The sequence below is a fragment of the Catenulispora yoronensis genome, assembly GCF_039531695.1.
GTDB classification, from domain to species: Bacteria; Actinomycetota; Actinomycetes; order Streptomycetales; family Catenulisporaceae; genus Catenulispora; species Catenulispora yoronensis.
Window position 1 is genome coordinate 1 of sequence record NZ_BAAAQN010000072.1, and the last position, 57,547, is coordinate 57,547.

The following is a 57,547-nucleotide window of genomic DNA, read 5'->3' on the forward strand; positions in this document are numbered from 1 at the left end:
GCTGCGGGGCGGCGCTCGGCGCGGGGGCGGTCGGGCTCTACGACGACCTCACCGAGCGCGGCAAGGCCAAGGGCTTCCGGGGCCACCTCGGGGCGCTCGCCCACGGCGAGGTCACGACCGGTGCCGTGAAGATCCTGGGCATCGGCGCGACCGGGCTGGCCGCGGGCGCGCTGCTGCGCCGGAGCCCGGTGGACCGGGTCCTGGCCGGCGCGGTGGTCGCCGGAGCGGCGAACGTCGTCAACCTCTTCGACCTCCGGCCGGGCCGGGCGACGAAGGCCGCGATCATCGGGGGAGCGGCCGGAGTGCTGCGCGGTAACGCTTTCGGCGCCGTGGCCTTGGGCGCCGCCGCCGCGCTGCTGCCCGAGGACCTCGGCGAGCGGGCCATGCTCGGGGACGCCGGGGCCAACGCCCTCGGTGCCGCGCTGGGCGTCGCGACGGCTGCCGGGGCCTCCCGGGGCCGGCTCGCCGCGGTCGCGATCGGGCTCGCCGCGCTGACCGCCGCGAGCGAGAAGGTCAGCTTCACCAAGGTCATCGCGGCGACGCCGCCCTTGCGGTTCCTGGACGAACTGGGCCGCCTTCGACCCGGGAGCCAAACCGCTACACCTGCCGCCGGTGACGCCGCGCATGGCTGATCTCCGCACCGATTCGGGCCGCGCCGCCGACCCTGCCGACCCTGCCGAACCCGCCGATCCGGACGCCGCGGTCCCCCACGCCGCAGCGCCCCACCCCTCGGTCTCTCACCCCTCGGTTCCTCACCCCTCGGTCTCTCACCCCTCGGTTCCTCACCCCTCGGTCCCGCACCCTTCGGTTCCTCACGCTTCGGCCTCCCACGCCGCGGTGCCCCACCAAGCGTCGGCGACGACTCTGCCGTCGTCCTCCGAAAGCACCCCGGCCGAAAGCACCCCGGCTGCGCCCCGCCGCAGCCGCAGCCGCCGTCCCACCACCACGACGCTGGCCGGCGCCGCCATCCTCATCGCCATAGCCACCGTCGCCTCCCGCGTCGTCGGCTTCGGCCGGTGGCTGGTCTTCTCCCACACCGTCGGCGCGGGTTCCCTGGCCGACGCCTACAACTCCGCGAACCAGCTCCCCAACATCGTCTTCGAGATCACCGCCGGCGGCGCCCTGGCCGGCGTCGCCGTCCCCCTCCTCGCCGGACCCCTCACCGGCGGCGGCGACGGCCCCGCCGACCGGGCTCGGGCCTCGCGCATCGTCTCGGCACTGCTCACGTGGACGCTCGCGATCCTGATCCCGCTGTCCGCCTCCGGTATCGCGCTGGCCTCGCCGATCGGGCACATCCTGGGCAGCGGCCACGGCTCCGACTACAGCGCGCAGATCAGCACGTTCCTGGTCTTCTTCCTGCCGCAGATCCCGCTCTACGGCGCCGCGGTCGTCCTCGGCGCCACGCTCCAGGCCGACCGCCGCTTCCTGGCCCCGGCGCTGGCGCCGCTGTTGTCCAGCCTCGTCGTCATCGCCTCCTACACCGTCTTCGCCTTCCTCGATCGCGGTCGCGGCGCGCACCTCACGGATCTGCGCCACGCCCCCGAGCTGGTGCTGGCCCTCGGCACCTCGGCCGGGGTGCTGATCCTGGTGCTGTCGCTGCTGCCCGCCGTCCGCCGTGCGAAGCTCACGCTGCGGCCCACCTTCCACTTCCCCGACGGGGTCGCGCGCCGGGCCCGCTCCCTCGGGGTCGCCGGCGTCGCGACCCTCGTCGCGCAGCAGTTCGCGGTGCTGACGATCGTGCTGCTGGCCAACGCCGGCCACGCCTCCACCGGCACCCTCACCGTCTTCAACCTGGTCTGGGCCGTCTACTCCCTGCCCTACGCGGTGCTGGCCGTGCCGGTGGCGACCAGCGCGTTCACCGACCTGTCGGCGAGGTGGGCGGCCGGGGACCGGGACGGCTACGCCCGGGGCGTCGCGGTCACCACGCAGGCGGTGCTGATCTTCTCCGCGGCCGGGGCGTCGGTGCTCGCCGCCGCCGCGTGGCCGACCGCCCGGCTGTTCCTCACCGCCCGGCACGGCTCCGGCGGCGGCGTCACCGTCGAGATGATGGGCCAGGGGCTGGTCGCGTTCGCGCCGGGCCTGATCGGCTACGGCCTGGTGGCGCACCTGAGCCGCGCGCTGTACGCGGCCGGGCGCGGGCGGGCCGCCGCGACGTCGGTCTGCGCCGGGTGGCTGACCGTGCTGGCAGCCGATCTGGTCTCGGTGACGCTGCTGCCGGGTCAGGACGCGGTGGTCGCGCTGGGCCTGGGCAACGCCCTGGGCATGTCGGTCGCCGGGGCCGGGCTGCTCGCGGCGGTCCGCCGGGCCGCCGGGCGGGAGGCGCTGGCCGGGGTCGGCCGGGCCGCCGCGGTGGCCGGGATCGCCGCGGCGGCCGCCGCCCCGATCGGGATGCTCGCCGCCGCCGGGGTCGCCGCCACCGTCCTGGTGCAGGCCGCGGTGGTCGGCGGGGCGGTCGCGCTGGCCACGGTCGCCCTGTTCACCGCCGCCGCGGTGGTCGCCGCCCGGCGCCTGCTGCCGGACACCGAATGCGGGAAATGGCTGCGGGCCACCGTCGACAGCCGCCGCGGACGGCGGCCGGGCCGATGAGAGTGCTCCTGGTCCGCGCCGAGAGCTCCGGCGGCATCGGCGTCCACGTCGACAACCTCACGCGCGGGCTGCGCGAGGCCGGCCACGACGTCGACACGCTGGTGGCCGGCGGGACCGCGGCGATCCCGGCCATCCGCCACGCCGCCCGGCGCTCCGCCGTCGACGTCGTGCACGCCCACGGCCTGCGCGCCGGCGCCGCCGCCTGCCTGGCCACGCGCAAGCGCACGGTCGTCACGCTGCACAACGCGCCGTCGAACCGGGCTGGGGAGCTCCTGCTGCGGCTCATCGCCCAGCGGGCCGACGTGGTCCTCGGCGCGTCCCACGACCTGGTCGACCTCGCGGTCCGCCACGGTGCCGCCGACGTCCGGTTCGCCCCGGTCGTGGCCCCGGCGCTGCCGCCGCCGCGCGACACGTTCCCGGCGTTGAAGGCGGGACTGCGCGGCGAACTGGGCCTGGGGCCCGACGACCGGCGGCCGCTGGTGCTGGCGGTCGGGCGCCTGGCCCTGCAGAAGGACTACGACACCCTGCTCACGGCCTTGACGATCATGCAGGACCGGTACGGCGCCGACGGGGTCCCGCCGGTCGCGATCGCCGGCGAGGGTCCGCGGCGCGCCGCGCTCCAGGCGGTGATCGACCGGCGCCGGCTCCCGGTGACGCTGCTGGGCCACCGCGCCGACATCGCCGACCTGCTGCGCGCCGCCGACGTCTTCGTGCTGTGCAGCGTCTGGGAGGCCCGGCCGCTGGCGCTCCAGGAGGCGCTGCGCGCCGGGGTGCGCCACGTGATCGCGACCGACGTCGGCGGCGTGGCGGAGGTCACGGCGGGGCGGGTCCCGCTGCTCCCGGCCCACGACTCGGAGGCGCTGGCCGAGGCGCTGCGGCGGGCCTGTGCCCCGGATGCCGACCCCGATGCCGATCCGGATGCCGGCCCCGATGCCGACCCGGATGCCGAGCCCGACGGCGGCCTGGAACAGGACCCCGCGCCGTCCGCCACCGACTGGGACGCCCTCTGGCCCGGCCCCGCCGACGAACTGGCCGCCGCCCTGGACGCCTATCAGCGGTCCTGAACGCCCGCGGCCCGTTCCCGGCCCGCCCGGCCATCTCCGCTGCTCCCGGCGAACCGATCATGAACGGGGCATGGCCGGCATTCGGCCGACACCCGACGGCGCATGATCGGCCGGTGCCGCCGAGCCCGGCAACTGCTGATATCCTGGACCCCCGTGGATGACAGGTTCCGGCCAGGCCGACCCGACACGGATCACGCCCCCTCCGGCACCGCATCGCCCACCGCTCGCCTCCTCGACGAGCAGCGTTCCTCCAGTTAGCCACAGCGATCCGCGGGAGCCCCCCTTTGGCACACCAGACGAAACACCTGTTCGTAACCGGGGGCGTCGCCTCCTCCCTCGGAAAGGGCCTCACCGCCTCCTCGCTCGGCGCGCTGCTCAAGGCGCGCGGCCTGCGGGTCACGATGCAGAAGCTGGACCCTTACCTGAACGTCGACCCGGGCACCATGAACCCGTTCCAGCACGGCGAGGTGTTCGTCACCGACGACGGCGCCGAGACCGACCTGGACGTCGGCCACTACGAGCGGTTCCTGGACACCGACCTGCACGGCTCGGCGAACGTCACCACCGGCCAGGTCTACTCCGCGGTGATCGCCAAGGAGCGGCGCGGCGAGTACCTGGGCGACACCGTCCAGGTGATCCCGCACATCACCAACGAGATCAAGGCCCGGATCCGCCGGATGGGCGGCGAAGGCGTCGACATCGTGATCACCGAGGTCGGCGGCACCGTCGGCGACATCGAGTCGCTGCCGTTCCTGGAGGCGGCCCGCCAGGTGCGCCACGAGGTCGGCCGGGACAACGTGTTCTTCCTGCACGTCTCCCTGGTGCCCTACATCGGCCCGTCCGGCGAGATGAAGACCAAGCCCACCCAGCACTCGGTGGCCAGCCTGCGCAGCATCGGCATCCAGCCGGACGCCATCGTGTGCCGCGCCGACCGGCCGATCAGCCAGGCCATCAAGCGCAAGATCTCGCTGATGTGCGACGTGGACGAGGAGGCCGTGACCGCGGCCGTGGACGCGCCGTCCATCTACGACATCCCCAAGGTGCTGCACACCGAGGGCCTGGACGCCTACGTGGTGCGCCGGCTCGGGCTGCCGTTCCGCGACGTGGACTGGACCCAGTGGGACGACCTGCTGCGCCGGGTCCACGAGCCGGACCACGACGTCACCGTGGCCCTGGTCGGCAAGTACATCGACCTGCCGGACGCCTACCTGTCGGTGACCGAGGCGCTGCGGGCCGGCGGGTTCGCCAACTCCGCGCGGGTCAACATCCGCTGGGTGCCCTCCGACGAGTGCGCCTCCGACGAGGGCGCGGCCAAGCACCTGTCCGACGTCGACGCGGTCTGCGTCCCCGGCGGCTTCGGCGTGCGCGGCATCGAGGGCAAGGTCAACACCGTCAAGTTCGCCCGCGAGAACGGCATCCCGCTGCTCGGCCTGTGCCTGGGCCTGCAGTGCATCGTGATCGAGGGCGCCCGGAACCTGGCCGGCATCGCCGCGGCCAACTCCGCCGAGTTCGACGAGGCCACCCCGGACCCGGTCATCTCCACCATGGCCGACCAGCGCGACATCGTGGCCGGCCAGGGCGACCTGGGCGGGACCATGCGGCTCGGGCTGTACCCGGCCAAGCTCGGCGAGGGCACGATCGTGCGCGAGCTCTACGACGGCGCGCCCTACATCGAGGAGCGCCACCGCCACCGCTACGAGGTGAACAACGCCTACCGGCCGCGCCTGGAGCAGGCCGGGCTGGTGTTCTCCGGCACCTCCCCGGACGGCCGGCTGGTGGAGTTCGTCGAGCTGTCCAAGGACGCGCACCCGTTCCTGGTCGGCACCCAGGCCCACCCCGAGCTGCGCTCCCGCCCGACCCGTCCGCACCCGCTGTTCTCCGGCCTGATCGCCGCCGCCGTGGCGCGTTCGCAGGGCCTGGGCAGCTCCACCGGCGCGACCGGCGCCGGCGCCGACGCGGCCGCCGCCGGGCGGTCCGCCGGGTCCGCCGGGACCTCCGGGACCTCCGGGTCCTGATCCGGCGCGCGCCCGGGCTCCCGGCCCGGCGCGCTCCCGCCGCCGTCGAACGCCCCGGCTCATCGCCGGGGCGTTCGTGCGTTCGGCGCGGTAGGCTTGCCGATCATCGGCCGCGGGACCCTCGGGGGTTTCCCACGCCGGCCCGCTGACCAGGGCGGACGGCGGCCGGGTCAAGATTGTCGGCACCGAGATTGTCGGCACCCCTCAACCGCATATACGGGAGCGTGATGGAGATCCGCGACGAACCGGAGAAGTGGCCGGTCCTGGCCTCCGAGGAGAAGTTCCGCGGGCACGTGATCTCGATCCGCACCGACACCGTGCGGATGGTCGACGGCAAGGTCGCCGAGCGCGACTACGTCGTCCATCCCGGCGCGGTGGGCGTGGTGGCCCTGGACGAGGCCGACCGCGTGCTGCTGGTCCGCCAGTACCGCCACCCGGTCGGCTGGCGGCTGTGGGAGCTGCCCGCCGGGCTGCTCGACCACCCCGGCGAGAACCCGCTGGCGGCCGCCAAGCGTGAGCTCTACGAAGAGGCGCACCAGCAGGCCGCCGACTGGCGGGTCCTGGTCGACCTGTTCACCACCCCCGGCGGCTCGGACGAGGCGATCCGCGTCTACCTGGCGCGCGGCGTCAGCGAGGCCGAGGGCGAGCAGTTCGCCCGCGAGCACGAGGAGGCCGACATGCGGGCGCTGTGGGCCGACCGGTCCGAGGTGACGCGGCTGATCCTGGCCGGGGAGCTGCACAATCCGCTGGCGGTCGCCGGGGTGCTGGCGCTGTCCACGGCCATCGCCACCAACGCGCTGGGGGATCTGCGGCCGGCCGACGCGCCGTGGCCGCAGCGGCCGTACGAGGGCTGAGAAGTACGCCGCGGGGCCCTGATTCCGTTGCCCGCCGATCCGGATCGGCACCTGATCGGTACCCGTCCGGTACCCGATCGGCACTGAATCAGGCTTCTGTCGGTGAGCCCGGTCGGGATACCGTTTTCCGAACCGGGCCGTGCACGGGGGTGTACGAAGGCATGGCGGTACCCATTCCGCAAACGGGGGATCAATGCAATTACGACGCTTGCTGCTGCCGTCGGCCGCGGTCGTCGGGCTGATCGGGGTCCTGATGCTCTGGGCCGGACCGGCCCAGGGCGGGGCCCGGGCGCTGACCGACACGGTGCACTACACGCAGCGCGCCTACGAGTTCGCCGGCGACGACCACGACACCGCGACGGCCAAGGCCATCGCCTTCGTGTGCGACGACAAGGCCGACTACCTGGACACGCCCCGCGACGCCTGCGAGCGCGACGCGGGCGGGGTCCTGGGCTTCCCGCGCCAGTACCAGGCGATATTCCAGGCGCGTCCTGGGCTGCCGGCGCTGATGTCGCTGTTCATCAGGGTGTTCGGGGACCAGGGCATCTATCTCACGATCCTGGTCCTCCAGGTCGCGGCCGGGGTGCTGCTGGTGCTGGCGGCGCGGGAACTCGGCCTGCCGGGGCTCTGGCCGCTGGCCGCCGAGGCCGCCTACTTCCTGCTGCCCTCGGGCTACGTCGGCACCCGGGTGCTGTCCGAGGCCGCGAGCGCGCCGGGGTTGGCCGCGCTGCTCTACGCCGTCGCCCTGCTGGTCCGCGACCGGCGGCGGAACCTCGCCGTCGGGGTCGGGGCCGCGGCCTTCGCGTGGCTGTTCGCGGTGCGGGACGCCGACGCGGTCCTGGCGGCGGGGTTCCTGCTGCTGGCCGGGGCGGCCGGATACGGGCTCCGCCGGGCCCGGACGGCCTGGTCCGCGCGTCTGGCCCTGCTCGCCGGCGGCGGTCTGGCGATCATGGTCGCGATCAGCTCCGCGCTGTCCTGGCCGACGATCAACCAGGGCATCACCGACACCATGACCAACCACTTCACGCAGCCGGTGCCCGCCGACATGTACGTCCGCTTCCTGCACGCCGAATTCCGCTTCTGGCGCGTGTTCCTGCCGATGATCTCCGACGGGGCCTATCTGGTGGTGCTCGCCGCGCTCGGGCTGTGGGGAGTGGCGCGGTGGGCGCGGCCCCGGGTCGCGGCGCCGGTCCTGGCCGTGGCCGCGGTGGGGCCGGCGTCCCTGGTCCTGCACCCCGGCGACTGGGCCCGGATGCTGGCGCCGATGTGGATCGTGGTCGCGGTGGGGCTGCCGTTGCTGGCGGTGTCGTGGCGGTCGGGACGTGGCGCGGCCGAGCGGGGCGAGAGGCCGGACGAGGAGCCGGAGGGGGAGTCGGAGGGGCTCCGGGACGCCTCCGTGCCCGGTCCGCGGTTCGAGGGCTCGCTGGCCGCCGACCAGTGATCCTTGATCGCCGCCCGTAGACTGCGGCGATGGAGCCCCAGCACCCGAGTCCCGATCCGCGCCAGAGTTCCGATCCGCACACGCACCCGGAGCAGGCACGGGAACAGGAACAGGATCGGGTGTCGGCCGGCCCCGGGATCACCGCCGTCGTCATCGACTTCTTCGGCACGCTGACCGTCAGCGCCCCGAACGCCGCCTGGACCGCCGCCGCGGCCGCCAGCGCCGCGCCGCTCGGGCTGCCCGCCGATCAGTGGCGGGCGGCGCTGGACGCCTCGTTCGTCGAGCGGGCCACCGGGGTGCTCGGCGACCTGGCGGAGAGCTTCCGCGAACTGGCGCGCCGCTGCGGCATCTCGCCGTCGGAGGAGGCGCTCGCGCGCTCGTGCCGGGCCCGGGTGGAGTCCCAGAACGCGTTGTTCCGCTTCCGCGCCGACGCCCCGGCGGCGCTGGCGGTCCTGCGCGAGCGCGGGTTCCGGCTGGGGCTGCTCAGCGACTGCACCCCGGAGCTGCCGCCCGCCTGGCCCGGCCTGGAAGTCGCAGAGTACTTCGACACCGCGGTCTTCTCCTGCGACGAGGGGATCAAGAAGCCGGACCCGGCGTTCTTCCGGCTGGTCACCGAGCGGCTCGGGGTGCGGCCCGCCGACTGCCTCTACCTCGGCGACGGCGGTTCGCGCGAGCTCAGCGGCGCCGCCGGCGCCGGGATGACGGCGCTGATGCTGCGCGCCGACGACTGGCACGCCAACAGCGCCCACGACCGCGAGGACGACTGGTCCGGTCCGGAGATCGCCTCGTTCACCGAACTGACCGCGCTCCTGGAGAGGCCTGGTCTCAGTGCTCGGTCACTTCTCGCCCACCATGAGGACCGCGATTAGGCTTCAATCCCGGTAACCGCCGATTCGCCGTCCCGGGGAGGTCCGCGATGTCCGACCAATACTTCGGTCCCGCACCGTGGGAGGGTCCGGTCAAGCACTACGGCCCGGTGGGCACGGTGGCGGTGCTGTCGGACGTGCACGCCAACGTCCCGGCGCTGCGCGCGGTGCTGGCCGAGCCCGAGGTGGCGGCGGCCGGCCTGGTGGTCTTCAACGGCGACCTGACCTGGGGCGTGGACCCGGACCAGACGGTGCGCATCGTGCAAGGCCTGGGCCTGCGCGCGGTGTGCGTGCGCGGCAACAGCGAGCGCTTCGTGCGCCACATAGCCACCGGCGCCTACACCCCGGCCGGCCCGCGCCAGGAGTGGGTCGCGGCCCGGCACGGCACCGGCGCGCTGGCCTTCGTCGGCTCGTTCCCGTTCAGCGTGGTGGTCGACGTCGACGGCCTGGGCCCGGTCCGGTTCTGCCACGGCTCGCCGCGCAGCGACAACGAGGCGGTCACCCCCGGCACCTCCGAGGAGCGGTTCCGCGACCTCACCGCCGGCATCGAGGAGCGGGTGCTGGTCACCGGCCACACCCACCTGCAGTTCGACCGCACCCTGACCGGGATCCGCAGCGTCAACCCGGGCAGCGTCGGCCTGCCGTACCACGACGGCGAGCCCGGCGTCGCCCATTGGGCCCTGCTCGGCCCGGACGTGCAGCTCCGCCAGACCCGCTACGACGTGCGCGAGTCGGTCGCCGCGATCGAGGCGGCCGGCGACCCGGGCCGGGAGCGCATCGCCGACCTGCTGCTGCGGCCGCCGGCGCCGGCGGAGATCATCGCCGAGGCCGAGCAGCTGGTGCTGGTCGACTGACGCTCAGCAGGGACCAGACGGCGGTCGCCCACAGGGTGACCGCGCAGCCGAGGCCGACCTCGGTGGTGATCGTGCCGGTGGCGGCGTGCCCCACCCAGGCCAGCACCCCGACCAGGCCGGAGACGAACAGCGCCGCGCCGGGGACGACCAGCCGCCGGTCGCCGAAGACGTCGGCCAGCGGCAGGAAGTGGACGCCCACAGCGACGGCGACCAGCGGCATGGCCAGGTCGAAGTCGCCGGCGATCGCGCATCCGCCGAGGATCAGGGCGATCATGAGCCACTGCGCGATGTTCACCCTGCGGAACCGTTCGCGCTGTTCGGGCGACAGGTCCCGGTCCGCCGGGTCGGCCCGCCGCGCGATCTGCCTGCGGGCCGTGAGGACCAGCGCCACGGCCACGGCGAGGCCGAGCGTCCCCGCCGCTCCGGTCACGGCGCCGCCGAAGTGCCCGAGCCCGGCCAGCAGCCAGCCCAGACCGAAGAACGCGTAGAACACAACCCCCGAGTTCGTCACCCGGGCAGTGTATTAGTGCTCTTATTCGCTGTCGCGCGCAGCACCACGAACTTCGGGTTGCTCGCGACCACGTCGCAGTTCCCGAACAGCCGCCTCAGCTTCGCGTGGTACCCCAGGTGTCGGTTCCCGACGACCCACAGCTCGCCGCCGGGCCGGAGCACGGACCGCGATCCGGTGAACATCCGCCACGCCGCCGCGTCGGTCGTCGCCTGGTGCGAGTGGAACGGCGGGTTGGTCAGGACCAGGTCCACGCTGCCCGGCGGGAACCCGGCCAGGCCGTCTCCGGCCTGGAACACGGCTTCCCGGGTGCCCGGCGGGAACGTCGCCTCGAACGTGGCGCGCGCCGACGCGAGTGCCTGGAAGGACTCGTCGACGAAGGTCACCGTCGCCCGCGGATTCGCCAGCGCCGCCGCCAGCCCCACGACGCCGTTGCCGCAGCCCAGGTCCACGATCTGCGCGGCGTCGGGGCGGTTCGGCAGGTGCGGGAGGAAGAACCGGGTGCCGATGTCCAGGTGGTCGGCCGAGAAGGTGCCGGCGTGGTTCACGACCGTGTGGCCGGACACCGGGCCCAGGCCGTCGGGCAGCCGGTAGCTCAGCGGCCAGGGGTTCGTGTCGGCCGAGTCCGAGTCCGAGTCCGACGTCGAGCCCGAGTGCGAGTCCGAAGTCGAGCCTGAGTCCGAAGTCGAGCCCGAGGTCGCGATCAGCGCCGCGTCCGGCTCGCAGAAGATCAGCCGCGCCTTGCGCGCCGCCAGCGACGTCCGCGTCGGGCCGAGGATCCGCTCGAAGGCCTGGAGCGTGGAGGTGTGGATCTCGGTCACCATGCCGGTGCCGACGATCCTCGTCCCCGGGTGCACGGCCGGTCGCAGCCGCCTGAGCTGGTCCTCCAGCAGCGCCAACGACTTCGGCACGCGGATGAGCAGCGTGTCGATCGGGACCGGCGGCTTCTCGGCCGTCGTCAGCAGCTCCACGGCGGAGGCCGGGACCTCGTTGCGGGCCAGGTTCGCCAGCGTCGCCCGCTGCGCCAGGTACGAATCAGAGATCTGCGTGACCCGCGCCCCGACCGCGGCCAGCGCCGTGGTCAGCGCGCCCCAGCGGTCGCCGAACAGCACGACGCGCGCCGCCGGGTCGACCGGCCCGCCGAAGCCCGCCACCGCCCCGGACCCGTCGCCCAGGAACCGCACCAGGTACTCGTCGGCCGCGTCCCAGGCCCGCAGCGCCTCCCGCGGATCCTCCGGGAACCGCGCCAGCGCCAGCCCGCCGGGCAGCGGCGGCGCGCCGGTCAGAGCCACTTCGCCCGCTTGAGCAGGACGTACACCGAGGCGCACGCCACCCCCATCACGCCGAGCACGATGTAGTACGAGTACCGATAGTGCAGCTCCGGCATGTTGTCGAAGTTCATGCCGTAGATCCCGGCGATCGCCGTGGGCACCGCCAGGATCGCCGCCCACGCCGAGATCCGCCGCATGTCGTTGTTCTGCTGCACCGACACCCGCGACCGGTCGGCGTCGAGCATGTGGTCCAGCAGCTCGTTCCACTCCCGCGCGGCCTCGGTGGCGCGCAGCACGTGGTCGGCCACGTCCCGGAAATACGCGTACGTCTCCTTCGCGATCCGGTCCTCGTAGCCGTCGACCAGCGCCTTCGCCGGCATCACCAGCGGGATCACGGCCCGCGCGAACACGATCGCGTTGCGCTTGAGCGCGTAGATGGGACCGCCGTAGTCGCCGCGCACCGGCGAGAAGACCTCGGTCTCCAGCTGGTCGATCGAGTCCTGCATCAGGCCCGCGTAGCGGGTGTAGGAGTCGACGATCTGGTCGGAGACCGCGTACAGCACCGCGCTGGGCCCGTGCTCCAGCAGCTCCGGCTCGGCCTCTATCCGCTTGCGCACGCCGGACAGCGGATTGGCGTCGCCGTGCCGGACCGTGACGATGAAGTTGTCGCCGAGGAACACCGAGATCTCGCCCAGCCGCAGCGGGTGGTGCGGATCGTGCTCCAGCAGGGTCTTGAACACCAGGAACGTCGAACCCTTGTAGTGCTCCAGCTTCGGCCGCTGGTGGGCGCTCATCGCGTCCTCCACCGCCAGCGGGTGCAGGCCGAACTCCCGGGCCACCAGGTCCAGCTCGTCCGGCTCCGGCTCGTACAGGCCCAGCCACAGGAACGCCGACGGGTCGCCGCAGGCGCGCGCCTGGTCCAGCGCGTCCGACAGGTCGGCGGGCGCCGAGACGCGGCGGCCGCCCCGATAGGTCGCGCAGTTCACGATCATGGGTGCGATTATCCCGCAGGCGGAGGCCGGGACCTAAACCCCGGGGCCGGGCGCCGGGGCGAGGCGGGAGGCGGCGGGAAGCGGCGGGAGGCGGCAGGATGCGGCCCGATCCACCGCCGACCCCTGTCAGGTCGTAGGGTTGAGGGTGTGACCCTGGTACTCCTGATCCGGCACGGCCGAAGCACCGCCAACACCAGCAACGTGCTGGCCGGCTGGACCCCGGGCGTGCGGCTGGACGAGCGCGGCGAGCAGCAGGCCGGCGAGCTGGCCAAGCGGCTGGCCGAGGTGCCGCTGGCCGCCGCCGTGGTCTCCCCGCTGGAGCGCTGCCGCCAGACGGCCGAGCTCGTGCTGGGCCCGCACGGCGAGCTGCCGGTGCACCTCGACGAGCGGATCGGCGAGTGCCGGTACGGCGACTGGACCGGCCGTCCGCTGGCCGAGCTGGCCAAGGAGCCGCTGTGGCGCACCGTGCAGGCGCACCCCTCGGCCGCGCGCTTCCCCGGGCCCGAGGGCGAGTCGATGGCGGAGATGTCCGCGCGTGCGGTCGCCGCGGTGCGGGAATGGAACACCCTGATAGCGGCCGAGCACGGACCGGAGGCGGTGTGGGCGCTGTTCTCCCACGGCGACGTCATCAAGGCGATCGCCGCCGACGCGCTGGGCCTGCACCTGGACCAGTTCCAGCGGATCACCTGCGATCCCTGCTCGGTCACCGCGGTCCGCTACACCGACCTGCGCCCGTTCGTACTGCGCCTGAACGACGTGGGCGGCGACCCGGCGCCCTACAAGCCGGCCCCCGAGCGTTCGCCCTCAGCGGACGGCGACGCCGCGGTGGGGGGCGGCGCGGGCGCCGACAACGTATGAACGCATAGGCTTGATTACGCGGTCCCACGCGAGGGCCGACCGCGGAGCTTGTAGGAGGAATACGGTGTCACGGGAACTCTTCGTCTACGACCCCCCGGAGCGGTTCGTCGCCGGCACCGTCGGACTCCCCGGGCACCGCACCTTCTACCTGCAGGCGGCCTCCGGCGGCCGGATCACCTCGGTGGCGCTGGAGAAGGAACAGGTGGAGGCGCTGGCCGAGCGCCTGGACGACCTGCTCGACGAGGTGGTGCGGCGCTCCGGCGGCGCGGCCCCGGTGCCCGCCATCGCCCCGCTGGAGCTGGCCGACGACAAGCCGCTGGAACAACCGGTGTTCGAGGAGTTCCGGGTCGCGGCGCTCGCGCTGGCCTGGGACGGCGAGACCCAGCGCGTGGTGATCGAGGCGATGGCGCCGATGGAGGGCGGGGGCGAGCCGCCGCTGGGCGACATGGAGGCCGACGGCCCGCCGACCATGGTGGTCCGGCTGACCGGGGCGCAGGCCCGGGCGTTCACGACGCGGGCCAAGGCCGTGGTGTCGGCCGGCCGGCCGCCGTGCCCGTTCTGCTCGCTGCCGCTGGACCCCGAGGGCCACGTCTGTCCGCGCTCCAACGGCTACCGGCGGCGCGCGGCTTGAGCGGGCCCGGGGTGGAGCCGACGGAGGCGGGCGGGGCCGGTGGGGCCGCGTCGGCCGGTGTGACCGACGTGACCGGCGTGGCCGATGTGGCTGAAGTTTCCGGCGTGGCCGGCGTGGCCGGAACCGGACTGGGCCTGGAGCGCGTCAAGGAGGTGCTGACGGCCGGCGAGCTGACCATCACCGGCCGCCTCACCAACGCCTCCAACGCCACCCTGTACGGGACCGTGGCCCTGGACGGCGTCACGCTCCAGTGCGTGCACAAGCCGGTGGCGGGGGAGCGTCCGCTGTGGGACTTCCCCAACGGCACGCTGGCCGCCCGCGAGGTCGCCGCCTACGAGCTGTCGCACGCCACCGGCTGGCGGATCGTGCCGCCGACGGTGCTGCGGCAGGGGCCGTGGGGCCCGGGCATGTGCCAGCTGTGGATCGACACCCCGGACGACGACGACCACGAACTGCTCGCGCTGCTGCCCGAGGACTTCGACGACGACCCCGACGACCCGGCCGCCGCGCGCTGGCGCCCGGTGCTGGAGGTGGAGCTCGGCGACGGCCGGCCGGCGGTGCTCGCGCACAAGGCCGACGAGCGGCTGCGCCGGATCGCGGCCTTCGACGCGGTGGTGAACAACGCCGACCGCAAGGGCGGCCACCTGGTGATCGGGACCGCCGAGCCGGACCACGTCTACGGCATCGACCACGGGCTGACGTTCAACGTCGACGACAAACTGCGGACCCTGCTCTGGGGCTTCAGCCACGAGCCGCTGGGCGACGAGGTCCGCACGGTGCTGGAGCGGCTGGCGCGGGAGCTCGCGGGCGGGGAGCTGGGCGGCCGGCTGGCCGAACTGCTGGACCCCGAGGAGGTCGCGGCCACCCGGGAGCGGATCGGCGAGGTGCTGCGCACCGACCGGATCCCCGGGCCGGAGGGTCGGCGGCGCCCGGTGCCGTGGCCGCCGTTCTAGACGCTGCTCCGGACGTCGCTCCAGGAGCCGCCGTTCCGGAAAACCCCGTCTCCCGGACGGGTTTCCTCGGCGGCGATTTCTGACGACGATTGTCACGAGCCGCCGATTTGTCAGGAACAGTGGATCTCGCGCCGTTCGCACCGCCCGCCGCCCTGCCGCCCGAGGCGCCCCGCCGGAACAACCAGGCCCATGGCACTGTTGCGCCTGCTGGCGGCGCCGCGCCGCATCATTCCCCCGCACCGGGCATCGCCCAGGCCGACCCCGATAGGATCATCCGCATGCACGCATGGCCCGCCCCCGAGGTCCCCGAACTGCCCGGTGACGGCCCCGCCGTCCGCCTCCACGACACCGCCGCGCGGGCCCTGGTGCCCACCCCGGCGGCCGGACCCGGCGAGCCGGCCCGTATCTACGTGTGCGGCATCACGCCGTACGACGCGACCCACATGGGCCACGCCAACACCTACCTGGCGTTCGACCTGATCCAGCGGGCCTGGAAGGACGCCGGGCACCCGGTGTCCTATGTGCAGAACGTCACCGACGTCGACGACCCGCTGTTGGAGCGGGCCGTCGCCACCGGCCGGGACTGGGAGGCGCTGGCCGAGTCCGAGACCGCGCTGTTCCGCGAGGACATGACCGCGCTGCGGATCCTGCCGCCGGCGCACTACGTCGGGGCCGTGGAGTCGATCCCGCTGGTCGTGGACCTGGTGGTGAAGCTGCTGGAGCAGGGCGCGGCCTACGACGTGGACGGCGACGTCTACTTCTCGGTGCACGCCGACCCCGCCTTCGGCTCGGTGTCGCACCTGGACCCGGCCGAGATGCTGGCCACGTTCGCGGCGCGGGGCGGCGACCCGGACCGCCCGGGGAAGAAGCACCAGCTGGACTGCCTGCTGTGGCAGAACGAGCGCGAGGGCGAGCCGTCGTGGGACCCCGGGGCCGCCGGCCGGGCCGCCGGTCTGCGACCGGGACGTCCGGGCTGGCACATCGAGTGCGCGGCCATCGCGCTGGAGCACCTGGGCATGGGCCTGGACCTCCAGGGCGGCGGGAGCGACCTGGCGTTCCCGCACCACGAGATGGGCGCGTCGGAGGCGCAGGTGGTGACCGGCGAGCGGCCCTACGCGCAGACGTACGTCCACGCCGGGATGGTCGGCCTCGACGGCGAGAAGATGTCGAAGTCCAAGGGCAACCTGGTCCTGGTCTCCAAGCTGCGCCACGCCGGGGTCGACCCGATGGCGATCCGGCTCGCGCTGCTGGCGCACCACTACCGGACGGACTGGGAGTGGACCCCCGCGGACCTGGAGTCCGCGCAGGCGCGCCTGGCGCGGTGGCGGGCGGCCGTGTCCCGGCCGGACGCGGTGCCGGCCGACGACGTGCTGGCGGCGGTGCGGGAGCGGATCACCGATGACCTGGACGCGCCGGGCGCGCTGGGTGTGATCGACGCCTGGGTGGCGCGGCAGGAGGCTGCTGACGCTACGGCGGATGGTGATGGCGGCGCCGGTGCCGAGGGCGATGGCGCGGCGGTGGAGCGGAACACGGCGGCGCCCGGGCAGATCAGCCGGATTGTCGACGCGTTGTTGGGTGTCGCGCTCTAAGAGTCGCTAAGGCGTCTAAGGGCTTCTAAAGCGAGCGGCAGCCCGCTTCAGAGGCGCGTGAAGTGTCCGGCCTAAAAGCATGAAGGGGTGGCAGCGCTGTCCGGCGCTGCCACCCCTGTTCACTGCCACCCTCGTCACTCCCGCCCGCCGAACTGCCAGTCATGGACCCGGACGTCGGCATAACGGTCCACGGTCAGCACGCTCGCGGCCGATTCCCGGTCGGACGCCCGAACCAGCGCCGCCGTCCCCAGCCAGACGGTGCCGTCGTCGGAGAGCAGCGGCCCGTAGGCGATCAGTTCGTCGCGGCCCGCCGGCAGCTCCAGATCGACGCCCTCGCCCTCGCCGAGCCCGAGCACCAGATACCGGTCCTCCCCGGTCCGGCCGCCGGCGAACTCCCACATGGTGCGCCCCAGCAGGTTGCGCCACCGGCGCAGCATCACGTCCTGATACATCCCGGCCTGGTATCCGGGCTCGTCGAAGGCGAACGCCCGGGCGGCGGCGGCATCGGGCAGGTCGAGGATGTGCACGCTGCCGGTCGGCAGTTCGCGGTCCGCGGTCAGCGTCGGCCCGCGCGCGATCATTCCCTTGCCGAACCCGTCCATGTACGACAGATGGTCTTCCAAGAGCGATTCGCGCAGGGCCAGGGAGCTGGGCCGGTCGCGGTGGTAGCAGAAGAACTCCATGGGCCCCAGTCTCCACCACGAAAACCCCCGGTCCGGGGCACCGGAAGAGGTGCCCCGGACCGGGGGTCGGGCCCTACGTCACCGGCGCACGCCGGCCTCCTGCCGCTCCATCGCCGACGGGCTGGCGCCGGCGCGTTCGGCGAACTGCGCGTTCTGCGACGGCGTCAGCTCGGCGGTCGCGTTGGCGTCGACCACGTTGGTGATCCGGAACTTGATCGGCGGGCCGTCGCCGTGGTGCTTGTCGTGCGGACGGCACATCACCGTCGATCCGACCTCCAGCGGGGAGTCCAGGTTGCCGGGGACGTACGCCCGAACCTGTTTACCACCGTCCACCGGGGTCAGGACCGCGATCCGCGGCATCATCCGCTCGCTGCCGTCGGGGCGGGTCTCGCGGCGGTTGAAGTCGGTGAGCTCCGCGACCTTGAACTTGTGGCGGGATTCGGACTTCGCGACGTGGGTGGCGTCGCCTTCGGCCTTCTTGGACTTGGACATGGCCTCAAGCCTCCTTCGGGTCCGGGGCGGACCCTTCCCTCAGCAACTCATCGAGGGCCCGGGGCTGTCGCGTCTGTCGCCGTCATCCGGGTGACCGCGCGGCGCGAACGCGAAGCGGGACCGCGCGTGTGCGCGGTCCCGCTCCCGACGTGCGCGCCGCACGTCAGACCTGCGTCAGTCCTGCATCAGACCTGCATCAGTCCTTCAGCAGCACGAACGACACCGTGCTGGTCGCGCCCCTCTTGATCTTCACCGTCTGCACCTGCGGCTGGTAGCCGTCCTTGGCCGCGATCACCGTCAACGGGTTGTTGCGGTAGTCCAGCCACAGGGCGTAGCCGCCGTTGATGTCGGTGTGCAGGGTGTAGTGGGTGGCCCAGGTGTCGATCTGGACCGTGGCGCCGGCCAGCGGGACCGAGGCCCCGGAGGCGTCGGTGCAGGTGACGGTGCCGGTGATCTTGCCCCAGGTGGTCGGGGGCTTCACCGTCATCGTCACCGGGATCGCGGACAGGGTGTACGGCGTGTCCGAGGTCAGGCCCAGGCTCGCCGTGTACGCCCCCGGCTGGGAGATCGACGGGTCGCCGGCGTTCACGGTCACCGTGAAGGTGCCGCTGGCGCCGGGGGCCAGGGTCAGGGTGCCGGCGCTCTCGCTGAGCCACGGCACGTCGGTGGTCGGGCCGCCGGTGTAGCCGGGCAGCACCTGGGTCGTGGCCAGCGGCGGGGTCAGGCTGCCCTGGCCGCCGCCGACGGTGTAGAAGCCCAGGGCGCCGGCGAACCGGTAGGCGCTGACGTTGGAGTTGGGCAGGGTCGTCCACGCGTCGGTGGCCGGGTCGTAGGACCAGGACTGGTTGGTCAGCCCGCCGCCGACGACTCCGCCGGAGACCAGGAGCTGGCCGTTGGCGCCGGCCGAGGCCGAGGCCCAGAACGCGGCGGGCGCGTTGGCCGCCTTGGTCCAGGTGCCGGCCGCCGGGTCGTAGACGTAGGTGCTGTTGCTGGCCGTGGTGGCCGAGGTGCCGCCGGCGCAGACCAGCTTGCTCTGCGCGTTGGCGCAGGACAGCCATGCCGTCGTCTCGGGGTAGGCCGCCAGCTTCGTCCAGGCGCCGGAGGCGGCGTCGAAGGAGTAGACGTCGGTGGTGCCGCACGAGGTGGTGCAGCCGCCGACGACGTACAGCTTCGAGCCGATCACCGCGCTGCCGGAGCCCGCGTACGGCGCCGGGGCGGCCGGACCGGTGCTCCACTGGTTGGCCGCCGGGTCGTAGATCTCCAGCTTGGGATCCGGGTCGCCGGAGGCGGCCCAGCCGCCGACCACGTACAGCTTGCCGTTGATGAACCCGTGGGCCGGGGACTCGCGGGTGTCGCTCGCCGCTGCCAGCGCCGACCAGCTGCCGGCCGCCGGGTCGTAGGCGTACAGCGAGCTGGAGTCGTTGCTGCCGTCGTATCCGAACCCTGAGTAGAGCTTGCCGCCGGCGAACTCGGCGATGTTGTCCTGGATCAGGGTCGGGAAGTTGGCCACCGGCTGCCAGCTGTCACCGGCGGTCGGGGCCGCGGCGGCCGGGGTCGCCCTGGCGGCCGCCAGCTTCTTGGCGGCTTGCAGGGCGCTGCCCATGGTCACGTTGGCCGGCACGATCTGCGTCGGGGCCGCCGGCACGTTCTGCATCACGAAGCCGCCGGGCTGCTCGCCCACGTTCAGCGTCGCCGGCGCGGTGCCGGTGTTCTTCACCGTGACCGTCTGGGTGGCGCTGCCGCCCCAGGCCACGGTCTTGGCGACCGAGGTCGGGGTGACGGTGAGCCGGCCGGCCTTCAGCGCGAAGTCGGCCTCGACCACCTTGCCGGCCGCCACCGCCGCCGTCGCGGTGCCGCTGACGTAGTGCGCCTTGGCCGCGCTCAGGGCCACCGAGCCGGTGGTCGGGGAGAAGAACCAGTAGAACGCGCCCTTCAGCGCCGGGTCGGCGGTGGCCGCCGAGGTGCCGCCGACGGTGGGCGCGGCGGTCTCCGAGACGGTGACGCCGGCCAGCGCGGCCTTGGTGTTGGCGTCGGTGACCTGGCCGATCACCAGGCCGCCGGGCACCGGGTCGCAGGTCTGCGCGCCCAGCAGGACGTTGTCGACCTCCCAGAAGTAGGCCCACGTGCCGGTGTAGTGGAACCGGACCTGCACCTGCGCCTTGTTCGCGGCCTGCGGCAGCGGCAGGCGCACCGTGGTGCCGTCGACCTGCGCGGTGGTCTGCGACCAGATCGCCGACCAGGTCGCGCCGTTGTCCACGCTCACCTCGACGGTCGCCGAGGAGTTGCCGTAGGGCTTGTAGTAGGTCGCGAAGTCCAGCTCCGGGGCGGCGATCGCGGACAGGTCGGCGACCGGTGCGGTCAGGTACGTGTCCTGCGACTTGCCGGTGCCCAGGTAGTCGCTGTCGATGATGGCGAACCCGCCGTCACCGGTGGTGCGGTTGCCGCGGTGGTCCGGGTCGTCGAACTCCCAGCCGCCGGAGGCGGTGTTGTTGGTGACCGTCCAGCCGTCCGGCGCGGTGCTGCCGTCGAAGGTCTGGTAGGGCCCGACGTGCCCGAGCCGGTAGCCGGCCGCGGTGCAGCTGGTCGCGTTGACCTTGACCGCGATCGGCTGGGTCACCGCGGACACGCCGACCGGCACCGCGGTGTCCGTGGTCTGGTACCCCGGGTAGGCGGCCGTGGTGTGCAGCTGGTAGGTCTTGTTCACCGGCAGCTGGACCGTGTAGGCGCCGGTCTTGGGGTTGGTGTACACCGGTCCGCCCGGCATCCCGTCCACGGTGATGGTCGCGTACAGCGGCCAGCCCTGTCCGGAGCCGTCGGTGACCTTGCCGGTCACCGCCACCCGGGCCACGGCCGCCAGCGTGAAGTCCTCGGCGACGGTGGCGCCGTCGGCGACCACGACCCCGTCGACCGAGGAGTCGGCGTAGCCGAAGGCGCTGGCGCTGACGGTGTAGGTGCCCGGCAGCACCGACAGCGAGTAGCTGCCGTCGGCCGCGGTGGTGACGCTGGTCGACCCGACCGAGACCTTGGCCCCGGGCACCGGGCCGGTACCGTCGGTGACCTTGCCGGAGACGATTCCGTGCGGGCCGCTGCTGAACGCCGACAGGCCGTTGGGCGTGCCCAGTCCGGTCGGGCCGTCGTAGCCGGTCCCGGCGGTGCACAGGTAGGACGGCGTGCAGGTGGAGGTCGAACCCTGCGTCACGTCGTTCAGCGCCGCGGGCTTGGCGTACGGGTACGCGTTCGGGTAGGTCCCGGCCGCCGGCGTTCCGGCGGCGGCGTAGACCCCGGTGATCAGCGGCGCCGAGACGCTGGTGCCGCCGTAGACCTGCCACCCGGTGTCCTGGTAGCTGTCGTAGACCGTCACGCCGGTGGCCGGGTCGGCGACCGCGCTGACGTCGGTCAGGGTGCGCTTGGCGCAGCCGCTGTCGGTCTGGAAGGCCGGCTTGGGCTCATAGAGCGAGCAGCCCGAGCCCGGACCGCCGTAGGAGTTCGACCACACCGACTCCGACCAGCCGCGGCTGCTGCCGTCCCGGACCAGCGAGGTGCCGCCGACCGAGGTGACGTACTGCGAGGCCGCGGGGTAGGAGACCCCGTAGGAGCTGTCGCCGGAGCTGGCGACCACCGCCACGCCGGGGTGGTTGTAGTACGGGTCCATCGCGGTCAGCTCGGAGGGGTCCTCGCCGCTGCCCGGGGTGGAGTCGTAGCCGGAGCCGTAGGAGTTCGAGACGTAGCCGGCGCCGAGGGCCACCGCCTCGTCCACGGCCGCGCCCAGGTCGTCGAAGTTCGCGGTGGTGGCCTCGACCAGGATGATGTGCGCCCGCGGCGCGACCGCGCTGACCATGTCCAGGTCCAGCGAGATCTCCCCGGCCCAGCCGGCGTTCGGCGTCGGGTAGTTCGTCCCGCCGGTCTGGTCGACCTTCTTGAAGCAGCCGTTGGCCGTGGTGCAGGCCGGCAGCCCGAACTGGGTCCGGTACAGCGCCAGGTCGCTCTCGGCGTTCGGGTCGTCGTAGGCGTCGACGATGGCGACCGTGGTCCCGGCGCCGCCGTCGGCCGGCAGGTTGTAGGCCGAGAGCAGGTCGGCCGGGCCGAACCCGGCGGGGGCGGCGGCCGGGGACAGGCCGGCGGCCTTCGCGACGTCGGTGCGCCGCAGGGCGAAGCAGGTGACGGCGCCCTTGGCGGCGGGCGGGCAGACCGCCTTCGCGTCGGGCTTGGCACCGGTGGCGGCCGCGGGTTGCGCGGCCGCCGCGGGGGCGGCGTGGGTGGCCGGGGCGGCCTGGGCGGCGGAGGCGGCGTCGGCGGTGCCGACTCCGAGACCGGTCGTCAGCGCCAGCGCGGCGGCGAGGGCGACGACCTTGCCCAGGGGACGAGAGGGGGGTCTGTGCACGTGCGGCTCCTCGGGGACGGTGGTGGCTTCCGTGCCGCGGCGCCGCTCGACACCGGCGCCACGCTGCGCTGTGCCCTAGCAGTGGTTGTCATGATGTGAGGACATCCGGATGTCAGTAGTCTGACGCCAGCTTGGAACTGAGTGTTCCTCATGGTCGAACCGCTGTCCATACCTCGAAACCAAGTAATGTCCTTGATGTGCGGGCCCGAACACAAAGATCCCAGCTCACTGATCATGGGCCGGGATCGAAATGATCGCCGCCGGTCCCGGCGATCTTGTCAGGATTCGTAGATCAGCGGACGTATTCGCTTCGGCGGGCCGGTCCGGTCCGGTCCGGTCTGGTCCGGACCGGCCCGGGCCGGTCGGCGCCGCCGCCCGCCTCAGGCGGTCGAGCGCCCGAGGTAGGTCACGACGCCGGGATCGGCGACCGGGATCTCGTGGAACCCCATCCGGTCGTAGAAGACGCGGGCGGCGGTGTTCGCGGTCGCCAGCACCAGGTGCACCCGCGGCGCCCCGGCCCGGTCCAGCGCGGCGAACAGCGTGGTCAGCATCCTGCGGCCGTGGCCCTGGCCCTGGTATTCCGGCAGCAGGTCGATGTGCAGATGCGCCGGGTAGTCCGCCACCTCGGGCGTGAGCATGTGCTCCGGGTTGTGCAGCAGAGCCGCCATGGTCTCCTCGATCGTCGCGGGCTTCCCGGGCGGCAGCGGGTGGCGCGCGGCCACGGTCGGCAGCCAGCGCTCGCGGAAGTCCTTCGCGAAGCGCGGAGTGTTGCTGGTGCCCACCACGTACCCGACCGCGCGGCCGCCGTCGTCGAGCATGAAGGCCAGATCCGGTTCGAGCACGGTGTAGGGCCCGACGAACATGTCGGGCAGCAGATCGTGGTCGCGGTACACGCCGCGCGCGTCGCCGCCCGCGTTGCCGGTGCGGATGCAGATGTCGTAGACCGCGTCGCGGTCCTCGGGACGGTACAGGCGGATCGTGGGTGCGGACATGGGAGCTCCTTCCAGCCGCCCAAGCCTAGATCGACGCTCCGACATGGTGGCGGGGGCGACCATTAGGCTGCCGCGGGTGACTGCCAAGACCACCAAGACCACCAAGACCACGACCTACGTCGAGATGACCGATCGGGACCAGCTCGTGCCGGCCGCGCCCGTCCCCGAGCTGACCCTGGACCCGGTCGGCGACGGCCAGGAGGCCCAGGACCTCGTCGCCCGCACCATGGTCCGGGTCGGCACTCCCCACGGCTGGCGCAGCGTGACCCGCACGCCGCAGGAGTGGCCGGCGTGGTTCGCCCACCCCGGCCGCCGCTGCTGGCTGCTGCGGCACGCCGGGGAGCCGGCCGGCGTCGTGGTCTGCGACCGGCACGCCGACGGCGAGGTCGAGATCAAGTCGTTCGGGCTGGTGCCGGAGAAGGTGGGCCAGGGCCTCGGCGGCCACGCGCTCACGCTCGCGGTGCGCCAGGCCTGGGACCTGCACCCGGACGTCACCCGCGTCTGGCTGCACACCGCCTCCGACGACCACCCCGGCGCGCTGCCGAACTACCACCGGCGCGGCTTCCGGACCTTCAAGACCGAGACCAACGGCACGGATTAGGTGCCGGGGCCGTAGCTGTTCCACTGACCAGCTCGGTGGCTCGGCGACTCAGCGGCTCGGTGGCCCAGCTCCTTGGTGGCCCAGCTCCTTGGTGGCCCAGCGGCTTGGTGGCCCGGTGGCCCGGCGGCCCGGCGACTCAGCGGCTGCCGCGCAAGGCGCTGCTGACCACGGTGCCGACCCGGCGCGCGGCGTCGGCGAGCCGGTCCAGCCGGTGCGAGGGATCGGTGACGACCCACAGCGCCGCCACCGGGGTTCCCGGCGCCCCGTAGAGCGGGACCGCCGCGCAGCAGACCCCTGCCACCACCTGCTCCCGATCGAACGCGACGCCGCACGACCGGATCTTCGCGGCCTCGCGCGGCCACGCGGCCGCGACGGTGGCCGGGATCGGGTCGGCGGTGCGGCTGTCGCCGGGGTTGCCGACGCCTGCGCTGTTGCCAGGCCTGCCGCTGCCCGATTCGCGCCCACCACCGGGGCGCCGGTCCCGGAACGTCGCCGGATCCACCGGGAACACCCCGGCCGGACCTCCGTCGCGGGCCTCGGCGACCAGGACCTTCCCGGCCGCCGTGTACCAGGGCCAGGTGGTTCCGCGTCGCAGTGTCACCAGCGTGCCGTTCGCCGAGCCGCCGCCGTTCCCCGTGTCGCTCCCGCTGCCCGTGTCGCTCCCGCTGCCCGTGTCGCTCCCGCTGCCCGTGTCGCTCCCGCTGCCCGTGTCGCTCCCGCTGCCCGTGTCGCTCCCGCTGGCCGTGTCGCTCCCGCTTCCGGTCCCGCTGCCGGCCGTCCCCGCGACGCAGTCCACGATCAGCTCGCGGCCGTCGCGCAGCACGCTGACGCCCACTGTCGCGCCGGTGGCCGCCGCCAGGTGCCGCATCGGGCCCCGCGCCGCCGACCGCAGCCCCGGATGCGGCTGCCAGCCGTGGCCGAGCTGGAACACCCGCGCCCCGATCCGGTAGCCGCCCCGGCTGCGCTCGACCGCGCCGAGGCTGCTGAGCTGCTCCAGCAGCCGGTGCGCCGTCGTCTTCGGCAGCCCGCACTGCGCGGCCAGTCGGCTGACGCCCGCGCCCTCGACCTGTTCCAGCGCCCCGAGCAGGGCGAACGCGCTCTCCAACACACCGCGCCCGCCGCCGTCGCGCGGCGCGGGCGTGGAACCCGTGGCAGTGATGAACATTTCTCAAAGGTCTGCGATCGGGCCCGGCTCGCACGTTGCCGGTGCTGCACGCGATGCTTGCCGCTGGTGCAGCGTGCGGACCGGCTCGGCGGGGAATGAACCATTCGCAGATCCGGGCCGTGACAGTGGGTTGGGGAGGCCGCCGAACCGCGTCGGCCTGGTCGGAATCAGGCAGGTGAAGCGCATGCCACAGCGCTGGTCGACGTTGGAAGTCCCCCGGGCCGCGCAGTTCGCGCGCTGGCGCGAGCTGATCTGCGAGGCGTTCCTGGCGCTGACGCCGGAATCGGACCTGCGCGACGGGTTCGCCGGCACGGTGGCTCAGCGTCCGCTGGGCGAGCTGAGCATCGCCCGGATCGAGTCGCAGCGGCAGAGCGTGCGGCGCACGGACCGCGACATCACCAACTCGCCGCTTCAGGGTTATTACGTAAACCTCCAACTGCGGGGCAGCAGCCTCATGACCCAGCACGGCCGCTCGACCGTGCTGCACCCCGGCGACCTCGCGGTCGTGGACACCACCGAGCCGTTCGCCTTCGAGTTCCGCGACGACTTCCAGCAGCTGTCGCTGTTCGCGCCCAGAGCGCTGCTGGCGACCGACCCGGACACCCCGATCGCGACCGCGACCCGGGTCGACACCACCGCCGGCCCCGGCGCCGCCGTCCGCCACGCGCTGCTCGCGCTCACCGCCGGCGACCTGGACGAGGCGACCGCCGCCCGGCTGGCGGGCCACGCCTGCGGGATCCTGGCCATCGCCCTGGAGCACCCGGCCGGGCCCGCGGACCGCGCCGCGCCGGTCGGCCAGGGGCGGCTGCACGTCGCCGCCCTGGCCGACATCGACGAGCACCTCACCGACAGCGACCTGTCGGCGGCCGTGGTCGCCCGGCGGCTCGGCGTCTCGGTCCGGCTGCTCTACGCGGCCTTCGCCGGCCGGCAGCACCGCCTCGCCGCCGAGATCCGCCGCCGTCGCCTGGACCGCGCCTGGCGCGATCTCCAGGATCCGGCGCGCGCCGGGCTCCGGGTGCTCGACGTGGCGGTGCAGGCGGGTTTCACCGACGTGACCAGCTTCCACCGCACCTTCCGGCGCGAGTACGGCCGGACCCCGGCCGAGGTGCGCAGGGCGGCGCTGGAGCCGTTGGTCGCTGCATTGGGGGAGTCGGATGTGTCGGCGGAGGCGGAGCCGTTCACCGCCGCTCGGCGGCCGGGCGGACCCGCCGCAGCGCCCGGCTCCGGAACTGCCACAGCCGGCTGACCATCGCGACCATGCGCGCCGCCCGTCGGCGGCGTGCCGACTCCGCCCGGCCGGCCAGCCACAGGCAGAACCCGGCCAGCGGCAGCTCCACGAACAGCGCCATCGCGAGCGCGGCGAGCAGCTGGCCGGTGGAGGACGCCGACGTCACGTCGAACCACGCGTCGACCACGAGCAGCCCGGCCGTCACCGCGGCCGACACGCCGATGTCGTCGCGATTGCGCACCGCGCGCCATCCGGTCCACAGCAGCAGGCCGGCCAGCAGCACGTCGAAGCCGGCCCAGGAGAAGGCGTAGTGGTCGGTCTGCGCGTGGCTCGGCAGCGAGACCGCCAGCCCGGCGATCCACGGCACGGTGAGCAGGCCCAGCACGATCAGCACGACGCCGCACCAGCGCGGCACCAGCGGCCGGGCGGCCGTGCCGGGCAGCGGGATCGCGGCGGAGTAGGTGCCGGGGCCGTCGCCCAGGGGGTCGTCGAGGTGGTCGAGATCTTCGAGGTCTTCGGGGTCCTCGGAGTTCGCGAGGTCTTCCAGGATTTCGAGTTCTTCTCGGATTTCGAGTTCTTCCAGGCCTTCAGTCTGTGGAGCGGGTTCACCTGTCAGCACGGCCACCTCCACGGGCCAGGGAAGGTCAAGCTCCAGCTTCGCGTGCCCGGCCCGGACCGGCGGCTCCGTGCCGAGTCGCCGCTGGGCCGTTCGGGCGACCGGGGCCGGCCGGCCTCGCGCTTGCCCCGGCCGGGCGCGCCGTGATCGGCTGAGCCATCATGTCTTCCGCGAACCACGACCGCGCAGCCGCCTTGAGCGTCCAATTGGCCCAGGCCCACGACGAACTCCGCCGCCGACTGGCGCGAATCAGGGCCGGGCTCGGCGAGCGCCGCCTGACCGACGACTCGCTCGCCACGCACTGCCTCGCCTTCTGCTCCGCGCTGACCGCCCACCACCACAGCGAGGACGCCGGCATGTTCGCCGGCCTGCTCGACGCCCGTCCGGACCTGGCCCCCACCGTCGCCAAGCTGGTGGAGGACCACGGCCTGATCGCCGGGATCCTGGCCCGGGTGGCGGACCTCGCCGACCGGGCCGCGACCGCCGGCCCGGGCCCGGCCCGGGACGCGATCGGCGGCGAGCTCGACGGGCTCGCCGCGATCATGGAGTCGCACTTCAGGTACGAGGAACGAGCGCTCGGCCGGGCCCTGGACGCCGGGGTGGCCGACGACGGCTGGTCCGCCGGCGTGTTCCGGTTCCGGCCGGAGTCCGCCGGCTGATCCGGTCCCGGCCTGATCCGCCCGGTCCCGGCTCGCTCTCGCCCGGTCCCGGCCCGCTCCCGCCCGGCCCGGGCTACTGCGTGTTGACGATCAGACCGATGTGCGTGAAGTAGTTCAGAGCGCCGAACAGCAGGAACGCCAGCCCGGCCAGCGTCCAGCACACGCCGATCACCTTCGGCAGGACGCTGCGCGGACTGCGCAGGGCCAGGGGAAGCAGCACGGCGCCGAGCCCGACCAGGACGTAGAGGCCGGAGATGAAGGTCGCCTCCAGCATCGGATGATCGGCAAAATGCCCGGAGATCGGCTCCTCGGGCGGCGCCGCGAACAGCGTGTACTTCCACCCGGCGGCGGCGATGCCGAAGCAGCCCAGACCAATGCCGACGATGAGCACCGACACAGGAGCCATCAACCGCGTCAGGTAGCTCAGCCGATCGGTGCGCGGGGGCCCGTCAGGATCCTCGGTCAGGATCCCGACCCCGCGCTTCCACAAGAAGAAGGCCGCGGCCAGCATCAGGACCCCGAACACCAACGACGGCTCCCCGAAGATGATGTTGTCGAACGGGAACCCCTGCCCGGCCAACGGCCAGGTGAGCGTCATATGCAGCCCGGTCAAGAACAAGATCAGACCATTGACGCCAAAAGCCAGCGCCCACCCCTCGGCAACGAACGGCCGCCCGCGCAGCAGCGTGGCACCGAGGTACACCACCAGCAACAGCCCGGCACCGGCAGCCAGCGCCATCACGGTGTTGTACGTGGGCATCTTGGCCCAGTCGATCTTCAGTCCTTGCTCATGGGCCAGGTCAACAGGACTCATGCCGCCATGATCTTTTGCCGACACTCGGGGTGCGCGCGGGTGGCGACCGTCTGGGTGAGGGGGAGCCGTGCCTTCGAGTGATGAGGCGCTGGTGCTGTCGCACTGGCTGGAGTGGCTGCAGATGACGGAGCTCGGCGCGGTGGTAGACGACCCGGCCGTGGACGACCCGGCGGTGGACGACCCGGCGGTGTGGGCGCCGATCCAGAAGATCTCCGGAACTTAGGACAAGGCGTTGGCCGTGCTGCTCGCTCCCGACTGCAACGAGCGGCTGGAGGCGGCCCGTTGGCCGTTGCGCCCGGAGGTACACCCCTTCCCGACACTACTGTCGGGAAGGGGGCTATGCTGAGCAGACTTCCCGACAGGAGTGTCGGGAAGTCCCTTGGTCGCCCATTGCTGCGGAGTTCCTCGCCATGTATCTGGCTCTACGCGATCTGCGGTTCGCCCGCGGTCGCTTCCTTCTTATGGGTGCCGTGGTGGCGCTCATCGCCGTCCTCGGTGTCCTGCTGTCCGGGATGTCGACCGGGCTCACCGATTCCGGGGTGTCCGGGCTTCGGGCGTTGCCGGCCACCGGGTTCGCTTTCTCGGCTGATGCCAGCGGAGAGTTGTTCTCCCGCAGCACCGTGACGCGTGCCGAGTGGGAGCGATGGGGCACGGTGTCCGGGGTCCAGGCCGCCGCGCCGTTCGGCGACACGCTCGCCCACGCCACCGTCACCGGCGGGGCCGCACCCGGGACCCAGGTCGATCTGGCCGTGTTCGGGGTGGTGCCGGGCAGTTTCCTGGACCCGGTGCCGGAGTCCGGCCGGGCGCTGGGTGCGGCGGTGGCTGACGAGGGCGGGGTGCTGGTCAGCCAGCAGATTCTCGATGACGGTGTCCGCGTCGGCGACCGGTTGGGCATCGACCGCAGTGGCGTAGTGCTCACCGTCGTCGGGACGGTCGGATCCCAGTCCTATGGCCACGTCGCCGTCGCCTACGCCCCGCTCAGTACCTGGCAGAAGATCCACTACGGGCTGCCTGGCGACCTGCCCGCGGCGGCGCGCGACGTCGCGACCGCCGTCGCGGTGAGGACCGGCGCCGGCTTCGACGCCGCGGCCGCCGACCGGGACGCCGGCACGCATTGGGTGACCAAAGCAGGCTCCTACTCCGCCTCGCCCGGCTACAGTGCCGAATCCGGGACCATGAAGCTGATCAGCTGGTTCCTGTACGTCATCTCGGCGCTGGTCGTCGGGTCCTTCTTCACCGTGTGGACCGTGCAGCGCAAGCCGGAGATCGCGCTGCTCAAGGCCATCGGTGCCGCCGAGCGCTACGTCGTGCGGGACGCCCTGGCGCAGGCCGCGGCGGTGCTCGTGCTGGCGACGGCGCTCGGCACGACGGTCGGACTCGCCGTCGGGCGCACCCTCATGGGCTCCGCGCCCTTCTCCCTGCGGGCCGCGCCGGTGGCGACCGCCGCGCTGTCGCTGGTGGCGCTCGGGTTGCTCGGCGCGCTGGCCGCCGTGCGGCGGATCACCGCCGTCGACCCGCTGACCGCGCTGGGGGCCGACCGATGAGCGGGTTGCGGCTGACGGGCGTCGGGCTCGTGCTCGGTGGCGGGGACACCGCCGTGACGGCGATCGACGGCGTCGACCTCGCGGTGGCGCCGGGGGAGACGGTGGCGGTGGTCGGGCCCAGCGGGTCGGGCAAGTCCAGCCTGCTCGCGGTGTCCGGGGCGCTGCGGGAGCCGACGTCGGGAACGGTCGAGATCAACGGTCTGACGACCACTCCGCTGTCCGACAGGGCACTGACCACCTTGCGGCGCGACCACGTCGGCTACGTGTTCCAGCAGGCGAACCTCTTCGCCGCGCTGACCGTGCGCGAGCAGCTGTTGATCCCCCGGCACGTCAGCGGCCGGATCACCGCCGCCGACCGGGCGCGCGCCGCCGAGCTGCTGGCGGCGGTGGGGCTGGAGCATCGGGCCGGGCACCGTCCGCATCAGCTCTCCGGCGGGGAGCGGCAGCGCGCGGCGCTGGCCCGGGCGCTGATGGCGGGGCCGGCGGTGCTGCTGGTCGACGAGCCGACGTCGGCGCTGGACCGGGCCGGCTCGGCGCGGATCGCCGAGCTGATCGCGGCGCGGACGCGGGAGGCGGAGTGCGCGACGCTGATCGTGACCCACGACCACGACATACTGGAGTACGCCGACCGGGTCCGGGAACTGCGGGACGGGCGGCTGACGTGACCGAGGTCATCGAGATGGCCGAAGTCTTCGATAGCGCCGACGTGACCGACTGACAGCCCCACCGACAGCCCCACCGAGGCCCGGAGCGAGCGAGGACCGGAGCAGCCGCATGCCCAAGATCGCCGCCGCCACCCTCGCCGAGCACCAGGCGGCGCAACGGCGCGCCCTGGTCGCGGCGGCGATGGAGACCCTGCTGGCCGACGGCGCGGCGGCGATCACGCCGGCGGCGGTGGGGCGGCGGGCCGGGCTGGCGCGCTCCAGCGTGTATCAGTACTTCCCGTCGACGGCCGCGCTGGTGGCGGCGGTGATCGAGGAGGCCTTCCCGCCGTGGGACGCCGCCCTGGGCGCTGCTTTGGATGGCGTCGAGGCGCCCGCCGCGCGGATCGACGCATACGTGGAGGCGACACTGCGGCTCACCGCCGAGGGCCACCACCGCGCGGCCGGAGCGCTGCTCAACGCCGACCTGCCGCCGGAGGTGCGACGCCGACTGGCCGAACTGCACCGCGCCACGACCGAGCCGCTGTCCGCGGCGGTGCGGGCGCTCGGCGTGCCGGAGCCGGAGCTGACCGCGCGGCTGCTCGGCGGGCTGCTGTCGGCGGCGATGGCGGCGATCGAGGGCGGCGCGGATGCGGAGGTCGCGACGGCGCGGGTCAAGGCGCTGCTGGCGGGGGAGTTGGGCGGTTGATCGGGGGCTTGATCGGACTGGCTTCGATCAGGTCGGCGGTCCGGGCAGCGCCGTTCCTCTGGCCTGCCGTGACGAGGGGATCGAGCTGGCGGCGCAGCTGCTCGTCGTGCCCGCGACGATCGTGTCTACGCCGACTATGGGGAGCCGAAGTCGTGCACCGGGCGTGGCCGACGCTGAACCACGGCTTCAGGAGGCTGATCGCCGGACCGTAGGGGGCACGATACCCCGGTAGGGTATATGGTGATCATATGGGTACCCACTCTGCCGACCATGTCGCCGAGATCGCGCTCTCCAGGTGCTTCTGCGGAACGGACCTGGCGGAGGCCGAGCGCGATCTCTCTGCGCTGCCCGGGGTGATGTCGGTCCACGTTGACCGCACGCGCTCGGTGGCGCACCTCGCCTACGACCCCACCCTGACCGATCCCGCGCGATTGCGCGCGGCGAGCAACGGGATCGGGCTCGACTGCGCGCCCGGAGGTCATGCAGGTCACACCGGCCATGACGCTCACGACGCTCACGAAAGCCACGACGCTCACGACAGCCACGAAGCCCACGCTGGCCACGAATCTCACGCCGCCGACGATTCCCACACCGGCCACGACTCCCATGCCGGCCACGACTCTCACGCAGGCGCCGACTCCCACGACTCCCACGCCGGCCACGGCGCCTCCATGGTCGCCGACATGTTCCGCCGCTTCGTCATCAGCGCGATCATCACCATCCCGATCGTCCTGTTCTCCCCGATCGGCCACAGCATCGGCTTCCAGGTCGACCCGCCCTTCGGGCTGTCCATGGGCTGGTTCGGCCTGATCCTCGCTACTCCGGTGGTCCTGTGGGGCGGCTGGCCGTTCATCTCCTCGGCCGCAAAGTCGCTGCGCCGCGGCGAGGTCACGATGATGACCCTGATCGCCACCGGCGTCCTGGTCTCCTATATCTATTCCGTCTTCGCGGTCTTCCTCGATCTCGACGACGTGTTCTTCGAAGCCGCCGCGATGCTGACCACGCTGAGCCTGATCGGCCACTGGCTGGAGATGCGCTCCCGCTACGCCACCGGTCAGGCCGTCGAGGCGCTGCTGAGCCTGGCCCCGCCCACGGCGCGCGTTGTGCGCGGCGGTGCGGAGTCGGAGGTCCCGCTGGAGGAGGTCGTCGTCGGCGACGTCGTCGCGGTCCGCCCCGGTGAGAAGGTGCCGGTCGACGGATCGGTGGCGGACGGCTCCAGCTACGTCGACGAGTCGATGATCAGCGGCGAGCCGGTGCCGGTGGCCAAGCGGGCCGGGGATCCGGTGATCGGCGGCACCATCAACACCACCGGCGCCTTCACCTTCACCGCGACCGCCGTCGGCTCCGACACCGCGCTGGCCCGCATCGTGCAGATGGTGCAGAACGCGCAGGCGTCGAAAGCCCCCGCGCAGCGCCTCGCCGACACCGCCGGCAAGTACCTGGTCTACGTCGCCCTGTCGGCCGGCGTGCTCACCTTCCTGGCCTGGGCGCTGTTCGGGACGCACGGCATCGGCTTCGCCGTCACCGCCGCCGTCTCGGCGATCGTCATCGCCTGCCCCGACGCGCTGGCGCTGGCCACGCCGACCGCGATCACCGTCGGCGTCGGGCAGGGCGCGCGCGGCGGCGTGCTGTTCAAGAACGCGACCGCGCTGGAGTCCACCGCCGGGATCGGCACCGTGGTGTTCGACAAGACCGGCACGCTCACCGCCGGCCGGCCCTCGGTCACCGACCTGGTCCCGGCTCAGGGCGTCGACCCCGAGGCCGACCTGCTGCGCCTGGCCGCCGGCGCCGACCAGCCGTCCCAGCACCCGCTGGCCGAGGCGATCGTCGGCGCGGCCAAGGAGCGCGGACTGGAGGTCGCCGTGCCGCAGGACTTCGACTCCGTCCCCGGCCACGGCGTCACCGCGACGGTCGACGGTCGTCGGGTCCTGATCGGCAACGCCCGGCTGCTCGCCCGCGAGGGTGTCGACGCCGCCGCGCTCGCCGCCCTCACCGAGCAGGCACAGGCCCTGGCCGCCGACGGCAAGACCGCCGTCCACGTCGCCGCCGACGGCGAGCCGCTCGGCCTGATCGCCGTCGCCGACGCGGTGCGCCCCTCGGCCGCCGCCGCGATCGGCGCGCTGCACGCCGAGGGCGCCCGCACCGTCATGCTGACCGGCGACCAGGCCCGCACCGCCGAGTCGGTGGCCCGGCGGATCGGGGTCGACACCGTCATCGCCGACGTGCTGCCCGCCGACAAGGCCGCCAAGATCACCGAGCTGCAGGCCGGCGGCACCCGGGTCGCGATGGTCGGCGACGGCGTCAACGACGCCCCGGCGCTGGCCGCCGCCGACGTCGGCATCGCCATCGGCGCCGGCACCGACGTCGCCGTCGAGACCGCCGACGTGGTGCTGGTCCGCGACGACCCGGCCGACGTCGCCTACGCGATCACCGTGGCGCGCGCCGTCCGCCGCAAGATCAAGCAGAACCTGTTCTGGGCCGCGATCTACAACCTGCTGGCGATCCCGGTCGCCGCCGGCGTCCTGTACCCGGCCACCGGGGTGCTGCTGCGGCCGGAGTGGGCGGCGCTGCTGATGAGCGCTTCAACGATCATCGTGACGTTCAATGCCTTGCTGCTGCGGCGGCTGCGCAAACCGGCGGCCCGGACCGGCGCCGGGGCCGTTCACGCGGCCGTGACGAACCCGACCTGATCATGCAACACGGCGCCGCGACAGTGGAGGCATGAGGACACTGAGTCAAGACCGGAGTCGGGACCATGACCGCGAGCCGGGCCGCGGGCCGGGCCGGGGCCATGGCCGCCGCCGTCCCGAGTGGAGCTGGCGGCGCGAGATCATCGAGCTGGCGGTGCTGTTCCTGGCGGTGGGCACCGCGGGCCTGTTCACCGAGGTGCTGGAGCGCCGGCACTACGGCTGGACGATGCTGATCGTGCTGGGCGCGGCGCTGCTCGCCGCCTCGGTGTTGCAGTGGTGGTGGCGCGCGCACGGCCCGGGGCGGCTGCGGGCGCACAAGCCGTTCGCCTCGGTACGCCCGGTCGAGGGCATCGAGGTGGACATCGGGGAGTGGCACGAGGACGCCTTGACGCTGTGGCGGATCCGCGCCGTGGTGCGGGACCGGCCGGGCAGCTTAGCGGCAGTGTGCGAACGCCTGGCCGGGGTCGGCGCGAACATCGTCGGCCTCCAGGTGCACCCGCTCGGTGACGGCGTGCTGGACGAGTTCCTCGTGGACGTGCCGCCGGAGGTCGGCCCCGACGCGCTGGCGGCGGCCGTCGCCGCCGGGGGAGGCGACGTGGCGAACATCGACCGCGCCGCGCGCGACGACCTGACCGACGCGCCCGCGCGGGTACTGACGCTCGCGGCCCGCCTCGCGGCCGGGGACGCCGGTCTGCCGGAGGCGCTGCACGACCTGTTCGGCCAGTCGGCGGTGGCCTGGGATCCGCGCGAGGCCGGGGAGCCGGCGTGCGCCGGGACGCTGATGACGCTGGCCGACCCGACCGGCGGCACGCTCCGGCTGACCCGTGAAGGACTGGATTTCACCCCCACCGAATTCGCGCGCGCCCGGGCTTTGGTCGGGTTGTGCGCGGAGCTTCGGCGGCGCCAGGTATTGGGTGATCGATAAGCGCTGTGACCGATATCCGTGATCGATATCTATTTCGGATTGAGAAAGGAACTGGAACAGAAAAGAGCGGAGCCAGAAAGGATCGGCCTCCGAAATATTCTTAGCGGTATCAGCGGTATCAGCGGTATCAGCGGTATCAGCGGTATCGGCGGTGCAGCTGGTGTCGGCCGACGCGCCTACTCGGCTGACTGCTCGCCTGCACGACCGTCGAGCCGAGCGGCGACCGCCTCGATCAGTCCCCAGCCGTCAACGTGGACGGCTGCGGGATCGTCGGCCTGCCAGCCGCGCTCCACGGCTTCGTCGAGTACGGCGCGGACCACGCTCGGCAGATGGAGGTTGAGCCAGACGCCGTCGACGACGCCGACCTGCCCGGAATCACAACCGTCCCCGGCCGCGTGGCCTGGTCCGGCGGCGAAGACGACCTCCAGTCGCCCGCGCTGCCCGTCCCGACGGATGCCGAGTACTTCGCGACACTCGCGGTCCGTCGATCGTTCCGGCAGGTGCTTGTGCCGCACCGACCAGATGAACACGTCACCGCCGACGACAAGGCGCCGGGTCTTCCGCTCCCGTGTCATCCGCCACAACCGCCGTGACTAGGCGCCGACCAGCTCGCCCACGGCCGCCGCGAGCTCGTCCCGGCGGGGCGGCCCGGACACGCGGTGCGTTATCCGGCCCTCGCCGTCCAGGACCAGGACGGTCGGGGTCCGCAGCACGGTCAGGCGGCGGGCCAGGTCCAGGCGCTCCTCGGCGTCGATGTCCAGGTAGGTCACGGCGTGCCGGTCGGCGAGTTCGGTGAGCACCCGGCGGGTCGGGCCGCAGTACTGGCAGACCTTGGAGGAGAACTGGACCAGCGTGGCGCGGGTGTCCAGGGCTATGCCGAGGTCGTCGGCGCCGAGGCGGTGGGTTCCGGCTCCGGTTCCGGCGTCGGTTCCGGTGTCAGTCCCGGCCCCGGAACCGATCGGCGCGACCGTGCGCACCGCGCCGTCGGTCCGCTTGCGCCACAGTCCGAAGGCCGACGCGGCCGTCAGGACACCGACCGCCGCCAGCACTCCGGTGAGATCCATGCCTCCCACAGTGCCTCCGTCCCGCCGGTTATTCCTCATCGTGTCCAGCGCTTGAGACGTGGATTTCCGCCTCCGCATTCCCGACCTACTCTGTGGGAATGACGGACACCAGGGTGCCGGCCGCCACGCGCCGCGTCGACGTCCGCGGCCCGAGGTTCGGCGCCGCGGTGACCACGGTCGTCCTGCTGGTGGTGCTGATCACCGGCAGCGGCTGGCTGCTCGCGGCCCAGGGCGTGGTCTTCGCCGTCGGCGCCTTCGCCGGGCTGCGCCGCGCCCCCTACGGCCTGCTGTTCGCCCACCTGGTCCGGCCCCGGCTCGGTCCGCCCACCGCCTTCGAGGACGAGGCGCCCCCGCGCTTCGCCCAGGCCGTCGGCCTGGTCTTCGCTCTGGTCGGGGTCATCGGCTACCTGTCCGGCGTCACCGCTCTGGGCATGGCGGCCACCGCCCTGGCCCTGGCCGCCGCGTTCCTCAACGCCGCGTTCGCCTACTGCCTCGGCTGCGAGATGTATCTGCTGGTGGCACGGCTGCGGAAGCCCGCCGTCTGACTCATTCGTCCCGCCGTCTGACTCAGTCGCCCCGGCGCCTGACTCATTCGCCCCGCCGCCGCGCGTCCACCTCGATCTCGATCTTCATCCGCGGATCGGCCAGCCCGCAGACCATCATCGTCGCGGCCGGACGGACGTCTCCGAAGCGGCGGCGCAGCGCCGGCCAGCACGGTTCGAAGTCCTCGCGGTCCGGGAGCAGATACCGCACCCGCACCACGTCGGCGAACCCGCTGCCCGCCTCGGCGAGCACCGCGCCGATCGTGCGCAGGCACTGTTCGGTCTGCTCGACCACGTCGTCGGAGATGGTCATCGTCGCGTAGTCGAAGCCGGTCGTGCCGGAGACGTGGATCCAGTCGCCGTCGACGACGGCGCGCGCGTAGCCGATCTGCTCCTCGAAGGTCGAACCGGTGAGAATCGCCTGCCGTTCGGTCATGGCGGAACGCTATGCAGCCAGCGGTGATACGTCCAATAGCTTGAGACGGCTCGTCTGATATCTCTAGGCGTATGGAGCGCCCCGACCTGCCGCTGCCGCAGCTGTACGCCTTCGTCGTCCTCGCCGAGGAGTTGCATTTCGGCCGCGCGGCGGCCCGGCTCGGCATCGCGCAGCCTCCGCTGAGCCAACAGATTCGGCGTCTGGAAGATCGCGTAGGACACCCGCTCTTTGCACGCGCGGTCGGGCGTGTCGCGCTCACGCCGGCCGGTGAAAAACTCCTCCCGGCGGCCCGCGGGGCCCTCTCGACCCTGACCGATGGCCTCGCCGCTGCGCGGGCCGCCGGGGCCGGACGGGCCGGGACGCTGCGGATCGGATTCGCCGCCTCGCTGGCCCTGACCGTCCTTCCAGGACTGCTCCGTACCTTCCGGGAACAGTATCCGGAAGTGCAATTGCATATTCAGGAGATGACAACCGCACCCCAGGTGGAGGCATTACGGGAGCGCCGCCTGGACGTCGGACTGCTGCGCGAGCCCGACGACGATCCCGACCTGAGCTACCGCACCGTGCTCACCGAATCGTTCGTCGCGGTCCTGCCCGCGGCGCATCCGCTGGCCGGGCAGGAAACCGTCGAGGCCGGGCAGCTCGCGGACTCGCCGTTCGTCCTGCTGCCCCGCCACGTGGGCCCGCAGCTCCATGACCAGCTCGTCGACCTGTGCGTGCAGGCCGGTTTCCAGCCACGGATCGCCCAGCGCGCGGTGGAGTGGCAGACGGTCTGTGCCCTCGTCGAGGCCGGTATGGGGGTTTCCCTGGCGCCTTCTAGCATCGCGCGCCTGCGCCTGCAAGGCGTGGTTTTTCGGCCACTGGTCGGCACCGACCTGCGGACCCGCGTCGTGGCCGGATGGCATCGGGACCATGCCAGCCCCCTGATCGAGCGGCTGCTGGCAGTCCTCGGTGACCTCGGACATCGCGAATTTCGGTGAGAAAACGTTTCGGAGTCCGATATAAAAGGTCGCCGAAATGGCAGGAGTCCGAAGGCTCGAAAAGCGTCCAGATATCGGACAGGAAATGGACGGGTAATCGCGTCCGTGCCACTCTCTAGCCATGGATCGCGAAGGAATAGCACTCGTCAGTCGGCGGCACGTCGACTTCGGACGGCTGTCCAGCGCCTGCTGTTGACCCACGCCGTGCTCGTCCCCTGATCCGCATCGGATCCGCTCGGCGTTCCCAGATCCGCCCGGGGCGGCAGCGTCCCGGCCGGCAGGCCACCTTTTCTTCCTTCCTCCCTCCGCGCAGCGGCCAGGCCGCTGCCCGCCGGTGTGTCCGGCGATCCTTTTCTGGAGTCTTCCTGTGAACCGCATCAAGTCTCTTGTCCGCTCCGCCGTGGTCCTCGGCGCCGCCGTCGGGATCGTCGGGACCGCCGCCGCGTGCAGCTCGTCCAAGAGCTCCGGCTCGGACTCCAAGCCCGCCGCCGCGACCTCGGCCGCCGGCTCCAGCTCGGCCGCCGGCGGTACCGCGGCCTCGGAGCTGCGGCTGGGCTACTTCGCGAACGTCACGCACGCCACCGCCGTGGTCGGCGTCGGGCACGGCGAGTTCGCCAAGGCCCTGGGCAGCACCAAGCTGACCACGCAGATCTACAACGCCGGCCCGGCCGAGATGACCGCGCTGCTCGGCGGCCAGCTCGACGCCGCCTACGTCGGCCCCTCGGCGGCGCTGTCGGCCTTCGTCCAGTCCCACGGCGAGGCCCTGAAGATCGTGGCCGGCGCCACCACCGGCGGCGCCGAGCTGGTGGTGAAGTCGGACATCAACAGCGCGGCGGACCTGAAGAAGAAGGTCCTGGCCACCCCGCAGAAGGGCAACACCCAGGACGTCGCGCTGCGCTTCTGGCTCAAGCAGAACGGCCTGACCGCAAACCCGGACGGCACCGGCGACGTCTCGGTGAACCCGCAGGACAACGCCACCACCCTGGACCAGTTCAAGGCCGGCCACATCGACGGCGCCTGGCTGCCCGAGCCGTGGGCCTCCCGCCTGGTCCTGGAGGCCGGCGCCAAGGTCCTGGTGGACGAGAAGGACCTGTGGCCCGGCGGCCAGTTCTCCACCACCACCCTGGTGGTCTCCGCGGACTTCCTGAAGAAGCACCCGGACACCGTCAAGGCCCTGATCGACGGCCAGATCGCCGCCAACGACTGGATCAAGGCCAATGACGCCGACGCCCAGACCCTGGTCAACGACCAGCTGAAGAAGCTCACCGGCAAGGCCCTGACCGCCGACGTGATCAAGCGCGCGTTCGGCGAGCAGTCGGTCACCAACGACCCGCAGGCCTCGACCCTGCAGACCGCCTCGGACCACGCCGTGGCCACCGGGCTGCTGAAGGCCACCGACCTGCACGGCATCTTCGACCTGTCGATCCTCAACGCCGAACTCGCCAAGGGCGGCCAGCCGGCCGTGTCCGACGCCGGCCTGAGCAAGAAGTAAAGGAGAAGCAGACATGACCGCCACCATCGCGACGGCGCCGGGCACTCCCGGCCTCGACCACCAGGTCCAGCCCGCGGTCCGGCTCTCGGGCGTCACCAAGACGTTCCGCGATGGTGGCGCCCCGGTCCTGGACGGCATCGACCTCGACGTCGCGCCCGGGGAGTTCGTCTGCCTGCTCGGCGCCTCCGGCTGCGGCAAGTCGACGCTGCTGAGCATCGCCGCCGACCTGGACAAGCCGACCCACGGCACCGTCGAGGTGGCCCAGGGCCGGGCGGCGCTGATGTTCCAGGAATCGGCGCTGTTCCCCTGGCTGACCGCCGGCCAGAACATCGACCTGGCGCTGCGCCTGCGGGGGCTGTCCGGCCGCCGCGAGCGCCGCGCCGAGGCCGACCGCCTGCTCAAGCTGGTGCGGCTGCCGGACGCTTATGACAAGCGGCCGCATCAGCTCTCCGGCGGGATGCGGCAGCGGGTGGCGCTGGCCCGGGCTCTGGCCCAGGACAGTCCGGTGCTGCTGATGGACGAGCCGTTCGCGGCGTTGGACGCCATCACCCGCGACGTGCTGCACGAGGAACTGATCCGGCTGTGGGAGGCCACGGGCCTGGCGGTGGTGTTCGTGACGCACAACGTGCGCGAGGCGGTGCGGCTGGGACAGCGCGTGGTGCTGCTGTCGTCCCGGCCGGGTCGCATAGCCCGGCAGTGGCGGATCGACATCCCGCAGCCGCGCCGCATCGAGGACAAGAACGTGGCCGAGTTGTCGGTGGAGATCACCGAGCACCTGCGTCAGGAGATCAGCCGTCATGGCCGCTGAGATCACCGAGAGTGCGGAAGCGGCGGACGTCGCGGAGTCCGAGGAGACCGCGGACACCGCGGTTATCGCGGACACCGCGCACACTGCGGAGGCCGAGTCGCACACCGACGAGGCGCCGCAGACCGCTCAGGTCACGCAGACCGCTCAGGTCACGCAGCCCACTGAGACCCGGCGGGTCACCGGGACGCCGCCGGACACGGACTCCCTGGCCACCGTCGAGGCCGGTCTCGACGCGCTGGAGACCACCGCCGACCACGAAGTCTCCACCCTCGGCCGGGTGGTCCGCGCCGCCTACCCGCCGCTGCTCGCGGTCGCGCTGATCCTCGCGATCTGGCAGGTGCTCTACGCCGCGAAGATCTGGCCGGACTGGAAGCTGCCCGGCCCCTCGCAGGTCTTCACGTCCCTCAAGGACGCCTACACCAACGGCGACATCTGGCCCGCCGTCGGCCACAGCATCGGCCACGGCGCCGTCGGCTTCGCCGCCTCCGTCGCCATCGGCACCGTGCTCGGCCTGCTCGTCGGCCGCTTCAAGCCGGTCCGCGCCGGGATCGGGCCGATCCTGTCGGGCCTCCAGTCGCTGCCCTCGGTGGCCTGGGTCCCGCCGGCGCTGATGTTCTTCGGCCCGACCTCCTCGATGCTCTACACCGTCGTCCTTCTTGGCGCGGTCCCCTCGATCGCGGTCGGCGTGGTCTCCGGCCTCGACCAGGTCCCGCCGATCTACCTGCGCGTCGGCCAGAACCTCGGCGCCCGGGGCCTGGCCTCGGTCCGCCACGTACTGCTGCCCGCCGCCCTGCCCGGCTACCTCGCCGGCCTGCGCCAGGGCTGGGCCTTCGCCTGGCGCTCGCTGCTGGCCTCGGAGATCATCGTGCAGTCCGCCGACCTGGGCCACTCCCTGGGCTTCCTGCTGAAGAACGCCCAGGACACCAACGACATGGCCGGCGCCTTCGCGGCGATCATCTTGATCCTGGCGGTGGGCATCGCGGTGAACCAGCTGCTGTTCGTGCCGCTGGAGCGGCGGGTGCTCAAGGCGCGAGGGCTTACGTGACGGCGCAGGCCACGCCGCTGAGCGGCTGGTTCGCCCCGTTCACGACCATGCCCCACGACGTCGACGCTCCCGGAGCCAGCGCTCCGTTGTAGGACACGGATTTCGCCGTCACCGCCTGGCCGGACTGGGTGGTGGCGGCGTTCCAGGAGTTGGCGATCGTCTGCGATCCCGCGAAGGAGAACCGCACGGTCCAGCTCGCCAGGGCGGCCGTGCCGTTGTCGGTGACGGTGAAGGCGAGCTGATAGCCGGTCGACCACGAGCCGGTCACCGATGTCGTCACCGCGCAGCTCGCACCGCCGGCCGAGCTGGAGGACGAGCTGGACGGCGAGCTCGGGGGCGTGGAACTCGGCGGGGTCGAACTGGGTGGCGTGGAGCTGGGCGGTGTCGAACTCTGCGAAGTGCTCGGCGACGTCGGCCCCGACCCGGGCGACGTCGTATAAGACACCTGCGTATACGCGGCGCCGCAACTGCCGCCGCACGAGGAAGGCAGCGCGAAGCTGTAGACCTGACCGCCGTTGATGAGGGTGTTCGAGGCATCCGTGACGCGGATCTTGTACGCCGAGCCGGCCGTCGCGGTCGGGCCGATGATGTAGGCCTGGCCCATGTCGCTGTCCATCGCCGCCGAGACCCACGACCCGTCGGCCGCCTGGTACTGCACTCCGTGGATGCCGGCGGCCAGGTGCGTTACCGAGATCGCGGGCCAATACACCTGCGCGCCTTGCAGGAAGCCGATGCCGATGTCGCCGGTGTATCCCGGGGCGTTGACGAACTGCCAGGTCACCTGCCGGTTGTTCCAATGGTTCAGCAGATCCCCGACCGCGGTGCCGTTCAGCTGGAAGCGGTTGATCGAGTCGGTGTGCAGGTCGATGTGGTACGGATCGTCCCGGCACCAGGCGTTGGAGTCGGCGCAGCTGTCGGCGACCAGCATTGTCAGCGTCGCGCCGTTGTACTTGTCGGCGACCCAGGAGCCGTCGCGGCAGAACGGCTGGTTCTGCGCGCCGTCGTTGGTGCCGGTGCAGTAGTCGCCGATGCTGACCTTCACCCAGCGGCCGCAGTTCAGGCCGTTGTCGAACATCCCGAGCAGGCCCGCCTGCGCGGCCGGCACCGGCCGCGGGAACGTCCCGTAGCTGCCCGGCGTGTTGAAGACGTTCAGCGCGATGAAGTCCTGCGAGTCCAGGTTCGCCTGCGGCACGCCGCAGCCGCCGTAGGGCGCGCCGAGCCCGTCGAAGTGGGTGGCGTTGCCGGTGACCGGCGCGGGCGTGCCGCCGACGCCGAGGGCCCGGGCCGGGCCGGTGCCCAAAGCGGCGAAGACCGCGGCGACGGTCAGCGCGACGGCGGCCGCGAGTGCGGTGTGCCAGGCGGCCCGGCGGCGGCGGGCCGGGGCGGCCGGTGGCGGCCCGGATCTGGTGGTTCGGCGCACGGCGGCGGCTCCCTTCGTCTCGGATCCTCGGCAGTCGCATGGTCACCGGACGCCTCGCGAGCGTCAAAGCTCTGCGACCCCGGACCGGACGGTCCGCAGGCCGGACGGTGAAACGTTCACCCCGACCGCGAAACTTTCGCCCGATCCGGCCCGGCGCCGGCCCGCGACGGCTCCGGATCCGCGTGCCCTGACATGCCTGTTCGGTGATCCGGCCGGGATTTCGACGAGCGGTGCCGCCGCGCACGCCGCCCGACCGCCTCCGCCGCCGGAGCTACGCTCCGCCCGACACAGTCCGCCACCTCTGTGGAAAGGCGAGCGATGTGAGCAGGAAGATCCCCAGGAGACTGACCGGCGCGCTGCTCGCGCTGGCCGGTCTGATCGCGGCTGTGGCGTTCGCGCCCCCGGCCTCGGCGCACGGAGCCTTGATGATCCCCGGCAGTCGCACGTTCCTGTGCTACGAGGACGGCCTGACCTCCACCGGCCAGATCGTTCCGCAGAACCCGGCGTGCCAGGCCGCGGTGGCGCAGAGCGGCACCACCCCGCTGTACAACTGGTTCGCGGTCGGCAACCGCAGCGGCGCGACCAGCGGCGGCACGGTCGGCTTCATCCCCGACGGGAAGCTGTGCAGCGGCAACAGCAACTACTACGACTTCTCAGGGTTCGACCAGGCCAACGCGAACTGGCCGGTCACCCACCTGACCTCCGGCGCGCCCATCACCATCGACTACAACCGGTGGGCCGCGCACCCGGGCACGTTCAGCCTCTATGTCACCAAGGACGGCTGGGACCAGACCAAGCCCCTGACATGGGCCGATATGGAGGCGGCACCGTTCTCCACGATCACCGACCCGCCGAACACCGGCACCGTGGCCACGCTCCAGAGCTACTACTACTGGAACACCACGCTGCCGGCCAACAAGACCGGGCGCCACATCATCTACTCGGTGTGGGCGCGCTCGGACAGCCCCGAGACCTTCTACGGCTGCTCCGACGTCGTGTTCGACGGCGGCACCGGGCAGGTGACGGGCATCGGGGCGACGGCCCCTCCGCCGCCGGCCACCGCCTGCCAGGCGATCTACGCCGTGACGAACACCTGGCCCGGCGGGTTCCAGGCGCAGGTCACGGTGAAGAACCCGACCACCGGCCCGATGACGAAGTGGACCGTGGGCTGGGTGCTGGCCAACGGCGAGAGCGTGGTCAGCGCGTGGAACGGCACGCTGACGCAGTCCGGGTCGCTGGCCACGATGAAGTCGGCGGACTGGAACGCGCAGCTGGCGGCCGGGGCCAGTACGACGTTCGGGTTCGTCGCGAATCAGACTACTGCTCCGACGCAGCCCGAGAGCTTGTCGTGCACGAGTCCGTAAGGCGGTGCGTGGCCGTGACTGCCGGCGTCTGCCTCGCGGCGGTCGCCATGGTCGGCTGCGGCCACGCGTCCCGCACCCACGACGTGCCGGCCGTGCCGGATGTCCAGGACGGCCAGGGCATGCAGGATATGCAGGGCATGGACATGGGCGGTTCGCCCGGTGCCGGGATTGTGGCGGCGGATCTCGCGGACAACGGACTCCGTGCCGCGGTCGGCGGCTATTCCTATGTGGCCGACACCAAGACGCCGTCCACGAGCCCGCTGTCGCCGTTCAGCTTCCACATCGTCGGGCCGAGCGGCAAGAACGTCACCCGGTTCCAGCCCTACGAAGGCCAACTGCTGGTCTTCTACCTGGTGCGCACCGATCTCGGCGACTTCCACAGACTGGCTGCGTCGATGCACGACGACGGCACGTGGACGGTTCCGATGCCGGCTCTGGCGCCGGGCGCCTATCGCACCTACGTCACCTTCGCCGCCCCGGATTCGGCGGCCGGAACTCCTTTGTCCTACTCGCTCTCCCAGCCTCTGGTCGTGCCCGGCGCGCCGCCAGCGACCGCGACCACCCCTGGCGCCACCGTCGACGGATACACGGTCGAGCTCACCGGCTCGCTGCATCAGGGCGCTGAATCAGACCTCGGTGTCCTCGTCACCAGGAACGGCGCACCGGTTCAGCAGTTCGACCGCCTCCTCGACGGCTATGCCCACATCACCGCCGTCCGCAGTGGCGACGCCGCGTTCGCCCGCGCGCTCTCCACCGGGCGGGCGGCCGGCGGCCCTGCCGGCGTGGGCGCGCTGACCGCGCAGATCCGCTTTCCCGAGTCCGGCACCTGGCGGCTGTTCGTCCAGTTCCAGATCTCGGGGACCGAGCACACGGCCGCGGTCACCGTATCCGTGCCCTGACAGTCGTGCTCATCCTGTGCATCCTGCTCGTCCTGATCCGATCGTCCCGAAGGGAGCTCTGCTTTGAGAGTGGGGAGATTCGGCGCGCTCGTCGCGGCCGGACTGCTGGCCGCGACGACGGCCGTGGCCGCCGCGCCGAGCGGCACCGCCGCCACCGCCGCGCAGGTCGACGTCACCGTCAACACCTTGGAAGGGCTGGGCACTATCCCGGCCACCGGCTACGGCCTGAACAGCGCCGTGTGGGACAGCCAGATGAACGCCCCGGCCGTGCAGGGCCTGCTCGGCCAGGCCGGGATCGGGATGCTGCGCTACCCCGGCGGCTCCTACGGCGACATCTACCATTGGCAGACCAACACCGCGCCCGGCGGCTACGTCGCCCCGGGCACCGACTTCGACTCCTTCATGGGCACCGTCAAGACCATCGGCGCCCAGCCGATCCTCATCGCCAACTACGGCACCGGTACGGCGCAGGAGGCCGCCGACTGGGTGCGGTACGCCAACGTCACCAAGGGCTACGGCGCCAAGTACTGGGAGGTCGGGAACGAGAACTACGGCAACGGCTACTACGGCGCCGACTGGGAGGCCGACAACCACGCCAGCAAGAGCCCGACGACCTATGCGCAGAACGTCGTTCAGTACAGCAGCGCGATGAAGGCCGTCGACCCGACGATCAAGGTCGGCGCGGTGCTGACGCTGCCGGGCAACTGGCCCGACGGCGTGCTGGCCGCCGGCGACGCCGCCGACTGGAACCGCACAGTGCTGTCGATCGCGGGCTCGTCGGTCGACTTCGTCATCGTGCACTGGTACCCCAGCGGCACCGGCGCCGCCACCGCGCTGGGCGAGCCGGCCCAGCTGCCCGGGGAGCTGGCGCAGCTGCGCGACGAGATCGGCCAGTACGGCGGCGCCGGCGCCGCGCACCTGGGCATCGCGCTCACCGAGGTGAACGCCGGCGTCGACGAGGACACCCAACCGGACGCGCTGTTCGGCGCGGACACCTACTTCACAGCCCTCGAACAAGGCGTGTTCACCGTCGACTGGTGGGACACCCACAACGGGCCGCAGGCGATCAGCACCGCGCCCGACGGCGCCACCGACTACGACGACTGGGGCGTGCTGTCCAGCGGCACCTGCGTCGGCGCGGTCTGCGAACCGGCGCTGAACACACCGTTCCCGAGCTACTTCGCCCTCAGCATGCTGAGCAAGCTCGGCCGCCCCGGCGACCGGATGGTCCGGGCCGGGAGCGACCAGCAGCTCGTCGCCGCGCACGCGGTCCGGCAGGCCGACGGGAAACTGGCGGTGATGCTGGTGAACAAGGATCCTGCGAATGCCTATACCGTGAACCTGCACTACGCCGGATACACCCCGAGCAGCGCGACCCCGACCGTCTATACCTACGGCGACGAAGCCGCCTCGATCACCACGGCCGCGCAGGGCACCAGCGCCGTGCAGACCCTGCCGCCCTACTCCATCGAGACCGTGGTGCTGACTCCTTCGGGCAACCCTGTCAGTACTCTGACGGCGCCCGGCTCGCCGCGCGTCTCCCAGGTCACCGGCACCGGGGCGACGGTCAGCTGGACTCCCGCCACCGGCGGCACCGCCACCCGCTACGAGGTCTACAGGCAGTTCGGCACCACCAGTGAGCTGCTCGCCGAGTCGACCTCCGCCTCGGCGACCCTCACCAACCTCGTCCCGGGGACCGGCTACACCCTCAACGTTCTGGCCACCGATCAGTACGGCCGCCTGTCGCCGCCCTCGGACCCGCTCACCTTCACCACCGGCACCCCGGCGGCCAGCACCTGCGCCGCCGACTACCAGGTGACCGCCGGCTGGGGGAGCGGCTACGTAGCCGCCATCACCGTGACCGACACCGGCCCCGCCCCGATCGACGGCTGGTCGCTCACCTTCGCCTTCCCCAGCACCGGGCAGGCCCTGGCCTCGGGCTGGAACGCGAACTGGACCAGCAGCGGCCAGAACGTCGAGGCCACCAGCCTGGCCTGGAACGCGAATCTCGCGCCCGGCGGCGGCAACTCGGCGAGCATCGGCTTCGTCGGCAGCAACACCGGCGCGTATCCGCCGCCGGCGGCGATCAGCCTCAATGGGACGGTGTGCACGACGACGTATCTGTCCTGAGGGCGATGCTTGTTCCGAGGACAGGGTTCTGAAGGCAATGTTCTGAGGACAGCGTTCTGAGATGGATGCGAAAAGACCGCTGCCGGGCCCGGAGGGAGTTGGGCTCGGCAGCGGTCGCCTATCGGTGATCGGCTATTGGCTCTCGGCCATCCGCTGTCGCGGACCGCCGGTCACCGCGTCAGTGACGACCTCCGCCCTGGTAGGCGCGGACGATCGTCTCCGTCACGCTGTTCCCGGCGGTGTCCGTCGCCGATGCCCGCAGCGAGGCGAACGCCCCCGGTGCCAGCGGCGGCAGGTCGGCGCGCCAGCCGTCGGAGTGGCGCAAGCGCACGTCCTGCCAGGTCTTCCCGTCGTCCGTCGAGACCTGGAGCGTCACCGTCTTGAACGGCGTGTCCGCCGCACCGTTCTGGTGCGTCGGGCGCAGCACCGCCTGGCGGTCGCCGCCGCCGAGCGTCTCGTCCAGGCCCAACGGCAGGTCCAGGGCGATCTGCGGCAGCGGCAGCGCGGTCACCGCCTCCGTCGGCGAGGCGTGCAAGGTCCAGTCGGTCGTGGAGTGGACCGACGTCTGGGCCGCGCCGCGCGAGTCACGGTCGGTGTCGGCGACGATCCGCAGCAGATGGTCTCCGTCTGTCATCGTGCAGGTGTTCCAGCAGTCGGGGCGCGGGGCGCCGTCCTGGTACCAGGTAAACGTCTGCGCGTCACCGCCGGAAGGCACGTATACCCGCGACTTCAGGTCCGCCGTGCACAGCGAGTCCAGGTTCACGTTCACCGAGCCCCGGTCGCTGAAGGCCTGATACAGCGCCCGGGACGCGTCCGACGGCTTCGGCAGGGGCGCCGCGCACGGGGTGAGCGGACCGGCGAACGGTGCGGACACCACACGTTGACCCGGACGCAGCACGCCGAAGTCCCGCAGCGAGTTCTCGGCGCCCCACGGCGCGATCCTGGCCTCGGAGTGCGCGTAGGAGGCCCAGTCGATCGCGCCGGACGCCTGCACGAACTCGGTGCGCTGCGAAGGGAAGTGCGTCCCGGCGCACACCGGAAGGCTCCCGCCGAAGTTGTACGGCCACGCCGCCGTCTCCCGGTGCGGATACCAGCACTCGTACGTCAGGTCCGCCTGCGACGGCGCCGTGTGGTACCGCGCGTCGACCTGGGCGAACTCGTCCGGGCGCAGGCTGCCGGCGCTCGCCGGGATCCGCGAGTCCGCGGCGCTGGTGAAATACGCCCAGGGGCTGTCCGTCGTGCCCACGATGTGGACCGGACCGCCGGTGATCCGCGCCAGATCCGGTTCGTCGACGAACGCCGTCGGCGGGAGGGTCGGGTCGTAGTGCACGTCGATGAGCCACTGGTAGGAGGTGACGTCGGGGATCAGCACCAGCTTCACGCCGGCCTTGGCCAGGGTCAGCAGCCGGGCGCTCAGTTGCGTGCCGGGCGGCTGGTGGCCGGCGGCGTCGACCGGGGTCGGGTGCAGCACGACGATCTTCCCGGCCAGGTCCTTCCCGGCCAGATCGGCCGGATCGGCCCGGCCGACGTCGATCAGCGGACCCCGGTAGTCGCCCTCGTAGTGGGCGTCGGAGAACTGCGACACTCCCACCGGCACCGCCGAGCCGTGGCCGCGGTCCTTGCCCTCCGGCGTGACGGTCAGTGTCGGCGCGGCCAGCGCCGACTTCTGCGCGTAGGCGAAGGTGCCCTGGGTGGCGGTCCCGCTCGGAATGGCCGTCAGCTTGCGCAGCTGGTCGCCGTCGTAGGTGTATCCGACCTCGGCGTGGAAGGACGCGGTCGGGGTCTCCCGGTCCAGCCAGGCGGTCGCGGCGCTGACGGTCGCGCCCGCCTGCGGAACCCGCGGCGCCACGGGCTTGGCCTGGCGCGCGTCGAAGGTCACGCTCACGTCGTGGTCCAGCTTGATCTGCGGGATCGCGCCGACGGTGAGCGTGCTTTTCGACGGCGAGCCGGGCACGTCGCTCAGGATGCCGGTGGTCAGCACCGCGTAGTTGCCGGCCGGGAAGCGCACCAGCTGCGAGGGCCCGATCCAGCCCGGCCAGGAGACCGCGCCGTCGATCGGCAGACCGGCCCACACCTGGCCGGTGTCCAGGTTGAGCGCCCAGATCGCCGCGTTGAGCGAGGTCGGTCGGCCGCCGTAGGCGTCGTAGAGCTGGACGTCCAGACGGTACTTCTCGGGCTCGGCGGTGTAGGTCAGCGGCAGGTTGAAGGCGGGGGCAGCGGCGGGAGCGGCGGGGGTGGAGGCGCCGGTGGCGGCGTCCGGGGTCGCCGTCAGATACCCGGCGAACACCCCGGTGGCGCTGGAACCGACCGCGGCGGTGATGGTGGCCGCGGCCGATCCGTGCGCCGGGACGGTCAGCGTCGCGGGGCTCACCGACACCGGACCGGCCGAGCCGTCGCCCTTGTGCGTGGCGCTGATCAGGTCGTCGAACCGGCCCGCCGACGCGGTCAGCCGGTAGGTGACCGGCTGGTCGCCGGTGTTGGTGTAGGTGACGGTCTTCGTCAGCGTCTGGCCCGCCGTGCGCGGCCAGGCCGCGTAGCCCAGCGACACCGCGCCGACGTCGGTGGTCACCGCGGCGTCCAGCGCCTCCGGCACTCGCAGCCGCCCGCCGCCCTGGTCGAAAATCGTCTCCGTGGTGTCGGTGGCCGCGTAGTCGACCAGCGCCGCCTTCAGCTGCTGGCCGGTCCAGTCCGGGTGCCGCTGGGCCAGCAGCGCGGCCGCGCCCGCGACGTGCGGCGTGGCCATCGAGGTGCCGGACAGCGTCTGGTAGTACTGGTCGACCGTGTCGCCGAGCGTAGTACCGGCGGCGCGCGCGGCGGTGATGTCCACCCCGGGCGCGCTGATCTCCGGCTTGATGGAGTAGTCGTCGGCGCGGGGTCCGCGGCTGGAGAAGTACGCCATGGCCGAGTCGCCGGCGTTCGTGGCGCCGACGGTCAGCGCGGAGTGCGCGTTGCCCGGCGTGGTGACGATGTACTCGCTCTTGTAACCGTCGCCGCGGCCGTCGTTGCCGGCGGCGATGACGAACAGCGTGCCGGAGGACGCCGACAGGCTGTCGACCGCCAGCGTCAAGGGGTCGGCGGGGTCGTTGTAGTCGCCGCTCGCGCCCAGGCTCATGTTCACCACTTTCGCGCCCTGCGCCACCGCCCACTGCATGCCGGCGATGATCTGGCTGTCCGACCCCGTGCCGTCGTCGCCGATGACCTTGCCGATCAGCAGCTGCGACTTCGGCGCGACGCCGACGTACTTGCCGTTGTCGGCCGCGCCGGAGCCGGCGGCGATCGAGGCGACATGGGTGCCGTGGCCGTACCGGTCGAGGGTGTCCGGGCTGGAGCTGAAGTTCTGCTCGGCCGCGATGCGCCCGGCGAAGTCGGGGTGCTTGTCGTCGATGCCGGTGTCCAGCACCGCGATCTTCACGCCGGTGCCGTCGTAGCCCTCGGCCCAGGCCTGCGGCGCGCCGATGCTCGGTACGGAGACGTCCAGCGCGGCCTTCGCCTTGCCGTCGAGCCAGAGCTTGGCGATGCCGCCGGACAGGGGCGGGTTCTGGGCGGCGGCGGACAGGCCTGCTGCCACCGAGGCGTTGGCGCCGGCGGCGGTGGCGGCCTTGGGCGTCACAGGGGACTGGCCGGATGTCGCGCCGGACGTCGTGCCGGATGTCGTGTCGGCCGTCGCGCCGGCCCCCGTGAGCTGCTGCCAGAACGCGCCGGCCTCGGTCTTCGCCGTGCTCAGCGCGACCCCGGACACGCTCGGCAGCTGCGCGACCGCCTTCGAGTGCTCGGGCACCGGGCGCGCCGCCATCGGCGCCAGGCCCTGGCGCTGCGGATACGTGGCGATCAGCGGCACGGCGGCGGAGTGCTCGTCGTCATAGCCGTCCTCGGCCAGCAGGCTGACGTCGAACAGTCGCCGGTCGAGCTGCCCGCTGCCCAGATACGGCAGAACCTGGTTCGGGATCGCGAACACGCCCTGACTGTTGCTGAAAATGGCTATGGAGTCGGTGCCCCGCACTTGGCTGACCACTTCCGCGTCCGGCCTGCCTTGTGCGTTCTTCCCCACGACGACCTTGTCGCCGGTGATCAGCGTGACCGTGTGGCGGTCGCCGACGATGGCGCTGTCCGACGTCGGCGCCTGGGTGGCGGCGCCGGTGCCGGGATGTACGGAGGCCGGGGCCGACGGCGCCGCCGCCACGGCCGCGGCGGGCCACAGCAGCGAGCCGGCGACAGCCGCGGCCGTCAATGCGCGAAGGGTGCGCATCAGCTTTCTTCCCATTGAGAGGACATGATCGGGAGTATCAAGCCCGGTCCTCGCCGGTCGCTACGCTTCGCGCTGTCGCATGTCGGTCATGACGCGATCAGGAAATGCGGGCTGTTTCCGGCGGGGAAAGCACCCCGGCGGGGCATCCGGAAGCACCCGGAAGTGCACCGAAGCGCCCCGAAGCAGCCGGACGCACCTTTGGCGAAGTACCTGGGGAAGCGCCGACCACTGGCCCGTCAGAGCCACCCGTTGCGCGCGGCGTGCCAGCCCAGCTGGATCCGCGTCGACACCCCGGCCTCCGCCATCATCTCCGTCACCCGCCGCTGCACGGTGCGCACGCTGACGTCCAGCTGCCGCGCCACCGCCGCGTCCGTGGCCCCGGCCAGCAGCAGTGTCAGGATCCGCAGGTCGTCCGGCGACGGCCCGGGGCCGGCCGCGGCCTCCCGGTCGTCCAACGGCAGCGGCACGCTCGCGGCCCAGTAGTGGTCGAACAGCGCCACCAGCGCGTCGAGCAGGCCGCCGCCGCGCACCACCACCGCGCTCGGGCCCGCCGCCGGATCGTTGACCAGCGGCAGCAGCGCCGTGGAGCGGTCGGTGATCACCATCTTCATCGGCAGCGCCGGATGCAGCCGCACCTGGTCGTCCGGCCCGACGCCGGCGCGCAGCGCCCGCAGGAAGTCCGGATACGCCATGACCTCGCGGTCGAACACCGTCCGGTACGCCACCTCGGGATTGGTCAGCGCCTCGGTGTCCTCCAGCCCGATGGCCTGGAACGGCGGCTTGACGAAACCCAGGTGCTGGAACCGCGCCGTCCGGTTCATGTGCAGCACCCGCTCGGTCAGCGCCTCGGCCCCGACCACGATCTCGATGACCTCGTCGCTGCTCTGCACCCGCCGCGCGTCGCGGTAGGTCCGGGCCAGCCCGGCCAACTCGCCCCGCACCTCGGCCAACTCGGCCTGACGCCGCAGGACCAGGCTCTCCAGCGTGACGTCCGGCGGCGCCGCCGAGAACCGCCGCGGCTTGGCGTCGCCGGCCGACACCAGGCCCAGCGCCGTCAGCGCCGTGACCTCCCGCTCCACGACGTCCAGCCGCGTGGACATCAGCTCGGCCAACTCACCGGCGGTGGCCGACGCCACCCCGAGGAGCGTGCGGTATATGCGCTCTCCGGTTTCCCCGACGCCCAGAATCTTCAGCACGACGCCACCTCTTCCGCACCCATGCCCGTTGGGTCCGTCAATGCTAAGGCCCTGTCGTATCTGAGACATGGCGCATATCCGAAATCGATGAGCCGTTCCGCCAGTGGTCTAGGGTATGTGCGTGCTCGAACAGGACGGCGAGACGAATTCGCCCGAATTTCGCCTCCGAGTCACGCGGAGGTCGTGGCGAAGACCGCCCGCCGCCCCGGGACGACACGAACCGGTCACAACCTCTATCGGCAGCTTGCTCGCCAAGGTCTTGAATCGATAAACAAGGTCGCCGTCCCTGAGGGAACTCCGTGAGGCCTGCTGCTCGGTCTCGCGCAGCCGGACGGCGTGCCATTCGAGGGGAAAGGGAACCACCCATGCCGAACGCCGCCCAGCCGCGGCGTGCGCACGCGGTGATCGCCGGGGCGATACCCGTCGCCATCGCGCTCGTCGCCGCGTCCGCCTCCGCAACGCCCGCGCAGGCCGACACGCCGCACAAGAACCGCAACAAGGTCCTCACCGAGACCCACCCGGCATGGGCCACCGCGGCCACCGACCGCGGCGCGCTGCCCGCCGCCAAGCTGATCAGCACCCGGGTCTACCTGACGGGACAGGACCCGGCGGGACTGGCGGCGGCGGCGCGCGCCGCCGCCGACCCGAGCAGCCCGGCCTACCGGCAGTACCTGTCGCCGGCCGAGGTCAAGGCCCGGTTCGGAGCGACGCCGGCGCAGGTCGCGGCGGTGCAGGGCTGGCTCACCGGGGCCGGGTTGAAGATCTCCGGGGTGCAGAGCGACTGGATCGACGCGGTCGGCGACTCGGCCGCTGTGCAGCGCGCGTTCGGCACGCAGCTGAAGAACTACCAGCGGCCCAACGGCTCGGTGGAGTACGCCGCCGCTTCGGCCGCCGTCGTCCCGGCCGCGGTGGCCGACTACGTTTCCGGCGTGTCGGGGCTGATGCAGGCTTCGGTGCGGGTGCACGCGGACTCGGCGAAGGTCAACGCGGCGGCGGCCGTGGACCAGAACTGTTCGGCGTATTGGGGGGAGCGGAGCACCAGCGCGTTTCCGCCCGGGACCAATCCCGGTCCGACGCCGCTGCTGCCGTGCTCCTACACGCCCAAGCAGCTGCGGGACGCCTACGGGGTGACCAAGTCCGGGCTGACCGGCAAGGGCGCGACGATCGCGATCGTGGACTGGTACGCCTCCTCGACGATGCGGGGCGACGCGGATACGTATGCCAAGGCGCACGGTGACGCGCCGTTCGCGGCGGGGCAGTACAACGAGATGTACGACCGGTCGCAGTGGACGCTCCAGCCGGACCCGAACAACCCGAACGCGGTGTCGTGCGGGGATCCGTCGGGTGAGGAGGCGCTGGACGTCGAGATGGCGCACGGTTTGGCGCCGGACGCGAACATTCTGTATGTCGGTGCGAACTCGTGCACCGACGCGGATCTGATGGCGGCCGAGGCGAAGATCGTCGACGGGCACCTGGCGGACGTGGTCTCGAACTCGTGGGGCGAGATCATGCACACGTCGGACGGGCAGGACCTGGATCCGGCGCTGATACCGGCGTACGACCGGATCTTCCAGAAGGGCGCGCTGGAGGGCATCGGGTTCGACTTCTCCACGGGCGACTGCGGGGACGACGACCCGGCCAACGCCGCCGGCGGGGCGAACTGCGCGCCGGACTCGGCGCGGCGGCAGACCGAGTGGCCGGCGAGTTCGCAGTGGGTGACCGCGGTCGGCGGGACGACGCTGGGGACCGACGCGCAGGGCGGGTACGCGTGGGAGGCCGCGATGGGCGACCGGGTCGCGATCGCGCGGCAGGGCGACGCGGCGTGGCAGGCGGTGCCGGGGCAGCGGGTGCCGTTCGCGTTCTACTTCGGCGGGGGCGGGGGGACGTCGGAGGACGTCGAGCAGCCCTGGTACCAGGCCGGGGTGGTGCCGGCGGGGCTGGCGGCGCAGACGTCGAGCGGGCACGGGACGACGCGGCCGATGCGGACCGTGCCGGATGTCGCGATGAACGGGGCGCTGGCGACGTCGGTGCTGGTCGGGGTGACCGGGATGGACACCGCCGGGGTGTACGGCGAGGGCGGGATGGGCGGCACGTCGGTCGCGGCGCCGGAGTTCTCGGCGTTGCAGGCTGATGCGAAGCAGGCGGCCGGGCACGCGGTGGGGTTCGCGAACCCGGCGCTGTACGGGTTGAGCGGGAGCTCGGCGTTCCACGACGTGACGGCGCACCCGGCGGGGCTGCCGCAGGTGATCGAGGGCGTGCACGTGTCGACGGTCGACCCGTCGCGGGGGGTGCTGTATCGGGCCGGGCAGGATTCGTCGCTGGTGGCGGGGGCTGGGTACGACACCGCGACCGGGCTCGGTTCGCCGGCGGACGACTACCTGGCGAGGGTGGGTTCGGTGGCGGTGGGGAGCCCGCCCGCGCCGAACGCGCCGGTGGTGACCAGGTTGTGGGGGTCGGACCGGTACGCGACGGCGATCCGGGTGTCGCAGACGTCGTTCCCGAAGGCCGGGTCGGCCCCCGCGGTGGTCCTGGCGACGGGCGAGAACTACCCGGACGCGCTGGCCGGGGTTCCGCTGGCCACGGAGAAGGGGGCGCCGCTGCTGCTGACGCCGTCGGCGGGCGGCGACGCGCGGGTGACGGCTGAGATCAAGCGGGTGCTGGCGCCCGGGGGGATCGTGTATGTGCTGGGTGGGGTCAACGCGGTGACGCCGAAGGCGGTCGCGGCGCTGGGTCTGCCGGGGTTGCAGGTACGGCGGGTGTCGGGGTCGGACCGCTTCGAGACGTCGCTGGCCATCGCCGACGAGATCGGCAACCCGACGGGCAACGTGGTACTGGCGACCGGCAACGACTTCCCGGACGCGCTGTCGGCGGGCCCGCTGGCGAGCGTGTTCGGCGGCGGGACGGGAACACCGGCCGCGATTCTGCTGACGAACGACCGCACGATGTCGCCCGCGGTGGCGGACTACGCGGCGCATGCGCACTCGGTGGCGGCGGTCGGCGGACAGGCGGTCGCGGCGGTTACGGGGGCACGGCTGTGGAACGTGGATCGCGGGGCGGAGTTCGCGGGGCGGGACCGGTACGACACGGCGGCACGGGTGGCGGGGATGTTCCCGGCGCCGATGACGGTGGGGGTCGCGACGGGGACGCAGTTCGCTGATGCGCTGACGGGGGCGGGGATGGTGGCGGCGGCGCGGAGTCCGTTGTTGTTGACGGAGCCGGGGGGGTTGCCGGGGTATACGGGGGTTGCGTTGCATGGGATGGCGGCGGCTTTGGGGGGTGGGGCGGTGGAGGTTTTTGGGGGGCCGGCGGCTGTTTCGGAGGGGGTTTTGCGGGCGGTGGCGGGGGTTGTTGGGGGGAGGGTGGGGTGAGGGGGTGGTTGGTGGTTGGCGCCGGTAGCTGACTGCCCTGACTGCCGGTACCCGAACTGCTGACTGCTGAGCTGGGACTGCTGACTGCTGACTGCCGACCGCCGGCCGCCGGCCGTCGAGTTGTCGAGCTGCCGAAAGTCGAGCTGCCGGCTGTCGATGCCGATTGCTGGTGGTCGGTGGTGCTTGTAAAGGAAAAAGAAAGAAAAGGGCACTGCGAAGCCCCCTTCGCAGTGCCCTCCGGCGACGGCACCAGGTGAGCGGCCGAGCGGCGGGGCCCGGCCACCCACCACTACCCCCTGTTGGCCGCCTCCGACTCGTGCGCGGCGACGAACCGCCGCGCTGCTCTGCGTACCGTCTCGGCCAGGAGGTCCGGGGCGGCGATGTGGGCGATGTGTCCCTGGCCGGCGAGCGTGACGACTTCCGCGTCGGGTAGGACTGCGGCCAGGTCTGCCAGGCGTTCGCGGAGGTGGGCCGGGCTGGTGTCGCCTTCGATCAGTACGGTTGGTACGTCCAGCGCGGCGAAGCGTTCGGTGCCGACGCCGAGTGCGTCGATTGCCTCGGCGTCCGCGATCTGCGCGCCGGCGTGGGTGGTGAAGGCTTGCTGGGTTTGTTCGTCGGCCAGCATCGCGTCGACGAGGTCGCCCGGGAAGCGCACGATGTCGCGCAGGTGGATGCGCATCGCCTCGACCGGGTCGCCCTTTTCGAATACCGCGCGCGCTTCGACGACGGCTGCGCCGCCGACGAGGGAGCGGGTCGGGAGGGGAGGTTCATAGAGGACGAGTCCGGCGTAGGCGGAGGGCGTGGCCAAGGCGGCTTCGAGGGCTGCTACCGCGCCGGAGGAGTGGCCGACCAGGACGATCGGGGGTTCGAGGATTTCGGTGATGGCGAGGACGTCGGCTGCTTCGACCGCGACTGAGTGCGGGAGGGTGATGTCGGCGCCGGGGGCGTAGATGCGGCGCTGGGGTTGGACTACGCGGAAGTCGGGGCGGAGGAGGGTGGCTACGGCGTCCCAGGAGGTGAGGTCGCCGCCGCCGGGGTGGATGATGAGGAGGGTGGTGGGGGTGGTGGGGGGTTTTGAACTTTCGGAGTGGTTGGAGCTGTGGGAGCTGTTGAGGTCGGTGGGGCTGGTGGAGCCGGTGGAGTCGGTAGAGCTGTTGGCGCTGTTGGCGTTGTCGGAGCCGGTAGGGCCGGTGGAGCCGATAGAGCCGTTGGCGCTGTCGGAGCCGGTGAAGCCGGTGGAGCCGGTAGAGCCGGTGGAGCCAGTGAAGTCCGTAGAACTGGCGGCGCCGTTGGGGCTGGTGGAACCGTTGGCGTGGTCAGTGTGATCGGTGTGTTCGAAGTATGTGGAGCGTGGCCCTGAGCCTGTGTCGCGGGCGGTGACGGGGTAGCCGTCCGGGGACGTGGCGCGAAGCTCGGTCATGCGATCGAGTGTGCTCCAGGTCGCGGAGGCAGTACTGACAGACCACTGATATCTACCCGTTCGGCGGGGAGAAAGCGGCACGCGGGTATCGCGAGCTGGGCGGGGAGTGGCGGGGTCGCCTACAATCCGGCGGCTGGCGGTAGGGGGTATTGCTTAAGAGCTTTTTTGACGACCTTCGGCCATGGTGCTGACTGGTCGGTGGCGGTCGTTGGGTGGGGGGTGCTGTCGATCTCCGAGAGCCGTGTCGCTGTGGGTGAAAGGCCAGATCAAGGGCCAGTCAAGGTCAACTGCGCCTCCGGCGGCCCCTCCGGGGAGGGCCTCGCTCTGGAAAGAGTGGGCCAGGCGGGTCGGTGCGGCTTTGCGCTGTGGTTCCGGTTTCGGTTCCGGCCTTTCCGTCGCATCGTCGCCTGAAGGAATCACACCGCCCAGGCGGTATCAAGGCGACCCTTTGGGTGCCGTGCCCTGGCTGATGCGAGCCTTGACACCGCCTGGGCGGCGCGATTGGCTGCGCCCGC

General features: G+C 72.3%; 46 protein-coding genes and 1 pseudogene. 30 read left to right on the forward strand and 17 right to left on the reverse strand.

What is annotated here, in order from left to right; genetic code table 11:
• From ABD481_RS39485 to ABD481_RS39520, 8 genes and pseudogenes are all read left to right on the forward strand, one after another.
• Positions 1 to 632, forward strand: a pseudogene (locus ABD481_RS39485) (hypothetical protein); the annotation flags it as partial.
• A 205-nt stretch (positions 633 to 837) separates the two neighbouring features.
• The gene (gene murJ / locus ABD481_RS39490) at positions 838 to 2,586 is read left to right on the forward strand and encodes a murein biosynthesis integral membrane protein MurJ (protein ID WP_344671009.1); all 1,749 of its coding nucleotides are present in this window, start codon (positions 838 to 840) and stop codon (positions 2,584 to 2,586) included.
• On the forward strand, positions 2,583 to 3,650 hold the full coding sequence (locus ABD481_RS39495) for a glycosyltransferase (RefSeq protein ID WP_344671010.1): 1,068 nt from the start codon (positions 2,583 to 2,585) through the stop codon (positions 3,648 to 3,650). Before murJ ends, ABD481_RS39495 begins: the two co-directional genes overlap by 4 nt.
• 284 nt (positions 3,651 to 3,934) lie before the next feature.
• Entirely contained in the window at positions 3,935 to 5,665 is a 1,731-nt protein-coding gene (gene pyrG / locus ABD481_RS39500; RefSeq protein WP_344671011.1) for a CTP synthase, read from the forward strand.
• Between the two features lie 227 nt (positions 5,666 to 5,892).
• The gene (locus tag ABD481_RS39505) at positions 5,893 to 6,519 is read left to right on the forward strand and encodes an NUDIX domain-containing protein (RefSeq protein WP_344671012.1); all 627 of its coding nucleotides are present in this window, start codon (positions 5,893 to 5,895) and stop codon (positions 6,517 to 6,519) included.
• A 193-nt stretch (positions 6,520 to 6,712) separates the two neighbouring features.
• Complete coding sequence (locus ABD481_RS39510) at positions 6,713 to 7,960, forward strand: hypothetical protein (protein ID WP_344671013.1); 1,248 nt, start codon at positions 6,713 to 6,715, stop codon at positions 7,958 to 7,960.
• Positions 7,961 to 7,989: 29 nt separating this feature from the next.
• Positions 7,990 to 8,829: an HAD family hydrolase gene (locus ABD481_RS39515; protein ID WP_344671014.1), complete on the forward strand. Its 840-nt coding sequence runs from the start codon at positions 7,990 to 7,992 to the stop codon at positions 8,827 to 8,829.
• A 47-nt stretch (positions 8,830 to 8,876) separates the two neighbouring features.
• Positions 8,877 to 9,680: a metallophosphoesterase family protein gene (locus tag ABD481_RS39520; RefSeq protein ID WP_344671015.1), complete on the forward strand. Its 804-nt coding sequence runs from the start codon at positions 8,877 to 8,879 to the stop codon at positions 9,678 to 9,680.
• On the opposite strand, the gene ABD481_RS39525 is transcribed toward ABD481_RS39520, so the two are convergent.
• Genes ABD481_RS39525 through corA form a run of 3 tightly spaced genes read right to left on the reverse strand, consistent with a single transcriptional unit; the run spans position 9,643 to position 12,451 of the window.
• On the reverse strand, positions 9,643 to 10,191 hold the full coding sequence (locus tag ABD481_RS39525) for a hypothetical protein (RefSeq protein ID WP_344671016.1): 549 nt from the start codon (positions 10,189 to 10,191) through the stop codon (positions 9,643 to 9,645). The two genes, ABD481_RS39520 and ABD481_RS39525, sit on opposite strands and share 38 nt — an antisense overlap.
• Complete coding sequence (locus ABD481_RS39530; protein WP_344671017.1) at positions 10,188 to 11,480, reverse strand: methyltransferase; 1,293 nt, start codon at positions 11,478 to 11,480, stop codon at positions 10,188 to 10,190. Before ABD481_RS39530 ends, ABD481_RS39525 begins: the two co-directional genes overlap by 4 nt.
• Complete coding sequence (corA, locus tag ABD481_RS39535) at positions 11,471 to 12,451, reverse strand: magnesium/cobalt transporter CorA (RefSeq protein WP_344671018.1); 981 nt, start codon at positions 12,449 to 12,451, stop codon at positions 11,471 to 11,473. The genes ABD481_RS39530 and corA overlap by 10 nt, the downstream gene beginning before the upstream one ends.
• A 147-nt stretch (positions 12,452 to 12,598) precedes the next feature.
• On the opposite strand from corA, the gene ABD481_RS39540 reads away from it, so the two are divergent.
• The 4 genes from ABD481_RS39540 (at position 12,599) to mshC (ending at position 16,482) form a co-directional block, all read left to right on the forward strand.
• Positions 12,599 to 13,309, forward strand: a complete 711-nt coding sequence (locus ABD481_RS39540) for a histidine phosphatase family protein (RefSeq protein ID WP_344671019.1) — start codon at positions 12,599 to 12,601, stop codon at positions 13,307 to 13,309.
• Positions 13,310 to 13,373: 64 nt separating this feature from the next.
• Positions 13,374 to 13,940 (forward strand): DUF3090 domain-containing protein, encoded by a 567-nt coding sequence (locus ABD481_RS39545; protein WP_344671020.1) that lies wholly within the window; start codon positions 13,374 to 13,376, stop codon positions 13,938 to 13,940.
• A 113-nt stretch (positions 13,941 to 14,053) separates the two neighbouring features.
• Complete coding sequence (locus ABD481_RS39550; protein WP_425559394.1) at positions 14,054 to 14,893, forward strand: SCO1664 family protein; 840 nt, start codon at positions 14,054 to 14,056, stop codon at positions 14,891 to 14,893.
• 278 nt (positions 14,894 to 15,171) lie between these two features.
• Entirely contained in the window at positions 15,172 to 16,482 is a 1,311-nt protein-coding gene (gene mshC / locus ABD481_RS39555; RefSeq protein WP_344671021.1) for a cysteine--1-D-myo-inosityl 2-amino-2-deoxy-alpha-D-glucopyranoside ligase, read from the forward strand.
• A 134-nt stretch (positions 16,483 to 16,616) separates the two neighbouring features.
• Here the strand turns inward: mshC and ABD481_RS39560 are convergent, their stop codons facing one another.
• The 4 genes from ABD481_RS39560 to ABD481_RS39575 all read right to left on the reverse strand — a co-directional run bounded on the left by ABD481_RS39560 (position 16,617) and on the right by ABD481_RS39575 (position 23,030).
• Positions 16,617 to 17,165, reverse strand: a complete 549-nt coding sequence (locus tag ABD481_RS39560) for a YciI family protein (protein ID WP_344671022.1) — start codon at positions 17,163 to 17,165, stop codon at positions 16,617 to 16,619.
• A gap of 78 nt (positions 17,166 to 17,243) precedes the next feature.
• Positions 17,244 to 17,657 (reverse strand): hypothetical protein, encoded by a 414-nt coding sequence (locus ABD481_RS39565; protein WP_344671023.1) that lies wholly within the window; start codon positions 17,655 to 17,657, stop codon positions 17,244 to 17,246.
• 196 nt (positions 17,658 to 17,853) lie between these two features.
• Positions 17,854 to 22,038, reverse strand: coding sequence for a carboxypeptidase regulatory-like domain-containing protein (locus tag ABD481_RS39570; RefSeq protein WP_344671024.1), 4,185 nt, complete (start codon positions 22,036 to 22,038; stop codon positions 17,854 to 17,856).
• Between the two features lie 380 nt (positions 22,039 to 22,418).
• Positions 22,419 to 23,030 carry a GNAT family N-acetyltransferase gene (locus tag ABD481_RS39575; protein WP_344671025.1) on the reverse strand — a complete coding sequence of 204 codons (612 nt, stop codon included), beginning with the start codon at positions 23,028 to 23,030 and terminating at the stop codon, positions 22,419 to 22,421.
• 76 nt (positions 23,031 to 23,106) lie between these two features.
• Here ABD481_RS39575 and ABD481_RS39580 point away from each other — a divergent pair, with 76 nt between their 5' ends.
• On the forward strand, positions 23,107 to 23,631 hold the full coding sequence (locus ABD481_RS39580; protein WP_344671026.1) for a GNAT family N-acetyltransferase: 525 nt from the start codon (positions 23,107 to 23,109) through the stop codon (positions 23,629 to 23,631).
• Positions 23,632 to 23,767: 136 nt separating this feature from the next.
• Here ABD481_RS39580 and ABD481_RS39585 read toward each other — a convergent pair whose 3' ends face one another.
• Positions 23,768 to 24,796: an IclR family transcriptional regulator gene (locus ABD481_RS39585; protein WP_344671027.1), complete on the reverse strand. Its 1,029-nt coding sequence runs from the start codon at positions 24,794 to 24,796 to the stop codon at positions 23,768 to 23,770.
• A gap of 184 nt (positions 24,797 to 24,980) precedes the next feature.
• On the opposite strand from ABD481_RS39585, the gene ABD481_RS39590 reads away from it, so the two are divergent.
• Complete coding sequence (locus tag ABD481_RS39590) at positions 24,981 to 26,042, forward strand: AraC-like ligand-binding domain-containing protein (protein WP_344671028.1); 1,062 nt, start codon at positions 24,981 to 24,983, stop codon at positions 26,040 to 26,042.
• Here ABD481_RS39590 and ABD481_RS39595 read toward each other — a convergent pair.
• A complete protein-coding gene (locus tag ABD481_RS39595; RefSeq protein ID WP_344671029.1) occupies positions 25,975 to 26,643 on the reverse strand; it encodes a hypothetical protein in 669 nt (222 codons plus the stop codon). The genes ABD481_RS39590 and ABD481_RS39595 overlap by 68 nt on opposite strands.
• 158 nt (positions 26,644 to 26,801) lie before the next feature.
• Here ABD481_RS39595 and ABD481_RS39600 point away from each other — a divergent pair, with 158 nt between their 5' ends.
• Positions 26,802 to 27,299: a hemerythrin domain-containing protein gene (locus tag ABD481_RS39600; RefSeq protein WP_344671030.1), complete on the forward strand. Its 498-nt coding sequence runs from the start codon at positions 26,802 to 26,804 to the stop codon at positions 27,297 to 27,299.
• A 73-nt stretch (positions 27,300 to 27,372) separates the two neighbouring features.
• On the opposite strand, the gene ABD481_RS39605 is transcribed toward ABD481_RS39600, so the two are convergent.
• Positions 27,373 to 28,113, reverse strand: a complete 741-nt coding sequence (locus ABD481_RS39605) for a DUF981 family protein (protein ID WP_344671031.1) — start codon at positions 28,111 to 28,113, stop codon at positions 27,373 to 27,375.
• A gap of 67 nt (positions 28,114 to 28,180) precedes the next feature.
• Here ABD481_RS39605 and ABD481_RS39610 point away from each other — a divergent pair, with 67 nt between their 5' ends.
• From ABD481_RS39610 to ABD481_RS39635, 6 genes are all read left to right on the forward strand, one after another.
• A complete protein-coding gene (locus ABD481_RS39610) occupies positions 28,181 to 28,336 on the forward strand; it encodes a hypothetical protein (protein ID WP_344671032.1) in 156 nt (51 codons plus the stop codon).
• A gap of 187 nt (positions 28,337 to 28,523) precedes the next feature.
• A complete protein-coding gene (locus tag ABD481_RS39615) occupies positions 28,524 to 29,657 on the forward strand; it encodes an FtsX-like permease family protein (protein WP_344671033.1) in 1,134 nt (377 codons plus the stop codon).
• Positions 29,654 to 30,322, forward strand: coding sequence for an ABC transporter ATP-binding protein (locus ABD481_RS39620; RefSeq protein WP_344671034.1), 669 nt, complete (start codon positions 29,654 to 29,656; stop codon positions 30,320 to 30,322). Before ABD481_RS39615 ends, ABD481_RS39620 begins: the two co-directional genes overlap by 4 nt.
• 109 nt (positions 30,323 to 30,431) lie before the next feature.
• Positions 30,432 to 31,007 carry a TetR/AcrR family transcriptional regulator gene (locus tag ABD481_RS39625; protein ID WP_344671035.1) on the forward strand — a complete coding sequence of 192 codons (576 nt, stop codon included), beginning with the start codon at positions 30,432 to 30,434 and terminating at the stop codon, positions 31,005 to 31,007.
• Between the two features lie 248 nt (positions 31,008 to 31,255).
• Positions 31,256 to 33,697: a heavy metal translocating P-type ATPase gene (locus tag ABD481_RS39630; protein WP_344671036.1), complete on the forward strand. Its 2,442-nt coding sequence runs from the start codon at positions 31,256 to 31,258 to the stop codon at positions 33,695 to 33,697.
• Positions 33,698 to 33,728: 31 nt separating this feature from the next.
• Entirely contained in the window at positions 33,729 to 34,622 is an 894-nt protein-coding gene (locus ABD481_RS39635; protein WP_344671037.1) for an ACT domain-containing protein, read from the forward strand.
• A 176-nt stretch (positions 34,623 to 34,798) separates the two neighbouring features.
• Here ABD481_RS39635 and ABD481_RS39640 read toward each other — a convergent pair whose 3' ends face one another.
• Positions 34,799 to 35,197 (reverse strand): hypothetical protein, encoded by a 399-nt coding sequence (locus ABD481_RS39640; protein ID WP_344671038.1) that lies wholly within the window; start codon positions 35,195 to 35,197, stop codon positions 34,799 to 34,801.
• 18 nt (positions 35,198 to 35,215) lie between these two features.
• Positions 35,216 to 35,686: a thioredoxin family protein gene (locus ABD481_RS39645; protein ID WP_344671039.1), complete on the reverse strand. Its 471-nt coding sequence runs from the start codon at positions 35,684 to 35,686 to the stop codon at positions 35,216 to 35,218.
• A gap of 98 nt (positions 35,687 to 35,784) precedes the next feature.
• On the opposite strand from ABD481_RS39645, the gene ABD481_RS39650 reads away from it, so the two are divergent.
• The gene (locus ABD481_RS39650; protein ID WP_344671040.1) at positions 35,785 to 36,231 is read left to right on the forward strand and encodes a DUF4395 domain-containing protein; all 447 of its coding nucleotides are present in this window, start codon (positions 35,785 to 35,787) and stop codon (positions 36,229 to 36,231) included.
• Between the two features lie 43 nt (positions 36,232 to 36,274).
• On the opposite strand, the gene ABD481_RS39655 is transcribed toward ABD481_RS39650, so the two are convergent.
• The gene (locus ABD481_RS39655; protein ID WP_344671041.1) at positions 36,275 to 36,664 is read right to left on the reverse strand and encodes a RidA family protein; all 390 of its coding nucleotides are present in this window, start codon (positions 36,662 to 36,664) and stop codon (positions 36,275 to 36,277) included.
• Positions 36,665 to 36,735: 71 nt separating this feature from the next.
• Between ABD481_RS39655 and ABD481_RS39660 the strand changes: the two genes are divergently transcribed.
• The 4 genes from ABD481_RS39660 to ABD481_RS39675 all read left to right on the forward strand — a co-directional run bounded on the left by ABD481_RS39660 (position 36,736) and on the right by ABD481_RS39675 (position 40,989).
• Positions 36,736 to 37,644, forward strand: a complete 909-nt coding sequence (locus ABD481_RS39660; RefSeq protein WP_344671042.1) for a LysR family transcriptional regulator — start codon at positions 36,736 to 36,738, stop codon at positions 37,642 to 37,644.
• A 367-nt stretch (positions 37,645 to 38,011) separates the two neighbouring features.
• Entirely contained in the window at positions 38,012 to 39,136 is a 1,125-nt protein-coding gene (locus ABD481_RS39665; protein ID WP_344671043.1) for an ABC transporter substrate-binding protein, read from the forward strand.
• Between the two features lie 13 nt (positions 39,137 to 39,149).
• A complete protein-coding gene (locus tag ABD481_RS39670; RefSeq protein WP_344671044.1) occupies positions 39,150 to 39,944 on the forward strand; it encodes an ABC transporter ATP-binding protein in 795 nt (264 codons plus the stop codon).
• Positions 39,934 to 40,989, forward strand: coding sequence for an ABC transporter permease subunit (locus ABD481_RS39675; RefSeq protein WP_344671045.1), 1,056 nt, complete (start codon positions 39,934 to 39,936; stop codon positions 40,987 to 40,989). Before ABD481_RS39670 ends, ABD481_RS39675 begins: the two co-directional genes overlap by 11 nt.
• Here the strand turns inward: ABD481_RS39675 and ABD481_RS39680 are convergent.
• Positions 40,982 to 42,409, reverse strand: a complete 1,428-nt coding sequence (locus tag ABD481_RS39680) for a cellulose binding domain-containing protein (protein ID WP_344671046.1) — start codon at positions 42,407 to 42,409, stop codon at positions 40,982 to 40,984. The two genes, ABD481_RS39675 and ABD481_RS39680, sit on opposite strands and share 8 nt — an antisense overlap.
• 320 nt (positions 42,410 to 42,729) lie before the next feature.
• Here ABD481_RS39680 and ABD481_RS39685 point away from each other — a divergent pair, with 320 nt between their 5' ends.
• From ABD481_RS39685 to ABD481_RS39695, 3 genes are all read left to right on the forward strand, one after another.
• Entirely contained in the window at positions 42,730 to 43,773 is a 1,044-nt protein-coding gene (locus tag ABD481_RS39685; protein WP_344671047.1) for a lytic polysaccharide monooxygenase auxiliary activity family 9 protein, read from the forward strand.
• A gap of 8 nt (positions 43,774 to 43,781) precedes the next feature.
• Positions 43,782 to 44,672, forward strand: coding sequence for a hypothetical protein (locus tag ABD481_RS39690; RefSeq protein WP_344671048.1), 891 nt, complete (start codon positions 43,782 to 43,784; stop codon positions 44,670 to 44,672).
• A gap of 63 nt (positions 44,673 to 44,735) precedes the next feature.
• The gene (locus ABD481_RS39695) at positions 44,736 to 46,802 is read left to right on the forward strand and encodes a cellulose binding domain-containing protein (RefSeq protein ID WP_425559393.1); all 2,067 of its coding nucleotides are present in this window, start codon (positions 44,736 to 44,738) and stop codon (positions 46,800 to 46,802) included.
• Between the two features lie 178 nt (positions 46,803 to 46,980).
• On the opposite strand, the gene ABD481_RS39700 is transcribed toward ABD481_RS39695, so the two are convergent.
• Together ABD481_RS39700 and ABD481_RS39705 are read right to left on the reverse strand one after the other, a co-directional pair.
• Positions 46,981 to 51,048 carry a S8 family serine peptidase gene (locus ABD481_RS39700; protein ID WP_344671049.1) on the reverse strand — a complete coding sequence of 1,356 codons (4,068 nt, stop codon included), beginning with the start codon at positions 51,046 to 51,048 and terminating at the stop codon, positions 46,981 to 46,983.
• Between the two features lie 236 nt (positions 51,049 to 51,284).
• Positions 51,285 to 52,244, reverse strand: a complete 960-nt coding sequence (locus tag ABD481_RS39705) for a hypothetical protein (protein WP_344671050.1) — start codon at positions 52,242 to 52,244, stop codon at positions 51,285 to 51,287.
• 365 nt (positions 52,245 to 52,609) lie between these two features.
• Between ABD481_RS39705 and ABD481_RS39710 the strand changes: the two genes are divergently transcribed.
• Positions 52,610 to 55,612: a cell wall-binding repeat-containing protein gene (locus ABD481_RS39710; RefSeq protein WP_344671051.1), complete on the forward strand. Its 3,003-nt coding sequence runs from the start codon at positions 52,610 to 52,612 to the stop codon at positions 55,610 to 55,612.
• A gap of 289 nt (positions 55,613 to 55,901) precedes the next feature.
• Here the strand turns inward: ABD481_RS39710 and ABD481_RS39715 are convergent, their stop codons facing one another.
• Positions 55,902 to 57,032, reverse strand: a complete 1,131-nt coding sequence (locus tag ABD481_RS39715; RefSeq protein ID WP_344671052.1) for an alpha/beta fold hydrolase — start codon at positions 57,030 to 57,032, stop codon at positions 55,902 to 55,904.
• Positions 57,033 to 57,547 lie beyond the last annotated feature (515 nt).

Bases quoted from the DNA above. Each gene is read 5' to 3' on its own strand.
- ABD481_RS39560 (WP_344671022.1), bottom strand. From the start codon at position 17,165: ATGGAGTTCTTCTGCTACCACCGCGACCGGCCCAGCTCCCTGGCCCTG.
- ABD481_RS39575 (WP_344671025.1), bottom strand. From the start codon at position 23,030: ATGTCCGCACCCACGATCCGCCTGTACCGTCCCGAGGACCGCGACGCG.
- corA (WP_344671018.1), bottom strand. From the start codon at position 12,451: ATGATCGTGAACTGCGCGACCTATCGGGGCGGCCGCCGCGTCTCGGCG.
- ABD481_RS39620 (WP_344671034.1), top strand. From the start codon at position 29,654: ATGAGCGGGTTGCGGCTGACGGGCGTCGGGCTCGTGCTCGGTGGCGGG.
- ABD481_RS39505 (WP_344671012.1), top strand. From the start codon at position 5,893: ATGGAGATCCGCGACGAACCGGAGAAGTGGCCGGTCCTGGCCTCCGAG.
- ABD481_RS39625 (WP_344671035.1), top strand. From the start codon at position 30,432: ATGCCCAAGATCGCCGCCGCCACCCTCGCCGAGCACCAGGCGGCGCAA.
- ABD481_RS39660 (WP_344671042.1), top strand. From the start codon at position 36,736: ATGGAGCGCCCCGACCTGCCGCTGCCGCAGCTGTACGCCTTCGTCGTC.
- ABD481_RS39635 (WP_344671037.1), top strand. From the start codon at position 33,729: ATGAGGACACTGAGTCAAGACCGGAGTCGGGACCATGACCGCGAGCCG.
- ABD481_RS39645 (WP_344671039.1), bottom strand. From the start codon at position 35,686: ATGGATCTCACCGGAGTGCTGGCGGCGGTCGGTGTCCTGACGGCCGCG.
- ABD481_RS39710 (WP_344671051.1), top strand. From the start codon at position 52,610: ATGCCGAACGCCGCCCAGCCGCGGCGTGCGCACGCGGTGATCGCCGGG.
- ABD481_RS39630 (WP_344671036.1), top strand. From the start codon at position 31,256: ATGGGTACCCACTCTGCCGACCATGTCGCCGAGATCGCGCTCTCCAGG.
- mshC (WP_344671021.1), top strand. From the start codon at position 15,172: ATGCACGCATGGCCCGCCCCCGAGGTCCCCGAACTGCCCGGTGACGGC.
- ABD481_RS39585 (WP_344671027.1), bottom strand. From the start codon at position 24,796: ATGTTCATCACTGCCACGGGTTCCACGCCCGCGCCGCGCGACGGCGGC.
- ABD481_RS39600 (WP_344671030.1), top strand. From the start codon at position 26,802: ATGTCTTCCGCGAACCACGACCGCGCAGCCGCCTTGAGCGTCCAATTG.
- ABD481_RS39520 (WP_344671015.1), top strand. From the start codon at position 8,877: ATGTCCGACCAATACTTCGGTCCCGCACCGTGGGAGGGTCCGGTCAAG.
- ABD481_RS39510 (WP_344671013.1), top strand. From the start codon at position 6,713: ATGCAATTACGACGCTTGCTGCTGCCGTCGGCCGCGGTCGTCGGGCTG.
- ABD481_RS39590 (WP_344671028.1), top strand. From the start codon at position 24,981: ATGCCACAGCGCTGGTCGACGTTGGAAGTCCCCCGGGCCGCGCAGTTC.
- ABD481_RS39650 (WP_344671040.1), top strand. From the start codon at position 35,785: ATGACGGACACCAGGGTGCCGGCCGCCACGCGCCGCGTCGACGTCCGC.
- ABD481_RS39700 (WP_344671049.1), bottom strand. From the start codon at position 51,048: ATGCGCACCCTTCGCGCATTGACGGCCGCGGCTGTCGCCGGCTCGCTG.
- ABD481_RS39670 (WP_344671044.1), top strand. From the start codon at position 39,150: ATGACCGCCACCATCGCGACGGCGCCGGGCACTCCCGGCCTCGACCAC.
- ABD481_RS39615 (WP_344671033.1), top strand. From the start codon at position 28,524: ATGTATCTGGCTCTACGCGATCTGCGGTTCGCCCGCGGTCGCTTCCTT.
- ABD481_RS39655 (WP_344671041.1), bottom strand. From the start codon at position 36,664: ATGACCGAACGGCAGGCGATTCTCACCGGTTCGACCTTCGAGGAGCAG.
- ABD481_RS39715 (WP_344671052.1), bottom strand. From the start codon at position 57,032: ATGACCGAGCTTCGCGCCACGTCCCCGGACGGCTACCCCGTCACCGCC.
- ABD481_RS39565 (WP_344671023.1), bottom strand. From the start codon at position 17,657: ATGTCCAAGTCCAAGAAGGCCGAAGGCGACGCCACCCACGTCGCGAAG.
- ABD481_RS39495 (WP_344671010.1), top strand. From the start codon at position 2,583: ATGAGAGTGCTCCTGGTCCGCGCCGAGAGCTCCGGCGGCATCGGCGTC.
- ABD481_RS39605 (WP_344671031.1), bottom strand. From the start codon at position 28,113: ATGAGTCCTGTTGACCTGGCCCATGAGCAAGGACTGAAGATCGACTGG.
- ABD481_RS39675 (WP_344671045.1), top strand. From the start codon at position 39,934: ATGGCCGCTGAGATCACCGAGAGTGCGGAAGCGGCGGACGTCGCGGAG.
- ABD481_RS39515 (WP_344671014.1), top strand. From the start codon at position 7,990: ATGGAGCCCCAGCACCCGAGTCCCGATCCGCGCCAGAGTTCCGATCCG.
- ABD481_RS39640 (WP_344671038.1), bottom strand. From the start codon at position 35,197: ATGACACGGGAGCGGAAGACCCGGCGCCTTGTCGTCGGCGGTGACGTG.